This is a genomic window from Streptomyces sp. NPDC001156, from assembly GCF_053598275.1.
In genome coordinates, this window is record NZ_JBSFJX010000080.1 from 1 (window position 1) to 40,777 (window position 40,777).

At 70.5% G+C, this 40,777-nt stretch carries 31 protein-coding genes and 1 pseudogene; 19 read left to right on the top strand and 13 right to left on the bottom strand.

Annotation, left to right across the window (positions count from 1 at the left end):
- The first annotated feature begins 361 nt into the window (after positions 1 to 361).
- Complete coding sequence (locus tag ACWDA7_RS29795; protein ID WP_450607945.1) at positions 362 to 1,582, top strand: cytochrome P450; 1,221 nt, start codon at positions 362 to 364, stop codon at positions 1,580 to 1,582.
- Between the two features lie 205 nt (positions 1,583 to 1,787).
- On the opposite strand, the gene ACWDA7_RS29800 is transcribed toward ACWDA7_RS29795, so the two are convergent.
- Together ACWDA7_RS29800 and ACWDA7_RS29805 are read right to left on the bottom strand one after the other, a co-directional pair.
- Positions 1,788 to 3,398: an ABC transporter permease gene (locus ACWDA7_RS29800; protein ID WP_450607947.1), complete on the bottom strand. Its 1,611-nt coding sequence runs from the start codon at positions 3,396 to 3,398 to the stop codon at positions 1,788 to 1,790.
- Positions 3,395 to 4,297 (bottom strand): ABC transporter ATP-binding protein, encoded by a 903-nt coding sequence (locus ACWDA7_RS29805; RefSeq protein WP_450607949.1) that lies wholly within the window; start codon positions 4,295 to 4,297, stop codon positions 3,395 to 3,397. Before ACWDA7_RS29805 ends, ACWDA7_RS29800 begins: the two co-directional genes overlap by 4 nt.
- 102 nt (positions 4,298 to 4,399) lie before the next feature.
- Between ACWDA7_RS29805 and ACWDA7_RS29810 the strand changes: the two genes are divergently transcribed.
- Positions 4,400 to 4,897: a GbsR/MarR family transcriptional regulator gene (locus ACWDA7_RS29810; RefSeq protein WP_450607951.1), complete on the top strand. Its 498-nt coding sequence runs from the start codon at positions 4,400 to 4,402 to the stop codon at positions 4,895 to 4,897.
- Positions 4,898 to 4,952: 55 nt separating this feature from the next.
- Here the strand turns inward: ACWDA7_RS29810 and ACWDA7_RS29815 are convergent, their stop codons facing one another.
- A complete protein-coding gene (locus tag ACWDA7_RS29815) occupies positions 4,953 to 5,807 on the bottom strand; it encodes a diacylglycerol kinase family protein (protein WP_450607953.1) in 855 nt (284 codons plus the stop codon).
- 195 nt (positions 5,808 to 6,002) lie between these two features.
- Between ACWDA7_RS29815 and ACWDA7_RS29820 the strand changes: the two genes are divergently transcribed.
- Together ACWDA7_RS29820 and ACWDA7_RS29825 are read left to right on the top strand one after the other, a co-directional pair.
- Positions 6,003 to 7,286, top strand: coding sequence for an adenylosuccinate synthase (locus tag ACWDA7_RS29820; protein WP_450607955.1), 1,284 nt, complete (start codon positions 6,003 to 6,005; stop codon positions 7,284 to 7,286).
- Positions 7,287 to 7,495: 209 nt separating this feature from the next.
- Positions 7,496 to 9,304, top strand: coding sequence for a bifunctional metallophosphatase/5'-nucleotidase (locus ACWDA7_RS29825; protein WP_450607957.1), 1,809 nt, complete (start codon positions 7,496 to 7,498; stop codon positions 9,302 to 9,304).
- Here the strand turns inward: ACWDA7_RS29825 and ACWDA7_RS29830 are convergent.
- Positions 9,301 to 10,098: an SDR family oxidoreductase gene (locus tag ACWDA7_RS29830; RefSeq protein ID WP_450607959.1), complete on the bottom strand. Its 798-nt coding sequence runs from the start codon at positions 10,096 to 10,098 to the stop codon at positions 9,301 to 9,303. The two genes, ACWDA7_RS29825 and ACWDA7_RS29830, sit on opposite strands and share 4 nt — an antisense overlap.
- A 96-nt stretch (positions 10,099 to 10,194) precedes the next feature.
- Between ACWDA7_RS29830 and ACWDA7_RS29835 the strand changes: the two genes are divergently transcribed.
- Positions 10,195 to 11,061, top strand: a complete 867-nt coding sequence (locus ACWDA7_RS29835; RefSeq protein ID WP_450607995.1) for a sigma-70 family RNA polymerase sigma factor — start codon at positions 10,195 to 10,197, stop codon at positions 11,059 to 11,061.
- A gap of 19 nt (positions 11,062 to 11,080) precedes the next feature.
- Here ACWDA7_RS29835 and ACWDA7_RS29840 read toward each other — a convergent pair whose 3' ends face one another.
- The 4 genes from ACWDA7_RS29840 to ACWDA7_RS29855 all read right to left on the bottom strand — a co-directional run bounded on the left by ACWDA7_RS29840 (position 11,081) and on the right by ACWDA7_RS29855 (position 16,427).
- Positions 11,081 to 11,731 carry a hypothetical protein gene (locus ACWDA7_RS29840; RefSeq protein ID WP_360996185.1) on the bottom strand — a complete coding sequence of 217 codons (651 nt, stop codon included), beginning with the start codon at positions 11,729 to 11,731 and terminating at the stop codon, positions 11,081 to 11,083.
- Between the two features lie 63 nt (positions 11,732 to 11,794).
- Positions 11,795 to 14,251: a dolichyl-phosphate beta-glucosyltransferase gene (locus ACWDA7_RS29845; RefSeq protein WP_450607962.1), complete on the bottom strand. Its 2,457-nt coding sequence runs from the start codon at positions 14,249 to 14,251 to the stop codon at positions 11,795 to 11,797.
- On the bottom strand, positions 14,248 to 14,937 hold the full coding sequence (locus ACWDA7_RS29850; protein ID WP_450607997.1) for a GntR family transcriptional regulator: 690 nt from the start codon (positions 14,935 to 14,937) through the stop codon (positions 14,248 to 14,250). Before ACWDA7_RS29850 ends, ACWDA7_RS29845 begins: the two co-directional genes overlap by 4 nt.
- Positions 14,938 to 15,071: 134 nt before the next feature.
- The gene (locus ACWDA7_RS29855) at positions 15,072 to 16,427 is read right to left on the bottom strand and encodes an aminotransferase class III-fold pyridoxal phosphate-dependent enzyme (RefSeq protein ID WP_450607964.1); all 1,356 of its coding nucleotides are present in this window, start codon (positions 16,425 to 16,427) and stop codon (positions 15,072 to 15,074) included.
- A gap of 330 nt (positions 16,428 to 16,757) precedes the next feature.
- Between ACWDA7_RS29855 and ACWDA7_RS29860 the strand changes: the two genes are divergently transcribed.
- Both ACWDA7_RS29860 and ACWDA7_RS29865 read left to right on the top strand, forming a co-directional pair.
- Positions 16,758 to 18,665 (top strand): serine/threonine-protein kinase, encoded by a 1,908-nt coding sequence (locus ACWDA7_RS29860; RefSeq protein WP_450607966.1) that lies wholly within the window; start codon positions 16,758 to 16,760, stop codon positions 18,663 to 18,665.
- A 124-nt stretch (positions 18,666 to 18,789) separates the two neighbouring features.
- Complete coding sequence (locus ACWDA7_RS29865; RefSeq protein ID WP_450607999.1) at positions 18,790 to 20,340, top strand: PstS family phosphate ABC transporter substrate-binding protein; 1,551 nt, start codon at positions 18,790 to 18,792, stop codon at positions 20,338 to 20,340.
- A gap of 121 nt (positions 20,341 to 20,461) precedes the next feature.
- On the opposite strand, the gene ACWDA7_RS29870 is transcribed toward ACWDA7_RS29865, so the two are convergent.
- The gene (locus ACWDA7_RS29870) at positions 20,462 to 21,202 is read right to left on the bottom strand and encodes an SLATT domain-containing protein (RefSeq protein WP_450607968.1); all 741 of its coding nucleotides are present in this window, start codon (positions 21,200 to 21,202) and stop codon (positions 20,462 to 20,464) included.
- A gap of 371 nt (positions 21,203 to 21,573) precedes the next feature.
- Here ACWDA7_RS29870 and ACWDA7_RS29875 point away from each other — a divergent pair, with 371 nt between their 5' ends.
- The 7 genes from ACWDA7_RS29875 to ACWDA7_RS29905 all read left to right on the top strand — a co-directional run bounded on the left by ACWDA7_RS29875 (position 21,574) and on the right by ACWDA7_RS29905 (position 28,613).
- On the top strand, positions 21,574 to 21,912 hold the full coding sequence (locus tag ACWDA7_RS29875; RefSeq protein ID WP_432930575.1) for a YbaB/EbfC family nucleoid-associated protein: 339 nt from the start codon (positions 21,574 to 21,576) through the stop codon (positions 21,910 to 21,912).
- Between the two features lie 108 nt (positions 21,913 to 22,020).
- On the top strand, positions 22,021 to 22,620 hold the full coding sequence (gene recR / locus ACWDA7_RS29880) for a recombination mediator RecR (RefSeq protein ID WP_234512258.1): 600 nt from the start codon (positions 22,021 to 22,023) through the stop codon (positions 22,618 to 22,620).
- Positions 22,613 to 23,272, top strand: a complete 660-nt coding sequence (locus ACWDA7_RS29885) for a DUF5063 domain-containing protein (RefSeq protein WP_450607970.1) — start codon at positions 22,613 to 22,615, stop codon at positions 23,270 to 23,272. Before recR ends, ACWDA7_RS29885 begins: the two co-directional genes overlap by 8 nt.
- Positions 23,273 to 23,649: 377 nt before the next feature.
- A complete protein-coding gene (locus ACWDA7_RS29890; RefSeq protein WP_450607972.1) occupies positions 23,650 to 24,927 on the top strand; it encodes an aspartate kinase in 1,278 nt (425 codons plus the stop codon).
- Between the two features lie 40 nt (positions 24,928 to 24,967).
- A complete protein-coding gene (locus ACWDA7_RS29895; protein ID WP_450607974.1) occupies positions 24,968 to 26,035 on the top strand; it encodes an aspartate-semialdehyde dehydrogenase in 1,068 nt (355 codons plus the stop codon).
- Between the two features lie 488 nt (positions 26,036 to 26,523).
- Complete coding sequence (locus tag ACWDA7_RS29900; protein ID WP_450607976.1) at positions 26,524 to 27,183, top strand: SigE family RNA polymerase sigma factor; 660 nt, start codon at positions 26,524 to 26,526, stop codon at positions 27,181 to 27,183.
- A complete protein-coding gene (locus ACWDA7_RS29905; RefSeq protein ID WP_450607978.1) occupies positions 27,180 to 28,613 on the top strand; it encodes a hypothetical protein in 1,434 nt (477 codons plus the stop codon). Before ACWDA7_RS29900 ends, ACWDA7_RS29905 begins: the two co-directional genes overlap by 4 nt.
- A 332-nt stretch (positions 28,614 to 28,945) precedes the next feature.
- Here ACWDA7_RS29905 and ACWDA7_RS29910 read toward each other — a convergent pair whose 3' ends face one another.
- Positions 28,946 to 29,854 carry an SURF1 family protein gene (locus tag ACWDA7_RS29910; protein WP_450607980.1) on the bottom strand — a complete coding sequence of 303 codons (909 nt, stop codon included), beginning with the start codon at positions 29,852 to 29,854 and terminating at the stop codon, positions 28,946 to 28,948.
- Between the two features lie 297 nt (positions 29,855 to 30,151).
- The gene (locus tag ACWDA7_RS29915) at positions 30,152 to 32,026 is read right to left on the bottom strand and encodes a prolyl oligopeptidase family serine peptidase (protein WP_450607982.1); all 1,875 of its coding nucleotides are present in this window, start codon (positions 32,024 to 32,026) and stop codon (positions 30,152 to 30,154) included.
- Positions 32,027 to 32,481: 455 nt separating this feature from the next.
- On the opposite strand from ACWDA7_RS29915, the gene ACWDA7_RS29920 reads away from it, so the two are divergent.
- The gene (locus ACWDA7_RS29920) at positions 32,482 to 32,856 is read left to right on the top strand and encodes a nuclear transport factor 2 family protein (RefSeq protein ID WP_450608001.1); all 375 of its coding nucleotides are present in this window, start codon (positions 32,482 to 32,484) and stop codon (positions 32,854 to 32,856) included.
- Positions 32,857 to 32,900: 44 nt separating this feature from the next.
- On the opposite strand, the gene ACWDA7_RS29925 is transcribed toward ACWDA7_RS29920, so the two are convergent.
- Positions 32,901 to 34,874, bottom strand: a complete 1,974-nt coding sequence (locus tag ACWDA7_RS29925) for an NAD-binding protein (RefSeq protein ID WP_450607984.1) — start codon at positions 34,872 to 34,874, stop codon at positions 32,901 to 32,903.
- A 267-nt stretch (positions 34,875 to 35,141) separates the two neighbouring features.
- On the opposite strand from ACWDA7_RS29925, the gene ACWDA7_RS29930 reads away from it, so the two are divergent.
- The 3 genes from ACWDA7_RS29930 to ACWDA7_RS29940 all read left to right on the top strand — a co-directional run bounded on the left by ACWDA7_RS29930 (position 35,142) and on the right by ACWDA7_RS29940 (position 39,393).
- Positions 35,142 to 35,351: a twin-arginine translocase TatA/TatE family subunit gene (locus ACWDA7_RS29930; RefSeq protein WP_450607986.1), complete on the top strand. Its 210-nt coding sequence runs from the start codon at positions 35,142 to 35,144 to the stop codon at positions 35,349 to 35,351.
- Between the two features lie 308 nt (positions 35,352 to 35,659).
- The gene (locus ACWDA7_RS29935; RefSeq protein ID WP_450607988.1) at positions 35,660 to 36,607 is read left to right on the top strand and encodes an MIP/aquaporin family protein; all 948 of its coding nucleotides are present in this window, start codon (positions 35,660 to 35,662) and stop codon (positions 36,605 to 36,607) included.
- Positions 36,608 to 36,870: 263 nt separating this feature from the next.
- Positions 36,871 to 39,393 (top strand): SpoIIE family protein phosphatase, encoded by a 2,523-nt coding sequence (locus ACWDA7_RS29940; protein WP_450607992.1) that lies wholly within the window; start codon positions 36,871 to 36,873, stop codon positions 39,391 to 39,393.
- Positions 39,394 to 39,413: 20 nt separating this feature from the next.
- Here ACWDA7_RS29940 and ACWDA7_RS29945 read toward each other — a convergent pair whose 3' ends face one another.
- Positions 39,414 to 39,878, bottom strand: coding sequence for a nuclear transport factor 2 family protein (locus tag ACWDA7_RS29945; protein ID WP_450607994.1), 465 nt, complete (start codon positions 39,876 to 39,878; stop codon positions 39,414 to 39,416).
- A gap of 424 nt (positions 39,879 to 40,302) precedes the next feature.
- Between ACWDA7_RS29945 and ACWDA7_RS29950 the strand changes: the two are divergent.
- Positions 40,303 to 40,777, top strand: a pseudogene (locus tag ACWDA7_RS29950) (hypothetical protein); the annotation flags it as partial.

A 40,777-nucleotide genomic window follows, 5' to 3' on the forward strand; every position in this document is an offset into this window, starting at 1 on the left:
CGTAACACCTGCTCGTCGTCCGGCGTGAGGTCCTTGAGGCGGGTGCGGATCGCCACGCCGGACGGGCCGACGGCCACGAAGGGGGCAGCGATCGTGCGCAACGACTCACCACGCATCGATCTGCCCCCTCCCCAACACGTGGTCAGCAACAGGAAGAACGGTATCGGCCGGCACTGACAGTGCCCGCCAAGCGGTCGTGCGCGCTGCACCACCACGAACAAGTACATGCTCGTGCACACGCACGCACACTCCTGCACATCCGAAACCGAACAGCTCCCAACTCCTGGCTGACCCCGCGCCGGTGCCACGGCCGGTGGAACGCCTCTGGTCAGAGGGGGGCAGACCGGGCTAGCGTCCGGACATGGCAGCCCGATCCGACCTCGCGTTCGACCCCTGGGACCCGGCGTTCATCGCCGACCCCTACCCCGCCTATGCCGAGCTGCGCGCCCGGGGGCGGGTGCACTACTACGAGCCCACCGACCAGTGGCTGGTCCCGCACCACGCGGATGTGTCGGCGCTGCTGCGCGACCGGCGTCTGGGCCGGACGTACCAGCACCGGTTCACCCATGAGGACTTCGGCCGGACGGCGCCGCCGCCCGAGCACGAGCCGTTCCACACGCTCAACGACCACGGCATGCTCGACCTGGAGCCGCCGGACCACACCCGTATCCGGCGGCTGGTGTCGAAGGCGTTCACACCGCGCACGGTGGAGCGGCTCAAGCCGTATGTGCACGGGCTGGCCGGCGAACTGGTGTCCCGGCTGGTGGAGGCGGGCGGGGGCGACCTGCTGAGGGACGTCGCCGAGCCGCTGCCGGTCGCGGTGATCGCCGAGATGCTGGGTATCCCGGAGGCGGACCGCGGGCAGCTGCGGCCCTGGTCGGCGGACATCTGCGGGATGTACGAGCTGGGTCCTTCGGAGGAGACGGCGCGGAAGGCGGTACGGGCGTCGGTCGAGTTCTCGGACTACCTCCGGGAGCTGATCGCGACGCGTCGCAAGGAGCCCGGCGAGGACCTGATCTCGGGTCTGATCGCGGCGTACGACGAGGGTGACCGGCTCACCGAGCAGGAGATGATCTCGACCTGCGTGCTGCTGCTGAACGCGGGGCACGAGGCGACGGTGAACGCGACGGTCAACGGCTGGTGGGCGCTGTTCCGCAACCCGGATCAGCTGGCCGCTCTCCGCGCCGACCACTCGCTCGTCCCGTCCGCCGTCGAGGAGCTGATGCGCTACGACACCCCGCTCCAGTTGTTCGAGCGCTGGGTGCTGGACGAGATCGAGATCGACGGCACCACCGTCCCCCGGGGCGCGGAGATCGCCATGCTGTTCGGCTCGGCCAACCACGACCCGGCGGTCTTCACCGCCCCCGAGAAGCTGGACCTGACCCGCGAGGACAACCCGCACATCTCCTTCAGCGCGGGCATCCACTACTGCATCGGCGCCCCGCTTGCCCGCATCGAACTGGCGGCGTCGATGACGGCTCTGCTGGAGAAGGCGCCGACGGTGCGGCCTGCGGCGGAGCCGGAGCGCAAGCCGAACTTCGTGATCCGGGGGCTGGAAGGGCTGAGCGTGGAGATCGGCTGATCACCGCTATGCCGAGGCGGGGATCCCGGTCTGCTTGCTGATCGACCGGGACAACCGCTCGGTCGTCGTGTGCAGCGATCCCGACCCGGAGATCGGGTACCGGGGCATCCATAGCGTGACGTTCGATGACAGGGTCACGCTCCCCGATCCCGTAGGCATCGACATCGATACCGAGGAGCTGAAGGTTAAGCCGGCTGAGGCACCCTCAGCTGCTCACGTCCCGCCTCCGCAACCCCACCAGCCCCCCGGCCACCAGCACCACCGCGAGCCCCGTCAGGATGAGCACCGGCGGCCAGTCCATCTCTCCGCCGGGCAGCTTCGGCAGATGCCCGAAGGGCGACAGGTCCAGCACCACCTGCGGAAGGTTCAGCGCCGGTCCCACCCAGCCGATGAGCAGTGCCGCGCCCGCCACGCCCCATGCCGCCATCGCACCCTGCGGCAGTACCCCGTACAGCAGGACCGCCAGGCCGCCGATCACCCACACCGCCGGGAGCTGCACCAGACAGGCACCCAGGATCGGGCCGATCTCCTTGCCGTAGCCCGCCGCGAAGCCGAGGCCCGCCAGCAGCATGATCAGCGCGGCTCCGCTGAAGGCGATCACCAGATGTCCGGCGGCCCAGCGCAGCCGTCCCACCGCGTTCGCCAGCACCGGTTCCGCCCGCCCCGAGGACTCCTCGCCGCCCAGACGCAGGACCGACGAGACGATGTACAGGGCGGCGACCAGGCCCATGACGCCGACCATCGCGGAGAGGAACGTGTCCGTCAGCCCGGACTGCCCGCCCATCCGCTCGAAGATCTCCCGGGCCTTGTCGTTGTCGCTGACGAGCTTCGTCGCGCCGTCCGTCATGCCGCCGTAGACGACTCCGGCGAGGAAGAAGCCGAGACTCCAGCCGAGCACACCGCCGCGCTGCAGCCGCCAGGCCAGCGCGCCCGCCGAGCCCAGACGGCCGGTGGCGGGTCCGGGCCGGGTGGGCAGGAAGCTCATGCCGATGTCACGCCGTCCGGCAAGCGCGTACGCCACCGCGCCCTGGACGAGCGCCGCCGCAGCGAACAGCAGCAGCACCCACCAGCGTTCACCGGCGTACGGGCGCTCGTTCTCCAGCCAGCCGAGCGGGGATAGCCAGGTCAGCACGGACGAGCCGTCGTTCGCCCCGGCGTCGCCCGCCGCGCGCAGCACGAAGGCGGCGCCCAGCACCGCGCCCGTGAGCCCGCGCGCCAGCCGTGCGCTCTCGGTCAGCTGCGCGACGATCGCCGCCATCGTGGCGAAGACCATCCCGACCCCGCCGATGCCCAGGCCCAGCGCCAGTGACCCCGTGGCGCCCTGCCCGGCCAGACCGACCGTGATCACCAGCGCCAGTACGGCGTTCGCGACCGCGGCAGCGAGCAGCGCCGCCGTCAGCGGGGCGCGCCGCCCCACCATCGCCGAGGAGATCAGCTCCTGCCTGCCGCTCTCCTCCTCGTCGCGGGTGTGCCGTACGACGACGAGCAGGCTCATCACGGCAGCCAGCAGTCCGGCGTAGACGCCGATGCGCCAGGCGGTGAGCGCGCCGAGCGACTCGCCGAAGACCGGGCCGACCATCGCGCGCAGTGAGGTGTTGGTGGCCATCTGGTCGGCCAGGTCCGCGCGTTGGGCCGCCGTGCCGTACAGGCCCTTGAGCGTGCCCGGCATGGACAGCACCATCAGGGCGTTGACCGCGATCCAGAGGGGGATCATCAGCCGGTCCCGGCGCAGTGCGAACCGCAACAGCGTCCCGGTGCCGGCGAGTTGACGGGACCCCCCGGTCCGCACGGTCAAGGCCGGTGCCGCGGCGGTCATCGGGTCCCCTCTTCCTGGTAGTGCCGCAGGAACAGCTCCTCCAGCGTGGGCGGCGTCGACGTCAGCGACCGCACTCCCGACTCGCTCAGCGACCTGAGCACCGCGTTCAGCTTGTCGGTGTCGACCTGGAGCCTGACCCGCCGGCCCTGTGTGTCGAGGTCGTGCACGCCGGGCAGGCCGGCCAGTCCGTTGGGCGCCCCGGCGAGTTCGGCGGTGACGCTCGTCCGGGTCAGATGGCGCAGTTCGGCGAGCGAGCCGCTCTCGACCGTCCGGCCCTTGCGGATGATGCTGACCCGGTCGCAGAGCTCCTCGACCTCGCTCAGGATGTGCGAGGACAGCAGGATCGTCCGGCCGCGCTTCCGCTCCTCCTCGACGCAGCGCTGGAAGACCTCCTCCATCAGCGGGTCGAGTCCGGACGTCGGCTCGTCGAGGATCAGCAGGTCGACGTCCGAGGCGAAGGCGGCGACGAGGGCGACCTTCTGCCGGTTGCCCTTGGAGTACGTCCGCCCCTTCTTGGTCGGATCGAGTTCGAACCGCTCGATCAGCTCCGCCCGGCGCGCCCGGTCGAGGCCACCGCGCAGCCGGCCGTACAGGTCGATGACCTCGCCTCCGGACAGGTTGCGCCACAGGGTGACGTCGCCGGGGACGTACGCGACCCGGCGGTGGAGTTCCACCGCGTCCGACCACGGATCGCGGCCGAGTACCTGCGTGGTGCCCGAGTCGGCGCGCAGCAGGCCCAGCAGGACCCGGATGGTGGTGGACTTGCCGGCGCCGTTCGGGCCCAGGAACCCGTGGACCTCACCGGCCTCGACGTGCAGGTCGAGTCCGTCCAGCGCATGCGTCCTGCCGAACGACTTGTGCAGTCCGGAAACCTCGATGGCGGGGTTGGCCTTCGTCATGATTCGGAAGGTACGCTGTTTTCAGAAAATTGTGAAGTTAAGGAAGCGTAGAAAACGTGGGTAGACTCGACGAGGTGTCTGACCAGGGGAGATGATCCAGGGATGACGGAGCCGCAGGCCGCAGAGCGGGATCCGGAGTCGGTCTCGCGGTTCGTGGAGCACTTCGCCGCACAGCTGGTCGAGGCGGGCGTGCCGCGCATGCCGGCCCGGGTCTTCGGTGCGCTGCTCGCCTCCGACACCGGCACCCTCACCTCCGCCCAACTGGGCGAGCAGTTGCAGATCAGCCCGGCCGCGGTGTCCGGGGCGGTGCGCTATCTGGCGCAGGTGCACCTGGTGTCACGGGAGCGGGAGCCGGGGTCGCGCCGGGAGCGCTACCGGGTGCACAGCGACCAGTGGTACGAGGCGCTCACCAATCGCGAGGCACTCATCAAGCGGTGGGAGGAAGCCCTGCGGGAAGGGGTCACCAGCCTGGGCGCCGACACTCCGGCGGGCCGCAGGCTCGAGGAGACCCTCGCCTTCTTCGAGTTCGTCGAGGGTGAGGTCGTGGCCATGATGGAGCGCTGGCGCGTGCATCGGGACAGGACGTTCCGCCAGGGCTGAGCATCCCGTGCGGAAGCCGGTGGCACCACAGGCTTCCGGGCCCCCGAGTCACGAGTCACGACGAAGCCGGCACCGTGAGCCCCCAGGCCCCCGCCCACACCGTCCACGTCCGGCTGCGCACCGGCCCGGCCACCACCGCGTCCGCCCGGTACCGGAAGTCCGCTCCGCTCACGGTCACGGCCCGTCCGCGCGCCTCCAGCGGCGACGCCTCCGCCCCCACCGACACCGGCCGCACCTCCACGACCGCGGTACCGGACGAACCCGGCGTCACCGACACCCCTTGAACGGGCTCGTCCAGGTCCACCAGCAGCACCCCGTCCACCTCCACCCGCAGCCGGGCGGGTCCGGGCGGGGGCGGCGTCGTGAGCCGGGGCGGGCGCACCGCCAGCGTCCGCACCAGGGACCGCCCCACCCGCAGCCAGGGCCGTCCCGAAGAGATCCGCTCGTCGGCCGCCGTACCGTCCCGCTGGGCCGGCACGGCCGGTACCGACGGGATCCGCAGATCGCCGAGGACCACACCGTCACTGTCGTCCACCAGCAGATCCAGCCGCCGCTCCACCCCGTCCAGTACGGCTCTGGCCGCCGCCACCGCCCCCTCGGGCACCCCCAGCGAGCGCGCCAGGGACTGCGCGGCGCCCACCGGCACCAGCGACAGCGCCGTCGTCTGCAGCTCACGTCTGCGGTGCAGCAGGGTCACCGCACGGAGCAGGGCCCGGTCGTCGCCCACGACCACGGGGCGTCGCGCCCCCCGGCGGTCCAGTGCCCGGGCGAATTCCTCCGGGTTCTCCGGGAGGCACACCTTGGTCGCCGCACCCGCGCTGAGCACGTCTTTCGCAATCAGTACCGACTCACCGTCACTGTGACGGGCAACCGGGTCGATCACCACGAGGAGCTGGTCGGAAGTCGCCACCTCGGTCCTGCCTCGCTTCCTCGGGTAGCATCTTTGTGCAAGAGCCCCTTGCGCTATTGCGCCAGGGGCTTCGTCTATTCCGGGGCATCCGGTCCGACGGTTTGCGGCCAATGACGGCCGCGGTGCACGCGGTGGTGGAGCCTCCGCGTACGCCCCCGACCCTGGACATGCCCCGCCCGGAAGGGGTGTACGCGCGTGCCAGCACTTGTGCTGCTCGGTGCTCAGTGGGGTGACGAGGGCAAGGGAAAGGCCACCGACCTGCTCGGTGGCTCCGTGGACTATGTGGTGCGCTACCAGGGCGGCAACAACGCCGGTCACACGGTGGTCGTGGGTGACCAGAAGTATGCCCTCCACCTCCTCCCTTCCGGAATCCTCTCGCCCGGATGCACGCCCGTCATCGGCAACGGAGTCGTCGTCGACCCCTCGGTCCTGCTCTCCGAGCTGAGCGGTCTGAACGAGCGCGGCGTCGACACGTCGAAGCTGATGATCAGCGGGAACGCGCACATCATCACGCCGTACAACGTCACCATGGACAAGGTGACGGAGCGCTTCCTCGGCAAGCGCAAGATCGGCACCACCGGCCGCGGCATCGGCCCGACCTATTCCGACAAGATCAACCGCGTCGGCATCCGGGTCCAGGACCTGTACGACGAGTCGATCCTGACCCAGAAGGTCGAGGCGGCCCTCGACGTCAAGAACCAGATCCTCACCAAGCTGTACAACCGGCGCGCGATCGTCGTCGACCAGGTGGTCGAGGAACTGCTGGGCTACGCCGAGAAGATCGAGCCGTATGTCGCCGACACCGTCCTGATCCTCAACCAGGCGCTCGACGACGACAAGGTCGTCCTCTTCGAGGGCGGCCAGGGCACGCTCCTCGACATCGACCACGGGACGTACCCCTTCGTCACCTCGTCGAACCCGACCGCGGGCGGCGCCTGCACCGGCTCCGGTGTCGGTCCCACGAAGATCAGCCGCGTCATCGGCATCCTGAAGGCGTACACGACCCGCGTCGGCTCCGGTCCCTTCCCGACCGAGCTGTTCGACGAGGACGGCGAGGCGCTGCGCCGCATCGGCGGCGAGCGGGGCGTGACCACCGGACGTGACCGCCGCTGTGGCTGGTTCGACGCGGTGATCGCCCGTTACGCGACCCGGGTCAACGGGCTGACGGACTTCTTCCTCACCAAGCTCGACGTGCTGGACGGCTGGGAGCAGATCCCGGTCTGCGTCGCCTACGAGATCGACGGCAAGCGGGTCGAGGAACTCCCCTACTCCCAGACCGACTTCCACCACGCGAAGCCGATCTACGAGTACCTGCCGGGCTGGCAGGAGGACATCACGAAGGCGAAGACCTTCAGCGATCTCCCCAAGAACGCCCAGAACTACGTCAAGGCCCTGGAGGAGATGTCGGGTGCGCCGATCTCGGCGATCGGCGTCGGCCCGGGCCGCGACGAGACGATCGAGATCAACTCGTTCCTGTAGTCCGCGGTTTCCCCCTCTCTACACGCCCCCGGTGAGGCTCCGGCCGACCCGGGGGCGTGGTCGTTTCATGGGCCATCCTTGACCTGTACATGAACTATTGGGGGTTCCGTACACAACTGGAGTGACGCAACCTTCTACGCGTGTAGTCCCCGTACTGCCCGCTCAGCAAGCGCAGTTGACCTCCGTCACCTCAGCTCCAGGAGCCTCGAATGCCCGTCAGTCCCATGAACCGCCGGGAGTTCATGCAGAAGTCGGCCGTCACCGGAGCGGCCGTGGCCGCGGCGGGAAGCGTCGCCGTCGCGCCCGCCGAGGCGGCCGGCCGCACGCCCGAACACGCGCCCTGCACCTGGTCGTTCTCCATCCTGGGCACCACCGACCTGCACAGCCACGTCTTCGACTGGGACTACTACCTGGACGCGGCCTACAGCGACAAGGCGGGCAACTCCGTCGGTGTCGCGCGCGTCGCCACACTCATCAAGCAGCAGCGGGAGGCGAAGGGCGAAGAGCGCGTCCTGCTGGTCGACGCGGGCGACATCATCCAGGGGACCTCGCTCGCGTACTACTACGCCCGCGTCGACCCGATCACGGGCAAGGACGCCCCCAAGCACCCCATGGCCGTCGCTATGAACCACATGCGCTACGACGCCGCCGCGCTCGGCAACCACGAGTTCAACTACGGCATCGACGTGCTGCGCAAGTTCGAGAGCCAGTGCCGCTTCCCGCTGCTCGGCGCCAACGCCCTCGACGCCAGGACCCTCCGTCCCGCCTTCCAGCCGTACACGGTGAAGCGCATCTGTGTGCCGGGCGCGCCCGACATCAAGGTCGGCATCCTCGGACTCACCAACCCCGGTATCGCGCTGTGGGACAAGGACAACGTCAGCGGCAAGATGGTCTTCCCCGGGCTGGTGGAGCAGGCGAAGAAGTACGTGCCGCGGCTGCGCGCCCTCGGCTGCGACATCGTCTTCCTGACCGACCACTCCGGCCTCGACGGCTCGTCCTCGTACGGCAGTGAACTCCCGTACGTCGAGAACGCCTCCAACCTCGTCGCCGAGCAGGTCCCCGGCATCGACGCCATCCTCGTCGGCCACACCCACGTCGAGGTCCCCTCCTACACCGTCAAGAACGACGAGACCGGCGAGGACGTCCTGCTGTCCGAGCCGTACTGCTGGGGCATGCGGCTGACCGTCTTCGACTTCGAGGTCGAACTGCACCACGGCCAGTGGAAGGTCACGAGCAAGAAGGCCCAGACCCTCAACCCCAACGGCGTCGAGGAGGACCCGGAGATCACCCGGCTCCTCAAGGCCGACCACGACCTCGTCGTGAAGTACGTCAACACGCCCGTCGGCACCTGCACCCAGGACCTCTCGGCGGCCGAGTCCTGCTGGCAGGACGTCCCCATCATGGACTTCATCCACCAGGTCCAGATGGCGGCGGTCGCCACCGGCCTCTCCACCGCCGACGCCGCCCTCCCGCTCATCTCGGTCGCCGCGCCCTTCAGCCGCACCGCCGACATCCCGGCCGGGAACGTGACGATCAAGGACATCGCCGGGCTCTACATCTACGACAACACCCTGTACGGCAAGAAGCTCACCGGCGCCCAGCTCAAGGACTACCTGGAGTACGCGGCGAAGTACTACCACCAGGTCCCGTCCGGCACGAAGGTCGACACCGCGACCCTCACCAACGCCAACAACTTCTGGGACTACATGTACGACACCGCCGCCGGCGTCGACTACGAGATCGACATCGCCCAGCCCGAGGGCTCGCGGATCAAGAACCTCACCTACAAGGGCGCCGCGGTCGCCGACGACCAGGTCTTCGTCGTCGCCGTGAACAACTACCGCGCCAACGGCGGCAGCGGCTACCCGCACATCGCCGCCGCGGACATCGCGTACAGCTCCACCAACGAGATCCGCCAGCTGATGATCGACTACGTCACGTCGAAGGGCACCCTGAACCCGGCGGACTTCGCGGTCACCAACTGGAAGCTGACCCAGAACGGCACGGCCGTCTTCTAGACGGCCGCTTTCCCCGGGACGCCCTCCAGCCGCTCCGCCAGGAAGTCCTCCCAGGTCCGGGTGCCCGTCTCGGCCCCTTCGAGGGTCAGGTTGGCCCCGGCCCGGTAGGCGCGGCCCGCCTTGCCGGGCATACGGACCGGCAGCATCGGGCGGCGCCTGCCGCGCGCGGTCAGGTAGGTGCGGAGCAGGTCCGCCAGGCCGTACACCGTCGGTCCGGCCAGATCGGGGACCAGGCCGGCCGGCTCACCGAGCGTCAGCTCCACGAGCCGGGCGGTCACGTCCCGCGCGTCGACCGGCTGCAGCCGCAGGCCGCCCGGGACCGGGACGACCGGCAGCTTCGCCATCTTCTCGGCCATCAGCAGCGCCAGGTCGTGGAACTGGGCGGCCCGCAGCGTCGTCCACGGCAGGCCCGACGCGGCGACGGCCCGCTCGGCCTCCAGCTTGGAGCGCAGCCAGGCCAGCGGGACCCGGTCCGCACCGATGACCGAGATGTACACCAGGTGCCGCACCCCGGCCCCCTGTGCGGCCCGCACCAGATTCCGGGTCGCCTCGTCGTCGCCCTTGGGGCCGCCCGCGAGGTGCAGCACGGTCCCGGCGCCCGCCACCGCCGCGTCGAGACCCTCACCCGTGCGCAGGTCGACGGCCACGTGCGTGACGCCGTCCGCGGGCTCGTGCGCGTGCCTGCTCAGCACCCGCACCTCGCGGCCCGCCTCCCGCAAGAGCGGTACGACGTGGCGGCCGAGCGTGCCGGTGCCGCCGGTGACGAGGACGGGCGCGGTCGTCGAGTTCATCATCTTCCTCCCAAGCGGTCGGTTCTCACCCGTGCGGGTGATCTACTGGGACGACCCGCCGTCCGGAAGGAATGTGACACGGTGTCCGAACGCCAGCTGATGACCGAGCGGTTCGAGGAGCAGCGGCCCAGGCTGCGGGCGGTGGCCCACCGGATGCTCGGCTCGCTCAGCGAGGCCGACGACGCCCTCCAGGACGCGTGGCTGCGCGTCGATCGCGCCGACACGAAGGACATCCAGAACCCGGCCGCGTGGCTGACCACGGTGGTGGCCCGGGTGTGCCTGAACATGCTGCGCTCGCGCGAGACGCGGCGCGAGGAGCCGCTGGAGGCGGGCGGGAACCCGGTCGCGGACACGGTGGTCGACCCCGAGGAGGAGGCGCTGCTGGCCGAATCGGTCGGTCTCGCGCTGCTGGTCGTCCTCGACACGCTGACGCCCGCCGAGCGGCTCGCGTTCGTGCTGCACGACATGTTCGCCGTACCGTTCGACGAGATCGGCCCGATGATCGACAAGACCCCGGCCGCGACCCGCCAGCTGGCGAGCCGGGCGCGCCGCCGGGTACGGGGGACCGCGGCGCCCGAGGCCGATCCGCCCCGCCGGCGCCGGGTCGTGGACGCGTACCTGGCCGCGACGCGCGGCGGAGACTTCGAGGCGCTCCTCGCCCTGCTCCATCCGGATGTGGTGCTCCGGGCCGACCGGGCGGTCGTCCCGACCCCCGAGCCCTTCCGCATCACCGGCGCCCACCCGGTGGCCAAGGGCGCGATGGCCTCCATGGGCCGGGCCCGGTTCACCACGCGCGTCCTGGTCGACGGCCGGGCCGGCCTGGCGATGCTCCGGGCCGGCCGGGTGCGCCTGGTGCTGAGCTTCACCCTCTCCGACGCCGACGGCCTGATCACCGCGATCGACGTGATCGCCGACCCGGAGCGCCTGCGGGAGGTGGAGGTCGCGATGCCCGACGACCGGGCCTAGCGGTCCCCCACCTGCCGCCTCAGCTGAAGATGATCATCGATCCCTGGGCCAGGCTCCGGGTCGCCGCCGAATGCAGGCCGAGCCACACGTGCCGCTCGCGGGCGAAGGGGCTCGGGTCGTACGGAGCCGGGAGCGCCGGCTCCTCCAACGCCGTGGGCGCGAGCGGGGGATCCGGCGCGGCGGGCGGGTTCGCCGGGTCGATGCCGATCGCCTGCCCCACCGCCTCCAGCTCCCGCAGCAAGGCCTGGGAGGACCCCAGCGGACCGCCGCCCGCGAGGAGTTCGTCGTTCGACAGCGGCTGTGGGAAGTCCACCGGGACGTACGCGCCCGCGTGGTCGTAGTGCCACACCAGATGCGACTGCTGAGCCGTCGACTCGAACATCTCGAGCAGCTGCTCGTAGTCGCCGCCCAGCTCGTCGACCGGCGTCACCGCCAGACCGCACACCTGAAGCAGATAGGCGCGGCGCAGGAAGTGCAGCGCGTCGTAGTCGAAGCCCGCGACCGGCGCCACCTCACCCGTCAGCCCCGGCATGTACTGGTACACCGGCACCGGCGGCAGTCCTGCCTCGCCCAGCACCTTGTCGTAGAGGGCGAGTTCTTCCGCGAACGGATTGTCGGGCGTGTGGCACAACACGTCGACGAGCGGGACCAGCCACAGGTCACAGGCCAACAGTAAGCTCCTCGGGTTATCGGAGTGGTGCAGGCAGCGTAATGGGCGCGAAGCCGGGGTGTCTCAGCCGTGCAGGTCCCATACCCATACGCCGCCCACCCACTTACCCGGCCGCCCCACGAGCGCGTTCACGGCCCGGCGCAGCTGGTCCTGGTACGGCTGCGGGGCCAGCACCAGAGCACCCGCCTTCCAGTACGCGAAGTCGACGCGCGCCTGCGCCCGCCAGTTCTTGCCGATGGTGGGGGCCACTCCGGTGAAGCTGACGTCCCGCAGCATGCTGGACGTGTAGCGGGGCTGCGCGGTGTAGATGCCGATGCGGTCGCTGCCGTAGGGGCCGTTGAAGTAGCCGCCCGGCACACTGAACTTCAGGCCGGTCGCGGTCTGCCAGTGCAGGGCCTCCGCGTTGCCCGAGTCCGGCAGCGGGATCGGCACGAGCGTCTCGTCCTTGCCGACGTAGGACTTCCACGTCCCGTCCGCGATGAACGCCGGCACCTCGGCGCGCTCCACCGTCTTCAACGGGGCGGGCAGGATCGGGATGAGCGCCGCCGCGACCGCGGTCAGCCCGACGAACTGGTTCGCGATGTTCGGCGTGCGCAGCAGCCGCTCGATCGCCACGGCCAGCAGCATGCCCAGTGCCGGCGCGCAGATCATCGCGACCCGGCCCTCGATGACCGACTCGAACAGGGGCTTGTCCGCGAGCAGGGCCCAGGGGCCCGGGAGAGTGGTCTGGCTGAGCGGGATCCGGAATCGGGGGCCCAGGGACAGGAAGGCGGCGGCCACCGCCGTGAACGCGAGCGCCTTGACGAGGGCGCGGTCCCACAGCCGCACGACGATCGCGAAGGCGAGGGCGACCAGCGGCCAGCCGTAGAAGGCGTTCTGCTCGGTGGGGTTCAGCGACAGGGCGTTCGCGGTCACCTCGTTGCCCGCGACCAGCGAGCGCTCGGCGAAGGAGAGCAGGGCGAGCGGACTGTTGCCCGCGTTGTCGCCGTGCAGAACGCTCTTGTAGCTCTGCGGACCGAAGAACTGCCAGTACAGGGGGAGCGCCACCAGGGGCAGGCACACCGCCGCGCCGATCGCCAGCCCCTTCAGCAGCGGCTGCCAGGCCTTCTTCGCCACGTCCCGGCGCACGACCCCGTACGCCGCGGCGAACAGCGCCATGCCGAGGGACGCCAGCAGCAGCGGCTCCTCACCGAGGAAGACCTGATACGCCGCCATCAGCCCGAGGACGACCCCGTCCCGGACGACCCTTGTACCCGAACACAGGCGCAGGGCGCGCTCGATGAGCAGCGGGATCATGAACAGGACGGTGAAGTTCGGGTGCGCGTTGGCGTGGCTGACCATCGGGGGCGCGAAGGCCGCGAGCGCCGCACCGGTGAAGGCGGCACCCCGGCGCCGTACGACGCGTTTCACGATGAGCCGGTACCAGGCGGCGGCCGTCGCGGCGAGGCCCAGGGTCATCACCAGCGCGAGCGTGACCGCGGGACCGAGGAGCAGCGTGATCGGTGTCAGGGGGACGGTCAGGCCCAGCATCACCGTGTTGGCCATGAGGTTCACGCCGTCGGGGAAGCCCTGCAGCGTGGTGAAGAGGGGGTTGCGGAGATGGGCCACGTTGTCGGCCGTCACCGTGAAGAACCACTCCCACTGGTTCTGGTCCTGGAGCGAGTCCGGGAGGTAGCGGTGGCCCGGGTCGGCCCAGCGGCCCGAGTACAGGCCCACCGACATCAGCAGGAACACGGCGACGGCGAGGAGGTCCGCGGGGCGCACGGAGCGGATCTTCAGGCCGGCCAGTTCGGCCAGCACACGGAGGTAGTCGAGGGGGCGGACCTTGGAGCCCGGCTGGTGGGCCCAGCGCACCGGCACCTCGGTGACCGGCCAGCCCGAGCGCCGGAAGTGCTGGAGTATCTCCACGTCGATGCCCCAGCCGCTGAGCCGGGACCCGGTGAACGCCTCACGGGCGCGGTCGCCGTCGAAGAGTTTGAAGCCGCACTGGGTGTCGCGTATGCCCGGCACGGCGATCCCGCGTATCAGGAGATTGCCCGCGCGCCCGAGCAGTTCGCGCAGAAGGCTCTGGTGCCGCTCTATGGTCGCCCCCGGTGCCGAGCGGGAGCCGATCGCCGCCGAGTGCCCGTCGGCCAGCGCCTTCTCCAGGGCCTCCAGCTCCTCGATCGGCGCCGCCAGGTCGGCGTCCGTGATCAGGACCCGGCGGCCGTAGGAGGCGAGGACGCCCAGGCGCAGGGCGTGGCCCTTGCCGCGGTTGCGAGGGCTGGTGAGGAGCTGCACGCGCCGGTCGCGGGCCGTGACCGCGGCGACGATGTCCCGTGTGCCGTCGGTGGACCCGTCGTCGACGACGACGACCTCCCACTCGCCGAAGCGGCCCTCGTGCTCGCGCAGATATCCCACGATCGCGTTGAGGGTGGGTCCGAGGCGTTCCTCCTCGTTGTAGGCGGGGACGACGACGGACAGGTCGATGGAGGTGGCCTGCATGTCCTGTATGACGTCGGTGGCCTGCGTCGCGCTCATCCGGCGGCCCGTCTTTCGAGCAGCGCGAGGGAGTGCGCGTTGTACGCGGCGACCACGGACTGCGCCGTGGCGGGGTCGCGGCGCGCCAGCGCGTCCACGAGCTCGGTGTGCCCGGCCCAGAGCCGGCCCCTGAGATCGGTGGCCTTGCGCAGGTGCTGGACCGTGCAGACCCAGGTCTGCACGCGCAGCCGGTGCAGGAAGTCGGCGAGGTAGGAATTGCCGTACAGGGAGCCGAGCTCCCGCCAGAAGCGCAGGTCGTAGCCGATCAGGATGTTCAGTTCGCCGGCCGCCGCGGCGCGCTGGGCCTCCTCGCCGCGCCGCCGCACCGCCCCGAGGGCGGCCGGCAGGCCCGGGAGGTCCACCGCGATGCGCCCACCGCCCTCGATGAGGTGGCGGAAGATTCCGTCGGTCACGAGGCTGCGGGCCTCGATCATCTCGCGGTAGTCGTCGAGGGAGTAGGCGTGCACCTCGAAACCGCGGTGCTGCACGGCGTCCAGGAGACCCTGGGCCGACAGGTCGACCAGCGCCTCGCGGACGGGGGTCGCGGAGACGCCGTACTGCTCGGCGATCTCCTTCACCGTGAACTCCTGGCCCGGCTGCAGCCGGCCGGCCAGCACCTCGTCGCGGAGCGCGTCCGCGACCTGCTGCCGCAGGGTGCTACGGGTAACGGTGCCATTGCCGGGCATCGTGGTCTGGATCCCCCATCCGCGTACGGTTCCGTGTTCCTCATCGAGCACGTCACCTTACGCGGTGGGGGTTGCACGAGTGCCGCATGCGGCGCCTGTGGCGGGGCCGGCGCGGTGGGTCCCCGCCGGACCGGCTACGCGGTGTACTCGTCCGCGACGGCCAGCGCCGCGTCCAGGGCCGCGAGGCCTTCCTTGGCCTCCGCCTCCGTGACGGTGCAGGGCGGAACGACGTGCGTGCGGTTCATGTTCACGAAGGGCCACAGACCGTTGGCCTTCGCGGCGGCGGCGAACGCGGCCATCGGCGCGTTCGCCTCACCGGCCGCGTTGTACGGCACGAGCGGCTCCCGGGTCTCCCGGTTCCGCACCAGTTCCAGGGCCCAGAACATGCCCACACCGCGTACGTCGCCCACCGACGGGTGCCGCTCGGCCAGTTCGCGCAGCCCGGGTTCGATGACCTGCGCACCGACGACCGCCGCGTTCGCGACGACGCCCTCCTCGGCCATCACGTTGATCGTGGCCACCGCCGCGGCACAGGCCAGCGGGTGCCCGGAGTACGTCAGACCGCCCGGATAGGGCCGCTTGCCGAAGGTCTCCGCGATCTTGCCGGAGATGGCGACACCGCCGAGCGGCACATAGCCGGAGTTCACGCCCTTCGCGAAGGTCATCAGGTCCGGGGTCACCTCGAAGAGGTCAGCGGCGAACCACTCGCCGGTGCGCCCGAACCCGGCCATGACCTCGTCGAGGACGAAGACGATGCCGTACTTGTCGCACAGGTCGCGGACGCCTTGGAGGTAGCCGCGCGGCGGGACCATGATCCCGGCCGTCCCGGGGATGGTCTCCAGGACGATGGCGGCGATGGTCCCCGGGCCCTCGAAGGCGATGGTCGTCTCCAGGTGCTCGAGCGCCCGCTCGCACTCCTGCTGCTCGGTCTCGGCGTAGAAGCGCGAGCGGTACAGGAACGGCGCCCAGAAGTGCACCACGCCGGCGGAGCCGCTGTCGGAGGCCCAGCGGCGCGGGTCGCCGGTGATGTTCACGGCCTGCTGGGTGCCACCGTGGTACGAGCGGTAGGCGGACAGGACCTTGGGCCGGCCGGTGTGCAGGCGCGCCATGCGCACGGCGTGCTCGATCGCGTCGGCACCGCCGTTGGTGAAGAAGATCTTGTCGAGGTCGCCGGGGGTGCGTTCGGCGATCAGCCGGGCGGCCTCCGAACGGGCCTCGACGGCGAAGGCCGGCGCGAACGTGGTCAGAGTGGCGGCCTGCTCCTGTATCGCGGCGACGACCTTCGGGTGCTGGTAGCCGATGTTCGTGAAGACGAGGCCGCTGGTGAAGTCCAGGTAGCGGTTGCCGTCGTAGTCCCAGAAGTACGACCCCTCCGCACCGGCGACGGCGAGCGGGTCGATGAGATCCTGCGCTGACCAGGAGTGGAAGACGTGCGCACGGTCCGCGGCCTTGACGGCGGCACCGGCCTGAGGGTCGGTCTGAGGGGTCATGCGGCGAAGCGTAGGTGTCCGCGGTGCGGGCGCGACATCGGCGTCCTGTCTGCGGTCGGGGACTTTCCGCGACAGGTTGTCGTATGGATGCCGCCCGGGGCCGGCCTGCCCGCGCGCCGGGTACCGGATCCGGGCGGGCCACGCCCCGCACTGCCCGCCACCAGGTGTTCGCCGAGGTCCCGCGCGTGCGGGACGCCTTCTGGGGACCGGAAGCCGTCCGCCCGGCCTGTTACGGAACCGTAGACACCACCCGGACCGACTCCCCGTACGGCGGCATTATCCTCGGGCTGTCGCACGCAGGGGGGTAATCAGGGGGTAGGTGACACGGCGATGGACAAGCCGAAGGCGGGGGATCCGGTGGGGACGGCTCCCGGAATGGACCTCCGGGGGAGTGCCGGGTCCTATCGGCTGCTCAGGCGGCTCGGGGCCGGCGGCATGGGGAACGTGTATCTGGCCCGCTCCGACCGGGGCCGCACCGTCGCGGTGAAGCTTGTCAGGCGGGAGCTGGCCGAGCAGGAGGAGTTCCGGGCGCGTTTCCGGCACGAGGTGCAGGTCGCCCGGCGGGTCGGCGGGCACTGGACGGCGCCTGTCCTGGACGCCGACACCGAGGCCGACATCCCCTGGGTCGCCACCGGGTATGTGGCGGGCCCGACCCTGCACACTGTCGTCTCGCAGGACCACGGCGCCCTACCGGAGCGTTCCGTGCGCGTGCTGGCCGCCGGTCTCGCCCACGCCCTTCAGGACATCCACGCGGCGGGGCTGATCCACCGCGACCTCAAGCCCTCCAACGTCCTCGTCACCATCGACGGGCCGCGGGTCATCGACTTCGGCATCGCCCGCGCCATGGAGACGCTGACCGGCGCCTGGCTCACGCGTACCGGGGCGCTCGTCGGATCGCCCGGGTTCATGTCGCCGGAGCAGGTGCGCGGCGACCGCATCACACCCGCGTGCGACGTCTTCTGCCTCGGGTCCGTCCTCACCTACGCCACCACGGGCGCCTTTCCCTTCGGCACCGTCGACAGCGGCGTGCACGCCCTGATGTTCCGCATCGCGCAGCAGGAACCCGAACTGGGCGGCATGCCCGAGGAGCTCGCCGCTCTCGTACGGGACTGTCTGCGCAAGGATCCGGCCGCCCGGCCCACGCCCGCGCAGATCCTGGAGCGGATCGGCGCGGAGGACACGGTCTCGGACGGCCGGAGCCGGGAACCCTGGCTGCCCGGTTCCCTGGTTGCCCAGCTCGGCCGCCATGCCGTGCGGCTGCTGGACGCGGAGGATCCGCAGGACGCGGTGAAGGCCGGCCTTCCGGGGCCCAGGACGGGCGATTCCGGTGCCCCGCAGGACCCCGTCGACCTGACCAAGCGGCTCCCGGACCCGGAGGTCGCTCCCGAGCACGCCGCCGCGGCGGACGCGGCGCCCCCGCCGGGTGCGACCGCCGTCCCCGACCGGCTGCCCGTCCAGGCCGCCGGTCCCGGCCACACGCCCGCGCCGGGTGCCCCGCCCGCCTACGGTCACCCGCAGCAGCACCCTCAGCCCTCGGTGCACGGCGACCCGCAGAACGCCGGAGGCTGGACCGGTACGCCGGCCCCCGGCCCGGTCCCGCCGTACGGGTCTGTGCCGTACGGCGGGATGCCCTACGGCGACCTGGAACCGCAGTCCCGACGCGGGAACCGCCGCTCCACCGCCGTGCTGGTCGCCGTCGCCCTGGTCGTCGCGCTCGGCGCGGGCGGCTCGGTGTACGCGCTGATGCGGGGCGACGGGCACGGTACGAAGGGCGCCGCGGGCCCCTCGCACACCGCCGGGGCGCCCACGGCCCAGCACCCGACCACGCCGGCGCCCTCGGCCTCGAAGAGCGCGAGCTCCGGCTCGCAGTCACCGGCCGCCGGCACCGTCCCCTCGGCCTACCTCGGCACCTGGAACGCCGCCATCGACAACGCCGGTGGGCACAGCACCCGCCAACTGGTCGTCCAGCAGGGCAAGGTGGGCGACACGGTGCTCTCCCTGACGGCGGACGGCCCGCCCGGCAGCGGCACGTACCACTGCGTCTTCCAGGCGAAGCTGGCCGAAAGGCCCACCGCCGGGAGCCCGTTGGAGATCGGTCCGTCCACGGTCACGGTCGGCAGGCCTGCTTCGTCCTGCACCCCGGGTCAGGCCACCGAGCTGACGATCCTCCCGGACGGCCGCCTCAAACGCCTGAACACCAGCACCGGAGAGTCCCTGACGTACACGAAGGGAGGCTGAACTCCCCACTTACGCCCACCCGTTGAACGTCACATGAACTTCGGCGGAGGGCCCCTGCGTGTTTTCGCCGACGGGCCGTACGGTGACCGCACGATCGGCTCCGGTGAGTAGCGGGGGACCCACGGTGGAGTGGTTGAGCGCAGAGAACGTCGTGGCCGTGGGGACCGCGGTGCTCGGCATCGTCGCTTCCGGTGTCATGGTCTGGTACGAACGCCGGGTGCCGCGCCGCAAGCGCGTCGGCTACCGCGTCCAGATGGACAACCCGATAGGCGACGACGTCCGCTCGGGCCGTGCGAACAGACGCCTCGGCCTCTTCGACGAGGTTCCGGGCATGGTGGACGCGACGCTCGTCCTCCTGCGCATCGAGAACGACGGCTCGCAGGGCATCGACCGCGACGACTACACCGGCCCCGAAATCCACGGTCTGACCGCGGTGTTCACCGACCGCACCATCCGCGGTGTCTCGGTCACGCAGCCGACCGACGCCGACCACCTCATGGACCACTTCATCCCGGATCGCGGTTTCGGGTACGAGGGCAACACGCTGCGCATCCCGCGGGTCCCGCTCAACCGCGGCGACCACTTCAAGCTGCTCGTGCGGCTGTCGGGCGGCGATGTGGGCCGCGAGATACGGCTCATCGGCGGCATCCGGGAAGGCGAGGTGCACCCGAACCGCAGCGCCACCCCGGACGAGAAGCCGCCGCTGTTCAGCCGCGCCGCCCGGCTGATCAGCATCACGCTCACGCTCAGCGTCGTCACGCTCGCCGGCATCGTCATCGCCCGGGACGACAACCCGCCCCCCATCGAATGTGCCCGCGGCTCCCTGGCGATCACGGGCTCGACGGCCTTCGCCCCCGTGGCACGGGAAGTGGCGAAGCAGTACGAGAAGAAGTGCGAGGGTTCCGACATCAAAGTGGACGCGCGGGGCAGCGAGGCGGGTGTGGGTGAACTCGCCGCCCGGGGCGCCCAGTCGAAGAGGTCCCCGTCCATGATCGCGTTCTCCGACGGGCCCACCGCCGGCGAGTCCCGGGACCTCGAGGGGAACAGGGTCGCGGTGCTGGCCTTCACCCTGGTCGTCAACCAGGGCCTCGATCTCGGGCGCGGGCTGTCGCTGACCGACGTACGCCGCATCTACCGCGGGCAGATCACCCGCTGGAGGCAACTCGACCCGCATCTGCCGAATCTGCCCGTGGTGCTCGTCAGCCGCAACGCCGACTCCGGCACGCGGCAGATCTTCCAGCGGCGGGTGCTGGGCAGCTGGGAGCGGGCCCCCAGCACGTCACTGGACTGCCTCCACAAGGACGACGGGACGGCCCCCGTCATGCGCTGCGAACTCGACTCCACGCAAGAGGTGCTGGACAAGGTGGCCGCGATCCCCGGGGCCATCGGCTACAGCGAGCTCAACTTCGCCCTGGGCCACAAGGGGCTGCGCCGGGTGCCCCTGGGCGGCGCCGTGGCCTCCGTCCAGGACATCGAGTACGGCAGGAGCGACTACCCGTACCGCGGGGTCGAGTACGCCTACACCTACGGTCACCCGCCCGCCGGTTCCCTGGCCGCCGGCTTCCTCGCCTATATCAGCCAGAGCGTCGGCGAGACCGTGATCCGCAGCCACGGCAACCTGCCGTGCTCCGCGCCGGCCGTGCTGCCGCTGTGCGACGACGACGGCGGAAGCTGACCCGTACGTGGGACTGCGCCAGGGTGTTGCCGGGCCGGTGAGGAGGCGTGTTGCCGGTGGGCGTCGTGTCTCTGCGGTACGCGCCTGGTTCTGGTGGGGCGCTATGCCCGTGCCGGCGCGCTCACCTGGGCTCGGGTGGCCGCTGCCGGGGCATGTTCGGGCGGGTCCCGTTCGGCGGCGCCAACCTCCCCAGCGCCAGTACGTCCCCCCGCGGCGCGGCCGACCCCACCGACTGGATGCCCAGGGGTCCCGACCTCGTCCGGAATTCCACCATCCAGTCCGCCGTCTCCGCCCGTACCAGTTCCGTCAGGTCCTCCGAGAACCGCCGCAGGACCGACAGGCACCGCTCCGCCGCCTCCCCGGCGGTCCCCTCCGTCGGCCCCAGCACCTCCCGCACGCTCTCGGTCGCCCAGTCGAACTGCAGGGCCTGGAGCCGCCGTTGCACGGCCTGAGCGGTCGCCACGTCCCTTATCCAGCCGGACGTCACTCCGAAGAACCGGTCCCCGGCCACACAGGACACCCCGAGCAGCAGCGACAGATAGGCCCAGGGCGCGACCCCGTCGACCGCCCCGGTCAGCTCGAGCAGCGGCAGCGCGGCCCCGCACACGGCACCGGACGCCGCACCCACACGTAGCGCGAGCGCCCCCCGCCGCTTCCACACCCGGTTCGCGAGATACCAGGCCGCCGTCTCCAGCGCCCGGTCCTCCACCCACCGGTACAACTCGTCGAGCCGCTGCGCGGGCTCCCCCCAGTCGCCGTGCGGGAACGGCCCTCCCGTGAGGTCGTCCGGTCGCAGCCCCGCCGCACCCTCGCCCCGCCCGTCCTGGAGCGGACCCTCGGGCTGCATCTCCGGCTGGCTCACCCGGCACTCCCTACATACGGCCATGACTTCCGCGATGCACCCTCCGCGGTGCGCGCGTCCCCCGCTCCGCGCACGCTCCGCACTGCTCAGGTGACGCATGGTGCCGAAGCGGCGGACCCTTCCTACCGCCCAATGGGTGGCGAGCACCTGGGTTTCAGCGCTTTTCCACCCGGAAGTGGGTCCCGGTCAGGTAGGGAAACGGCCGACAATCTCACTCGAAAGAGTGTCGCCACGGTCCAGGTCAGGGTCCGGTCGGACTACCGGAGCGCGCGTGACGGTGACCACGTAGGCTCGTGCCAGGCGGCAAAAACCCGCCCGGACAACCATTACGAAACCCTGCCAGCCGTACCGTACGAGACCAGGAGCTGATCGTGATTCCCGGTGGTGGCCAGCCCAACATGCAGCAGTTGCTCCAGCAGGCCCAGAAGATGCAGCAGGACCTCGCGCAGGCGCAGGAGGAGCTGGCTCGGACCGAGGTCGAGGGCCAGGCGGGCGGTGGTCTGGTGAAGGCCACGGTCACCGGCGCCGGCGAACTGCGGGCCCTGGCCATCGATCCCAAGGCGGTGGACCCGGAGGACACGGAGACCCTCGCCGACCTGATCGTCGCGGCCGTCCAGGCGGCCAACGAGAACGCGCAGACCCTCCAGCAGCAGAAGCTCGGCCCGCTGGCCCAGGGGCTGGGCGGCGGCATCCCCGGCTTGCCGTTCTGAGTCCACCGGCCCGTCCCTTCTAAGTGGGGCTAGGGCCAACTACCGTACGTACCAAGAAACCGAGCCCGGCTACGGTACGTACCGAAGCTCTCCAGGAAAGGCAGTCCGTTGTACGAAGGCGTGGTCCAGGACCTCATCGACGAGCTGGGGCGGCTGCCCGGCGTCGGTCCCAAGAGCGCGCAGCGGATCGCCTTCCACATCCTCCAGGCCGAGCCGACGGATGTGCGTCGGCTCGCCCAGGCACTGCTCGAGGTGAAGGCCAAGGTCCGCTTCTGCGCGACCTGTGGCAACGTCGCACAGGAGGAGTTGTGCGGCATCTGCCGTGACGCCCGCCGCGACCTGTCGGTGATCTGTGTGGTGGAGGAGCCGAAGGACGTCGTCGCGATCGAGCGGACCCGTGAGTTCCGGGGCCGCTACCACGTTCTGGGCGGAGCGATCAGCCCGATCGAGGGCGTGGGCCCGGACGACCTGAGGATCAGGGAACTGCTCGCGAGGCTGGCCGACGGCACAGTCACCGAGCTCATCCTGGCCACGGATCCCAACCTGGAGGGCGAGGCCACGGCCACGTACCTCGCCCGGATGATCAAGCCCATGGGCCTCAAGGTCACCCGCCTGGCCAGCGGCCTCCCGGTGGGCGGCGACCTGGAATACGCGGACGAGGTCACCCTCGGCCGCGCCTTCGAGGGGAGACGACTCCTAGATGTCTGACGCCACGCTGCACTCCACGACGATGGACCCCGACGACTTCGCGGTGCAGATCGCGGACCAGATCGAGAGTTTCCTGGTCGCCGTCACGGAGGTCGCGAAGGGTGACGAGCCGGACTCTGCTATTCCGTTCCTCTTGCTGGAGGTCTCCCAGCTGCTCCTCGCGGGCGGCCGCCTCGGCGCACACGAGGACATCGTGCCGGACGAGCGCTACGAGCCGGACTCGGGCCCGGACGCGGACGCGGACGAGCTGCGCGAACGCCTTGCCACCATGCTGGACCCGATCGACGTGTACTCGGAGGTCTTCGACCCGTACGAGCCGCGCAGGGCGCCGGTTCCGGCCCGTATCTCCGACGACCTGGCGGACGTCATCACGGACCTGCGCCACGGTATGGCCCACTACCGGGCCGGCCGCACCACGGAAGCCCTGTGGTGGTGGCAGTTCTCGTACTTCTCCAACTGGGGTTCGACGGCGTCCGCGACGCTCCGTGCGCTCCAGTCGCTGGTCGCCCATGTGCGACTGAACCAGCCGCTGGAGGAGCTCGACGGCCTCGACACCGACCAGGGCCTCGGCGACGAGGTCCTCGCCGAGGAGGCGGGCCGGGTCATGGCCCGGGAGATCGCCCGGCCGCTGGGACTGCGACCGGTCAAGTAGGCCCGGTCGCCCCTTTCCCCGGCGGATCGGGGGACCGGTCCCCCGATCGATCCGCCCGGAACGTGTGCACGGCCCGCGTCCGCGTGCCCGGAACCCGGTGCACACCGGTCTCCTGTGACACGCGGCACTTTTCGAGTACCTCTCGTCGCACGGGGGCAGATGCGCTCCTGGAGCGGCCGAGTCGCACGCCGGAAACCCTCGGTGAAAACCGTCGTACGCCCGTCGTACGTACGAAGAAAACCGGGGTGATCCCGGCATGAGCGGGACATCTCACCATGCGATATCCCGGAAGGGAAATTCGGTCGCTCGATAGACTGAGCCGACCGCACGTGCAGATACGCGGGTGCGGAAAGAGACGGACTGAGCGAGGAGCGCACGTGGGCCTTGTCGTGCAGAAGTACGGAGGCTCCTCCGTAGCCGATGCCGAGGGCATCAAGCGCGTCGCCAAGCGGATCGTGGAAGCCAAGAAGAACGGCAACCAGGTGGTTGTCGTGGTCTCCGCGATGGGCGACACGACGGACGAGTTGATCGATCTCGCCGAGCAGGTTTCCCCCATGCCTGCCGGGCGTGAGTTCGACATGCTGCTGACCGCCGGAGAGCGGATCTCCATGGCCCTGCTGGCCATGGCGATCAAAAACCTGGGTCACGAGGCCCAGAGTTTCACCGGCAGCCAGGCAGGCGTCATCACCGACTCGGTCCACAACAAAGCCCGGATCATCGACGTCACGCCGGGCCGCATCCGCACCGCGCTGGACGAGGGCAACATCGCCATCGTCGCCGGTTTCCAGGGCGTCAGCCAGGACAAGAAGGACATCACGACCCTGGGTCGCGGTGGTTCCGACACGACCGCGGTCGCGCTGGCCGCGGCCCTCGACGCCGAGGTGTGCGAGATCTACACCGACGTCGACGGCGTGTTCACCGCCGACCCGCGTGTGGTGAAGAAGGCCCGGAAGATCGACTGGATCTCCTTCGAGGACATGCTGGAACTGGCCGCGTCCGGGTCCAAGGTGCTGCTCCACCGCTGTGTGGAGTACGCACGCCGTTACAACATCCCGATCCACGTCCGCTCGTCCTTCAGCGGGCTGCAGGGCACGTGGGTCAGCAGCGAGCCGATTCAGCAAGGGGACGTGAAGGTGGAGCAGGCCATCATCTCCGGTGTCGCGCACGACACCTCCGAGGCCAAGATCACGGTCGTCGGCGTGCCGGACAAGCCGGGCGAGGCCGCCTCGATCTTCCGTGCCATCGCCGACGCCGAGATCAACATCGACATGGTCGTGCAGAACGTGTCCGCCGCGTCGACCGGTCTCACGGACATCTCCTTCACCCTTCCGAAGACCGAGGGGCGCAAGGCGATCGACGCCCTGGAGAAGGGCAGGACCGCGATCGGCTTCGACTCGCTGCGCTACGACGACCAGATCGGCAAGATCTCGCTGGTCGGCGCGGGTATGAAGACGAACCCGGGTGTCACGGCGGCCTTCTTCGAGGCGCTGAGTGACGCCGGTGTGAACATCGAGCTGATCTCGACCTCCGAGATCCGTATCTCGGTGGTCACGCGTGCGGACGACGTGGCGGAGGCCGTCCGCGCGGTGCACAGCGCGTTCGGCCTGGACTCCGAGACCGATGAGGCCGTTGTCTACGGAGGCACCGGGCGATGACCGGCCTCCCCCGCGGGGGCACGGGCCGTATGGGGCGTCGATGACAACGCGAACCGAGAAGCCGACGCTCGCGGTCGTGGGCGCGACCGGGGCCGTCGGCAGGGTCATGCTCCAGATCCTGTCCCAGCACGCGGACATCTGGGGCGAGATCCGTCTGATCGCCTCGCCGCGCTCCGCCGGCCGCAAGCTGGCCGTGCGCGGCGAGGAGGTCGAGGTCATGGCGCTCGGCGAGGAGGCGCTGACCGGCGTCGACGTGGCGATGTTCGACGTCCCGGACGAGATCGCCGCGCAGTGGGCACCGATCGCCGCGGGCCTGGGCGCGGTCGTGGTGGACAACTCGGGGGCGTTCCGGATGGACCCCGAGGTTCCCCTGGTCGTGCCGGAGGTCAATCCGCATGCCGCCCGGCTGCGTCCGCGCGGCATCATCGCCAACCCCAACTGCACGACCCTCTCGATGATCGTGGCGCTCGGCGCGCTGCACGCCGAGTTCGGGCTGCGGGAGCTGGTCGTCTCCTCGTACCAGGCCGTCAGCGGCGCCGGCCGCGCGGGCATCGACACCCTGCGGCAGCAGCTGTCGCTGGTCGCCGGCACGGAGCTGGGGACCAACCCGGGTGACGTACGGCGCGCGGTGGGCGACAGCACGGGGCCGTTCCCGGAGCCGGTCGCGCTCAATGTGGTGCCGTGGGCCGGGTCGCTGCGCGAGGACGGGTGGTCGTCGGAGGAGATGAAGGTCCGCGACGAGTCCCGCAAAATCCTCGGGCTGCCCGAACTGCGGGTGGCCGTCACCTGTGTCCGCGTACCCGTGGTCACGGTGCACTCGCTGACGGTCCACGCCCGCTTCGAGGGCAATGTGACGGTCGACCACGCCCGCGAGATCCTCGACACGGCGCCCGGCGTGGTCCTCTTCGACAACCCGGCGGCGGGCGAATTCCCCACGCCCGCGGACGTGGTGGGCACGGACCCGACCTGGGTGGGCCGGGTGCGCCGCGCCCTGGACGATCCGACCGCGCTGGAACTGTTCGTGTGCGGTGACAATCTGCGCAAGGGCGCGGCGCTGAACACGGCGCAGATCGCGGAGCTGGTGGCGGCGGAACTCGGGGCGTCCTAAGGCGGCCGCGACGGCCGGGGTCGCCGGACCCCGGCCGGCACAGGCGCCGGGGACCGGCGTTCGCGCGTGGTCGACGGGGTGCCGCCCGGTGCGTTCGGTGCCCGTACGCGTACGTTTTCCGGTGCCGGCTGTCCGACAGCCGAAATCCCTCATGGCCGCTGGCTGAATCGTTTGTAGGATCTCTTTCGGTTCAGCGGGTCGGCCTGTGGTCCAAACCACTTGGAATCGAAGCCTCTCGGCGTTCGAAGATTTCCCCTCCCGCCCTGCAACCGCGCACAGGGCCAGGAGCGTCTTTGCGGTCGCCCTTCGGGGGGCCGAGCACGACACACACGGGGCATAGGGGAAGAGCTGGTACGCATGAGGGCACTTGACGCACGGTCCGGTGTGCTGGGGGGCACATGGCAGGGCGTGCAGACGGATGCGAAGCCTGTCGCAAAAGTGATGCCTGTCGCGTACAACCCTGGCGCGTGGAGACGTGTCCAACTGACGTGGCAGAGGTACTCGAATTCACCGCGGTACGGACGAGGGGCGCGGCCCTGCGTCCACCCAGTCGTCCCCGCTTGCCCGGCGGCATGCCGGTGATCGCCCCCATGCCCACAGCGCGGCCTGCCCGCATCCCCAATCAGCGCGAGAGCCCGGACGAGTCGGCGGTGGCCGGCACCACGGTCGACCATCTCACCGAGACCTACCGCGCCCACTACCGCTCTCTCCTCGGCTTGGCGGCGCTCCTCCTCGACGACACCGCGTCCTGCGAGGACGTCGTCCAGGAGGCGTTCATCCGCGTCCACTCGGCACGCAAGCGCGTTCGCGACCCGGAGAAGACGCTCGCGTACCTGCGTCAGACCGTGGTCAATCTGTCGCGTTCGGCACTGCGCCGCCGCATCATCGGTCTCAAGCTGCTCTCCAAGCCCATGCCGGACATGGCGAGCGCCGAGGAAGGCGCGTACGACCAGTTGGAGCGCGACTCGCTGATCAAGGCGATGAAGGGCCTCCAGCGCCGTCAGCGCGAGGTCCTGGTGCTGCGCTACTTCGCGGACATGACCGAGGCCCAGGTCGCGGAGACACTGGGGATCTCGCTGGGGTCGGTGAAGGCCTACGGCTCGCGCGGCATAGCGGCGCTCCGTATCGCCATGGGGGCACCGGCATGAGCGGCCACGAGGAGCGTCGCGCCGCCTCCTGGGGCAGCGACGCCCATCAGCAACACGAGCCCTATGAGTGGCATGAGCCGACAGACCGGCCCGAGCTCCCCGAGGACGAACACAAGCAGCATGCTGGGAACGGAACTGTGAGCCACCGACCCGACCACCAAGGCCGGTACGAAGCCGGACCGGAACACGTCGCCCCCGACGCGACCGAATCCGACCGCTTCGCACGGGGACGCGGTGACGTCGAGGACCGGGGCGACTCGGGTGCAGGTTCGGGCGCTGAGGGAGGCTCGGACGACGGGCGCGGTCCTTTCGGCGGCGACGTCGAGGGGCTGGGCGCGGGGCGGGACCGGCTCCTGGCGGCGCTCGCAGGACTCGACCGCGGTGACTCCCCGACCGAGGGGAGCGTGGCCGGCCCCGACGAGCCGGAAGCGGCACCCGAGGATCTCGGTTCGGACGAGCTGGCGCTGCGCCGGATGCTGCATCAGGCAGTGCTCGAGATCGAGCCGCGCGACGGCGCGCTGGAGCATCTGCGGCGCGCGGTTCCGGCCCGCCGTGCGCGGAAGCGGCAGGCGCTGGTGGGCATGGCGGCCGCCGCCCTGTTCATCGGTACGGCGATCCCCGCTCTCGTGCACGTCTCGAACGCCACCGGCTCCGACGTCGACCCCTCCATGGCGGCGAAGGCCTCACAGGCCCAGGGCGACACCAACCAGGGCAAGGGCCCGGACGGTGGATCCAACGGCGCCGTCGGCTCCTCGGACACCACCAAGGGCACGGGGGGCAAGGAAGGCGAGAAGGGCAAGGACGACAAGGGCAAAGGCGTCGGCAGCGGGTCCACCGACGGGGTCGGGCCGACCGCCTCGACGGAGAGCGCACCCGCCTGCACGGCGGTACAGCTCGGCGGCGCGACCGGCACCGCGGGCGCCCCGGACGCCACTGGTGTGGTCTACGGCACCTTCCGCGTGACCAACACCTCCACCACGACCTGTACGGTCTCCGGCGCCGGCAGCGTGTCCACCACCGCCCAGGGTGCCGCGGACGCGTCCAAGATCAGCGTGGTGAACCACACCGCGGGCGACCCGGCCACCGGACTGCCCGCCCCGTCCCAGGAAGTCACCTCCTTGGTGCTCAAGCCCGGGGCGGCGTACGAGGTCAAGTTCGCCTGGGTCCCGTCCGAGACCTGTCCCACCACGGGCGGCAACACCGGCGGCCCGACCCCGGACCCGTCCCCCTCGACCAGCGCGCCGAGCGGCAGCACGGGCTCGGGCAGCAGCGGCACGGCACCGCAGCTGATTCTGGAGGACGGCGTGGCCGACGGCAGTGTGGTGGTCTCCCACGCGCCGGAGATCGGCTCCGCCTCGGCCACGGCGACGGTCACCAACGCGTGCGCCGGCACGGTCTACCGCACGGGAATGCTTTCGCCGACGCCCTGAGCCTGGGCACGGCCCGGCTGTTCCGTCCCATTACGGTCCGTCCCATTACGGGGCGAGTCGCCTCAGGCCGTGGGGGTCGGGGGACGGGCACATTCCTGGCGCGAGGGCTGAGCGGGGCTCGGGTGTGGGCGTGCGCGTGCGGTGGAGCAGGTGCCAGTGTCGTGGCGTACAGGGGCTCAGCAGGGCCCGGTAGCGGCGTGAGGGCGGGTGCCAGCGGTGGTGTAGGGGGCCGGACAGGCCCGGGCTGTTGTGTGAGCTTGGGGCGGGCGCCAGCCGTGGCCGTGGGGCCAGGCGAGTCCCGCGTGTGGCGTCGGCGTCCTCGGGAGTGGGGTTCAGGCCGTCGCTGTGGGAGCCTGGCTCTCGGCGATGGCGTCTTCGCCCCCGGCCGTCTTGCCTCCGGTCTCCCCGGCCCCGGTCCGCTCCTCAGGGCCGTCCCCCGGGCCGTCGTCCCCGGCCGCCCCGGAGCCCGTTCCTTCCGTTCCCTCCGCCACGAGCCCCAGCTCAGCGTCCCGAGCGTACTCGACCTCGCGTCGCAACAGCCTGAACCACATGAAGACCGTGAAGCCCGCGAAGACGAACCACTCGCCGGTGTAGCCCAGGTTCTGGAACGCCTTCAGATCAAGTCCGGACCCCTGGGGTGCCGTCGCCGGCACGGCCTTCATACCGCTGTCTGCCTTGTCGAGGGTGATCCACGCGTCGTAGAGGTCGTACGGCACCAGATTGACCAGTGAGGCCGCGCTGATCGCCGCGGTCTGGCCGGTGGGCAGCCCGCCGGCCGCGCCCACCCCGTTCGCTCCGGGGCTCTCGGACGCCTGCAGGGCTCCCGTGACCGTGACCTCGCCGGTAGGTGCGGCCGGTGCCTTGGCGGGGTTCGCGTCACCCGGCAGCCAGCCCCGTACGACCGGCAGCGCCTTGCCCGAGTCGGTCTGCAGCATGGTCAGTACGTAGAAGCCGCGCCTGCCGTCCAGCTCACGCTCCGGTACCAGCAGCTGCTTCCCGTACCGCCCCTTGGCCGTGGCCTTCATCCCGGATGTCCGCTGGTCCACCGGCAGCAGCTCGCCGAGCGGCCGGGCCGCCTCCTTCTGGTCCGCGGCGGCCCGCTCTGTCTGGGCCCTGTGGTCCTGTACCCGGGCCTCGAACCGGCTCAGCTGCCATGACCCCATGAAGATGCAGAAGGGGATGGCCAGCAGCACGAAGACGTTGATCCCCCACCAGCGGGACGTCAGCAGAAACCGGTACACGCCTTAAACGGTACGGGGCCGCCCTGGCGGATCACCCCGTGGGGGGTCTGTGGCCCGCCGGTGTGACCCGTTGGACTAGGCGCCGGAGGGCGGAGGCGGGCTCGCTTGCGAGAGGTGGCTACGTGGCCAGGGTGCACGCGCGCATGCCCCGTACTCCCCGCTCGGCCACACCCACCCGTTCGGCCACCTGGCCGGCTGATCGCCGCCCTCGGACAGGTGACGTCGAGGCGTCACCTGTCCGTCGGGCCACTTCCCGGTCACCGCACTCCGGCGTCACACCGCCCTGTGCCGTCCGCCCTAGGCCACGGTCGCCGCTCCCTTCGCCTCCTCCGCTGCCGTCCCCAGGTGCCGCGCGGCGAAGTCCAGCTCCAGGCGCACCTGCTTGATCCGCTCGTCCACCACCAGCGAGCCGTGCCCGGCGTCGTACCTGTAGACCTCGTGCACCGCATCGCGTGCCATCAGCCGGTCCACATAGTTCTCGACCTGGCGGATCGGGCACCGTGGGTCGTTCACCCCGGCGGAGATGTACACCGGTGTCTTCACCGCGTCGACGTACGTCAGCGGCGACGAGACCTCGAACCGCTCCGGCACTTCCTCGGGCGTGCCCCCGAGCAGTGTCCGGTCCATCGCCTTCAGCGCCTCCATCTCGTCGTGGTACGCCGTGACGTAGTCCGCGACCGGGACCGCCGCGATACCAAGGGTCCACGCGTCGGGCTGTGTGCCGACCCCGAGCAGCGTCAGATACCCGCCCCACGAACCACCCGTCAGGATGAGCCGCTCCGGATCCGCGAGCCCGGACGACACCGCCCACTCCCGGACCGCCGCGATGTCCTCCAGCTCGATCAGCCCGACCCGGTGCTTGAGCGCGTCCGTCCACTCACGCCCGTATCCCGTCGAGCCGCGGTAGTTGACCCGCACGACCGCATACCCGTGATCCACCCAGGCCGCCGGACCCGCCGCGAACGAGTCGCTGTCGTGCCACGTCGGACCGCCGTGGATGTCGAACACCGTCGGCAGCGGCCCACTCGCCCCGGCCGGTCTCTGCACCAGCGCGTGGATACGGCCGCCCGGCCCCTCCACCCACACGTCCTCGACGGGCACCGACTCCGGTGACTTCATCCCCGGCGGATCCAGCACGACGTCGCCCGACGTCGACCGCACCACCGGCGGCTCGGCCGCCGACGACCACAGGTACTCCACGCTCCCGTCGGGACGCGCGGTGGCTCCCGACACCGAGCCCGGGGGAGTCGGCACCCGCGTCAGCTCCCGCGCCGCCAGGTCGTAGCGGAACAGCTCGCTGCGCGCCTCGAAGCTGTGCACGATCAGCAGCGCGGAGCCGTCGGGATACCACTCCGCGGCCACGTCGCCCGGCAGCTCGAGCGCCAGGTCCGTCTCCTCGCCCGAGGCGACGTCCCACACCATCGGCTCCCACCGGTCGCGCCGCTGGTGCCCGACCAGCAGCCGTGTGTCGCCGTCGACCGGTGCGAAGCCCAGCACCTCCAGGCCCAGCTCGGCCGTGCCACCCTTGGTGTCGTCCAGCTCCGCCACCGTCGAACCGTCCGGCCGCAGCACGCGCAGGGCGGAGTGCATCGCGTCGCCGTGCTCGGTGTGCTCGAGGGCGATCAGCGAGCCGTCCCGCGAGAAGTCGCCCACGCCGGCCGACTCCCGGTGCCGGTAGATCTCCACCGGGTCCCCATCGCTTCGCACGAGGTGAATCGTGGACCCGTCCTGGTCGGTCGAACGGCCCACGACCGCCGTCCGCCCGTCGCGCCCGATCGCGAGCCCGGCCGGGTACGAGGGCTCGAGCCCGGGAGCCGCCGGCTCGTCGGTCCCGGAGTCCTTGCCGGATGCGCCGGGCGCGAACCGCTGGCGTCGCCAGATCCCGAACTCGTCGCCGTCCGTGTCGTCGAACCACCAGATCCACTCGCCGTCCGGCGAGAGCAGGCCGTCCGTCGTGCCGTTCGGCCGGTCCGTGACCTGGCGCTGCGCGCCCGTGGCCCGGTCCCACGCGTACAGCTCGTACGTCCCCGTCGCGTTGGAGACGAACAGCGAGCGGTGCGGCGCGTCCTCCGCCCAGTCGGGCAGCGACACCCTCGGCGCCCGGAAGCGCTTCTCCCAGTCCGGCATGTCCGCGTCGCGCTTCGGCGAGCTGGACCCGTTGCTCTCAGTCATGGCCCCATAGTGCCTGGCCCCGCCGACTTTCCGCGGGCAAGGTCCCGAGCCTGTGGATAACTCCTCGGCAAACCGCCTTGACCAGGTGTGATCACGGAGTCCCTAAGGACTGGCGACGTGCGTGGCCCATGTGACGTGGTTCGGCGTGCGTGACGGTGTTCGGCGTCCGCGGTGTGGCCTCTGCGGCGCCCTTGGCATCCGAGGCGCTCGTCTCTGGGGCTCGTGTGCCTTGCGTCACCTGAGGCGCTTCCCACTGCAGCGTGCGTGGCTTGCGCGGGTTCCGTGGCGTGGGTGGCTTACGCGCCCTGCGTGAGGAGGACCGTCCGCGTGGCAGGGGTGTGGACGACTCGGGCCTGAGGCCCGCACCCGACGGCTCCGCAACCCCGCCGAGATCCGATGTGCGCAGGTCGGAACCGATTGTCAGTGGCGGGATGCACACTCGCGCCATGACCTCGATGACCGATCTGCGCAAGACCGTGGAGAGCTTCTGGGCCGCTGCGGAGGCCCGTGAATGGGACGCGTTCGCTGCCACGCTGGCCGAGGACGTCGTCTACACCCTGCCGCAGACGCGCGAGCGCATCCGCGGGCGGGAGAGGTACGTCCAGTTCAACCGCGAGTACCCGGGCGACTGGCACCTGCGCGTCGAGCGCGTCGTCGCCGAGCCCGACCAGGTCGTCACCTCGCTGCACGTCACGGTGGGCCTGGACGAGATGTACGGCATCACGTTCTTCACGGCCGACCGGGAGGGACATATAGCCACGGTGACGGACTTCTGGCCCGAGCCGTACGAGCCGCCGGCGGGCCGCGAGCACTTGGCCGAGCGTTTCTGACGGTCGCGGGGCGACTGCTCGCGCTCGGTCGCGCCCTCCGTTTCCTACGCGCCGGCCGGCTCGCGGCGCCTGCGGCCGAGGAGTTCGGCCAGGCCACGGCGGGTCGCCGCCAGGACCACCCGGTCCTCGGGGCGCAGGACATAGGTGGCCGGCAGGTCCCAGACCAGACCCGAGGCCTGGGTGGGGGAGTCCGTCTCGGGGTCCGGCGTCTGGTTCCATTCATCGGGCGCCGCGGTGTCCAGGGCCAGCACACGCCACGCTCCCGCACGGAACGCCTCGGCGACCGTCTGTCCCTCCAACTGCGGATGGCCGCCCACGTCCACAGCGGCGAACAGCAGCACCCGCCGCTCCACCGGGATCGCACCGAGGATCTGCCGCCCCAGCATGGCTCCGGCGAACGCGGGCGCGGCCAGGTGGGACACGCTGCGGCTGCGGGTCACCGCGTGCGGGTACGCGACACGCAGCGTGCGGTAGACCGCGGTCGCGAAGTCGTCGTCGTACAGACGCAGGACCACCTGCAGGTCGGGCCGCACGGACCGTGCGTACAGCACGGCCTCGAGGTTCGTGGTGTCGGCGCTGGTCAGCGCGAGCAGCGCATGGGCTCGATGGATCTTGGCGGCTTCCAGGACGCCTTCCTGCGTCACGTCCCCGAGTACGACGGGCACCCCCAGCCGGCGTGCTGTGGCGAGTCCGCGTGCCTCGGGATCGCCCTCGACGCACACCACGGGGATCCTCAGTTCGCGCAGCCGGGTCATGACCCGTGTGCCGATCTTTCCGACGCCGAGCAGCACGACGTGCCCGGACAGACCGCGTGCCGGTTTCCGCAGCGCGGACCCGCTGCGGAACGTGCCGAGCGCCTCAAGCACGGCGGCCAGCAACACGGGCAGCAGCAACAACCCCATCAGCCCGGACAGCAACTGCAGAATCTGCCGTCCGAGAGGTTCACCGATGGCCGGGTTGTTGATGGCGAACAGGTCGAGCAGCGTCAAGTACGTGGCTTGCAGCGGGGGTTCGCCCGTCACGGCCATCGACGCGACGGCGAGTGCGACGACACACCCCACGACACCGGCGACCGACCAGCGCAGCCGTCGCGACAGCAGCGAGGCGAGCGGGACGACACTGCGCCCGGCCGGCAGCGCGGGTCCCGCGTAAGAGACGGTCTCCAGGACGATGGTGCCGCGTCCGGTGGCTGCCGCGACCGCCCTTTCGTCGGGCAGGAGTTGGGGCCCCTGCTCACCACTTCCCTCCGGACCGTAGGCTCCGGCCGGATCGTTGGTCGTCGCGGACAGCAGCGCCAGAGTGCACAGTCCGGGGTCGGCGACCTGGCCCGGTCCCGGTGGCTGTCGCTCGGCGGCCCGCAGGATCAGCCCGTCGGTCTGTACGACCTTGGTGGTGCCGGCGACGGCGGTCGCGGCCAGCGCGGGCGCCGCGGTGTCGGCGTCGGACAGGACGGTTGTGGAGGCGTCGAAGCCCTCGGACTCCACATCGGGCCCGCCGGAGGCCAGCGCGGCGGCTTGGTCGAGGAGCGCCTCGATGTGCTGCCCGAGACGCCGGTTGTACAGGCGCAGGACAAGCCGGAGTCGCGGGTTGAGGCGACGGGCGGTGAGCGCGGCGCGGATGTTGGTCTCGTCGTCGTCATACACGAGCGCCAGCGCCGTCGCCCGTTCCACTCCTGCCTCGGCGAGGACGGCCTCGGACGCTTCGAAAGCCTCCAACATCGTTATGTCGGAAGGCGTTCCGGCAGTGCGGCTCGGCGCTCCCGTCGTGCGGCTCCCCGCTCCCGAGACGCGTCCGTCCGCACCGCTGCCGTGACCGTTTCCCCCGTTGCCGTTGCCTGCCGCCCGTGTGACCGCGGCGGAGACCCGGTCCAGCAGTCCCGAGGCGCGGGCGCGGCCCACCACCGGCTGCCGTGCGAGCCGTTGGGAGGGCGGCACGACGAGCGTCACCTGCTCGTCGTACACCCCGCGCAACTCGGCGGCGAGCCGGTGCGCGAGCCCGTCGTCGCCGCACACAACCATGTGCGCGACGGGGTCGCTCGAACCATTCTGTTGCGGTACGCCTGCCACGGGGAGAAAGACTGCCTTACTGATGGTGCTGGTTCCATAGGGGTGCGGGGCGTGACGGGCGCCGGGCCGGGACCGGCCGCAGGGCACCGTGGGTGCCGCCGCCCGCCGGCTGAGAGCGTCCGGCCCAAAGCGGGACTTGTGGGTCGCTCACCACCGGGAGAGACTTCCACAGCCTTGTGGATCCACACACCTGTCCTGGGAGCAAGCCTGATGTTCGGCATGAGTGAGCTGGCCGTGATCCTCCTGGTGGTGGTCGTGCTCCTCGGGATCAAGAAGCTGCCGGAACTGGCGCGTTCGGCGGGAAAGGCGACGCGGATCTTCAAGAGCGAGGCGAAAGCACTGAGGGAACAGGACGCCGGAGCGCCCGGCGAGAGCCGTGTCATCCAGGGCACAGTGGTGGGCCGGGGGGACCCGGCAAAGCGCCCCTGAACGGCTCGCCTTCCTGAGCCAAGCGGTCGACTCGCCCATACGGCGCAGGAGCCCGGTCGGTGAAGCGCGCGGCTGCATGCCGTGAGCCATACTCGTGTGTATGCCTCGACCGCGGCCACGGATGGGAGCGCACGGCCCAGATCCGGCACCTGGCTCGGAATGCGGAGGTCGTTCCATTCGAATAGTCAGGCCCGGACGAGTGGCATCGGCTTGCCCCGCCACAAGGAGCGAGGCGGCCGGATCGCGGAGTGCTCGGCGAGGGGAGAGGCCGCCGCCACTGGCCGGATTAGTCCCTTAGGGGGCCTTTCATGGCTGTGGAAAATCCGCCCTTGGTAAGACCCTCCCGTCTCAGGAGCCGAGGTGGCCTCTTCGGTGAATGCCTCGCAGAATTCCTGGGGACGTTCGTGCTCGTCTCCTTCGGGTGCGGCTCGGTGGCCACGGCGGTTGCGGCACTGCCGGGATCGGGCCGGACCGCGGGACCCACCACCATCTTCGTCGCCGCAGGTGACTGGCTCCTCATCACCTGGGGCTGGGCCCTGGGCGTGGCCTTCGGCATCTACGTGGCCGGCGGGGTCAGCGGCGCACACCTGAATCCGGCGGTCACGCTCGCTTTCGCGGTGCGTCGCCGATTCCCCTGGCCCAAGGTCCCGTCGTACATGTTGTCGCAGCTGATGGGTGCGTTCGCCGGGGCTGCGCTGGTGTATGCCGTGTACCACGACGCGATCAACACCTTCGACCGTGCCATGACGGGACCGAAGACGAACGGTCACACCCTCGCCACCTTCTCGATCTTCGGAACCTTCCCCGCGCAGTACTTCCACGGCGGCGTCTGGGGACCGCTGGTGGATCAGATCGTCGGCACGGCGTTCCTGGTCATGTTCGTGGTGGCGGTGGTCGATCTGCGCAACACGGCGGTGAAGGCCAACCTCGGGCCACTGGTGATCGGCTTCGTCGTCGCGGCCGTGGGCATGTCGTACGGCGCGAACGCCGGCTACGCCATCAACCCGGCCCGCGACTTCGGGCCGCGTCTGTTCACCTGGTTGGCGGGGTGGCAGGAACTTGCGCTGCCCGGCACGCTGGCCGGTTCCTTCCACGACTACTTCTGGATCCCCATCGTCGGACCTCTTGTCGGCGGCGTGATCGGCGTTCTGGTCTATGACCTGTTCATCGGTGACGTCCTGCACATCCGGGCGCAGCCGAACGCGCCCCCCGAGCCCGGCGAGGCCGGTCCGGTGCGAACCTCGGACGAGGAGTGACCGGAGGGGTCAGGCGTGTTCGGTGAATCGCTCAGGGACGCGTCCGCTGTAGTGGCTCCATGCGGCTTCGAAGCTGGTCGATGCGGCATCGAAGCTGGTCAGCGGCCTGTTGTGGACCCGGCTAAAAACACCTGCCGCAGGTAAAGTGGAACAAGTCCGGCAGCCGCTCAGGCGCAAGCGGCTGCGCGCTGGGAACGCGACGGTACTGGATGGCGGGCATGGGTGCTCCCTTGAGAACTCGTTCCACAGCAGCGGACACCCCTTTGGGCACCTCGACCGCCGTGGCCGTGGCCGACGGCGCAGGGGTGGTACGGGGATGGAGCGAGGGAGCTGCGAAACTTCTCGGCCACTCGATCCCGGAGGCGCTGGGCAGACCCCTGTCGGACCTGATCCGGCCCGTGGAAAGTGCGGCGCATCAGGCGGACACCCCTGACCTTGCCGCGCGGCTCGGATCACCACAGGGCTGGGAGGGCAGGCAGACCGTACGCCATCGGGACGGCCATCATCTCGACCTGGAAATCAAGATCCTGCCCCTCCAGGACTCCGGCGACTGCTCACTACGCCTTGTCCTCGCCTCCGACGCGACTCGGACCTGGTGGTCGAGCGCCAGCCGGTCCCTGCTGGAAGGGATCACCCATACCGCGCCGGTAGGCATGATCATGCTCGACACCGAACTGCGGCCCACCTGGGTGAACGACGCCATGGAGCACCTGTGCGGCATCCCCCGCGAGCGTTTCCTCGGGCGGCGCCTGGGAGACGTCCTGCCAGGCCTGGACATAGAGCACACCGAAGCGGAGATACGCCAGGTTCTGGAGACCGGCCGCCCCTCGAGGGGCTGTGAATACTTCGGCCACGTCCTGTCCGATCCGGACCAGGTCAGCTACTCCACCTCGTGCTTCCGCCTGGAGCGCGAGGACGGCGAGCCCCTGGGCGCCTGCTACATCGTCCTCTCCACCACCGAGCACTACCGCGCCCGGAAGAAGCTCACGCTCCTGAACGAGGCCCGCAAGCGCATGGGCAGCACGCTGGACATCCCGCACGCAGCACAGGAACTGGCCGACGTCGCCGTCCCCGGACTCGCCGACCACGTCACGGTCGACCTCCTCGACTCGGTTCTCCGCGGCGAAGAGGCCCCACCCGGCCCCGCCGACGCCACCACCGCGGCCTCCCTCCGCTGTGCCGGACACCGCTCCCTCCGGAGAGGCGCCTCGCCGCCCGTCCCGTTGGGTGAGCCGTGCGGCTACCCCCCGTCATCGCCCATCGCACGAGCTCTGATCGACGGCGCCGCCGCACTGATACCGGCACTGGACCCCATGGACCGCCACCTGGCCGCCGAGGACCCCGCCCGCAGCGCCCACCTGCGCGACCTCGACCTCGGCACCCACTCCCTGATGATCGTGCCCATCCGCGCACGCGGCACCACCCTCGGAGCGGTCACCATCGGCCGCTGGCAGCCCAAAGGGCCATTCCAGCCCGACGACCTGGTCCTCGCGGAAGAGCTGGTCGGACACGCCGCGGTCTGCATCGACAACGCCCGCCGCTACACCCATGAGCACGCTGCCGCACTGGCCCTCCAGCGCAGCCTCCTGCCCCGGGAACTGCCCGAACAGAACGCGGTCGACGCCGCCTACCGCTACCTGCCGGCCGACATGGAAGCCGGCGTGGGCGGCGACTGGTTCGACGTCATCCCGCTGTCCGGAGCCCGCGTCGCCCTGGTCGTCGGCGACGTCGTCGGACACGGCATTCACGCCGCCGCCACCATGGGACGCTTCCGCGCGGCCGTACAGACCCTTGCCGACATCGACCTCGCCCCCGACGAAGTACTGGCCCACCTGGACGACATGGTCAGCCGGATCGCCGAGGAGGCCGGCGACGAATCCGGCGTGACCGGAGCGACCTGCCTCTACGCGGTCTACGACCCGGTGAGCCGCCTGTGCACCCTCGCCCGCGCGGGCCACCCCTCGCCGGTACTCGTCACTCCCTCCGGCGCCGCCCGGCTCATGGACCTTCCGAGCGGCCCTCCCTTGGGCCTCGGCGGTCTGCCGTTCGAATCCACTCAGATGACGGTCCCCGAAGGCAGCATCCTCGTCCTCTACACCGACGGCCTCATCCACAGCCCTTACCTCGACGCCGACCAAGGCGTCCAGCAGCTACTGGACGCCCTGTCCGCGCCACAGACCCGGCTGGAGGACGTCTGCGACGCCGCGGTCGGAAAGCTCTGGGCCAACCGGCCGGGAGACGACGCGGCACTGCTCCTGGCGCGCACCCATGCCCTGGGCGAGGACAACGTCGCCTCCTGGGACATCCCCAAGGATTCCGTCGCCGTCGCTCCGGCCCGCACCGAGGCAGACCGGCAACTCGCGGCCTGGGGGCTGGAAGACCTCGCCTTCACCACGGAACTGGTGGTCAGCGAACTCGTCACCAACGCCATCCGCTACGCCTCGGAACCCATCCGGCTGCGGATGATCCGCGACCGCACCCTCATCTGCGAGGTCTCCGACGGCAGCAGCACCTCACCTCACCTGCGGCACGCCCGGACGACCGACGAGGGCGGCCGCGGCCTCTTCCTGATCGCCCAATTCGCCCAGCGCTGGGGCACCCGATACGACAGAAACGGCAAGACCATCTGGTCCGAACAACCCCTCAAGCCCACCGGGCTCGCATACGACTCCAGCTTCGACGCCTTCGCGGACCTCGACGCTCTCGGAGACCTCGGCGCCCGCGACCTCGAGGACACAAGTCGAGAGAGCCGGCAAGGCAAACCGGCGGAAACCAGACCCATCTGATGGGATTCAGCCACGCCGCGCTACGACTGGGCGCCGACGCCCGACGGCGGCTGTCCCTTCGTCCAGATCGACCGGACCACCACGCGGCTGAAGCGCCAGCCGTCGGGGGTGCGGCGGAGATCAGCCTCGAAGCGGCCGCCCACTGTGAACAGAGGGTCGGCGTCACCGCCGCGCTCCTGGAGCGTGGCGTCATGATGGACGTGGGTCATCAGGCCATTCCACGAGGCGGTGGCCCGCTCCGCCCCGGCGGCTGCATCGGTGATGATCCCGGAGGCGATGTGCTGAGTGCGGTCGTAGCGCTCGAGCGCTTCCTCGGCGGCGCGGATGGCCTCGGCTCCCTGGGACGTCCCTAAGGGTGTTTCCATACGCGCGTCGTCTGTGAGGAAGTCGCGGGTCCAGTCCGCCGCGAACTTCCGTTCGTCCAGAACCCGGAAGAACCGGTCGACGAGCATGCTGATCTCTGCGTGATCCGTCTGCGTAGTCATGATCAGAGCCTCTTACCTCAAGGGGACTTGAGGTCAAGCCCGCCCGTGGTCGATTCGCAGAAGGAGAATCCCCGCCGGGGTACGGAGCCGCGGAACGACACTCGCGAGTTCGAGCGGGGACCGGGCCGTTGTTCGCCGGATCCGCGTACACAACCTCCGTGATTCCGGCGCCTCATCCGGCTGCTCTTCCTGCTTGCGCTTGCCCCCTACTTGCCACCGATCAGGTCGGCCGACGAGAGTCAGAGCGGGCTGTAGTCCGCTGCTGTACAGCAACTCCCGCCGCCGGCGTTCAACTTGCGAAGATCGAACGAGCGGTGCTTCCCCAGCCGCCGTCGACACCAGACGGATGCCCGCGGCAGTGGCATTAGACTCCCGGCCGACATCGAACGCGGCCGAGTCGGCCGAGGGGTCTCCCGGAGAGTGCATGGTCTGGTCACGGCTGCGCCAGCGTCGGGAGCGGCCTACGCCCAAGCTCCCGCTGCCCGGCCCATGCCGGCATCGCCGGCACACCCTGCGCACGGAGCGCCTCCTGCTCTACACCCCCGAAACCGTGATGGACTTTGCCGCCGTCGCGGCCGCCGCCTCGGACCCGGAGGCCCGGCGGTGGCTCGGGTGGGGCAAAGACGAAGGCGTCGTGACCGACGCGCACGTCCGCGAGGCCGTGCTCCAACTCCTGCCCGGTGACACCGACTTCCTTCGTTCGTCCCCGTTGGCCCAACGCCTGCTGGCCCATCCCTTCGATCCCCGCGTCGACCAGGGAGAGGCACTGATCGGCGTGCGCCTGGACGACGGCAGATACGCCGGGTTCACCAAATGCCTCCGAGGACGCCCCGGCCTTCAGGCCGGGGAGGAATCGGACCCCTGCGGAGCAGGGCAGGAAACGGGGTTTCGCCCCCAGG

Bases quoted from the DNA above. Each gene is read 5' to 3' on its own strand.
- ACWDA7_RS29795 (WP_450607945.1), top strand. From the start codon at position 362: ATGGCAGCCCGATCCGACCTCGCGTTCGACCCCTGGGACCCGGCGTTC.
- ACWDA7_RS29800 (WP_450607947.1), bottom strand. From the start codon at position 3,398: ATGACCGCCGCGGCACCGGCCTTGACCGTGCGGACCGGGGGGTCCCGT.
- ACWDA7_RS29805 (WP_450607949.1), bottom strand. From the start codon at position 4,297: ATGACGAAGGCCAACCCCGCCATCGAGGTTTCCGGACTGCACAAGTCG.
- ACWDA7_RS29810 (WP_450607951.1), top strand. From the start codon at position 4,400: ATGACGGAGCCGCAGGCCGCAGAGCGGGATCCGGAGTCGGTCTCGCGG.
- ACWDA7_RS29825 (WP_450607957.1), top strand. From the start codon at position 7,496: ATGCCCGTCAGTCCCATGAACCGCCGGGAGTTCATGCAGAAGTCGGCC.
- ACWDA7_RS29830 (WP_450607959.1), bottom strand. From the start codon at position 10,098: ATGATGAACTCGACGACCGCGCCCGTCCTCGTCACCGGCGGCACCGGC.
- ACWDA7_RS29835 (WP_450607995.1), top strand. From the start codon at position 10,195: ATGACCGAGCGGTTCGAGGAGCAGCGGCCCAGGCTGCGGGCGGTGGCC.
- ACWDA7_RS29845 (WP_450607962.1), bottom strand. From the start codon at position 14,251: ATGAGCGCGACGCAGGCCACCGACGTCATACAGGACATGCAGGCCACC.
- ACWDA7_RS29850 (WP_450607997.1), bottom strand. From the start codon at position 14,937: ATGCCCGGCAATGGCACCGTTACCCGTAGCACCCTGCGGCAGCAGGTC.
- ACWDA7_RS29855 (WP_450607964.1), bottom strand. From the start codon at position 16,427: ATGACCCCTCAGACCGACCCTCAGGCCGGTGCCGCCGTCAAGGCCGCG.
- ACWDA7_RS29860 (WP_450607966.1), top strand. From the start codon at position 16,758: ATGGACAAGCCGAAGGCGGGGGATCCGGTGGGGACGGCTCCCGGAATG.
- ACWDA7_RS29885 (WP_450607970.1), top strand. From the start codon at position 22,613: ATGTCTGACGCCACGCTGCACTCCACGACGATGGACCCCGACGACTTC.
- ACWDA7_RS29895 (WP_450607974.1), top strand. From the start codon at position 24,968: ATGACAACGCGAACCGAGAAGCCGACGCTCGCGGTCGTGGGCGCGACC.
- ACWDA7_RS29905 (WP_450607978.1), top strand. From the start codon at position 27,180: ATGAGCGGCCACGAGGAGCGTCGCGCCGCCTCCTGGGGCAGCGACGCC.
- ACWDA7_RS29915 (WP_450607982.1), bottom strand. From the start codon at position 32,026: ATGACTGAGAGCAACGGGTCCAGCTCGCCGAAGCGCGACGCGGACATG.
- ACWDA7_RS29920 (WP_450608001.1), top strand. From the start codon at position 32,482: ATGACCGATCTGCGCAAGACCGTGGAGAGCTTCTGGGCCGCTGCGGAG.
- ACWDA7_RS29925 (WP_450607984.1), bottom strand. From the start codon at position 34,874: ATGGTTGTGTGCGGCGACGACGGGCTCGCGCACCGGCTCGCCGCCGAG.
- ACWDA7_RS29930 (WP_450607986.1), top strand. From the start codon at position 35,142: ATGAGTGAGCTGGCCGTGATCCTCCTGGTGGTGGTCGTGCTCCTCGGG.
- ACWDA7_RS29935 (WP_450607988.1), top strand. From the start codon at position 35,660: ATGGCTGTGGAAAATCCGCCCTTGGTAAGACCCTCCCGTCTCAGGAGC.
- ACWDA7_RS29945 (WP_450607994.1), bottom strand. From the start codon at position 39,878: ATGACTACGCAGACGGATCACGCAGAGATCAGCATGCTCGTCGACCGG.